Origin of the sequence: Amycolatopsis sp. A133 (assembly GCF_031082405.1) — a bacterium.
Classification (GTDB): domain Bacteria; phylum Actinomycetota; class Actinomycetes; order Mycobacteriales; family Pseudonocardiaceae; genus Amycolatopsis.
In genome coordinates, this window is sequence record NZ_JAVHJU010000043.1 from 56,308 (window position 1) to 113,978 (window position 57,671).

Annotated in this window: 42 protein-coding genes and 1 pseudogene (2 of these 43 only partly in view); 10 read left to right on the plus strand and 33 right to left on the minus strand. The window is 72.6% G+C overall.

The window, feature by feature from the left end:
• The 10 genes from Q5425_RS27485 to Q5425_RS27530 all read right to left on the minus strand — a co-directional run.
• Positions 1-47, minus strand: the 5' portion of a protein-coding gene (locus tag Q5425_RS27485; RefSeq protein WP_308675206.1) for an MFS transporter. The gene continues 1,159 nt to the left of window position 1, outside the view; only the first 47 of its 1,206 coding nucleotides appear in the window; it begins with the start codon at positions 45-47; its stop codon lies beyond the left edge, outside the window.
• 76 nt (positions 48-123) lie between these two features.
• On the minus strand, positions 124-1,104 hold the full coding sequence (locus Q5425_RS27490) for a TauD/TfdA family dioxygenase (protein WP_308675207.1): 981 nt from the start codon (positions 1,102-1,104) through the stop codon (positions 124-126).
• Between the two features lie 27 nt (positions 1,105-1,131).
• Positions 1,132-11,151 carry a non-ribosomal peptide synthetase gene (locus Q5425_RS27495; RefSeq protein WP_308675208.1) on the minus strand — a complete coding sequence of 3,340 codons (10,020 nt, stop codon included), beginning with the start codon at positions 11,149-11,151 and terminating at the stop codon, positions 1,132-1,134.
• Positions 11,148-12,083 (minus strand): LnmK family bifunctional acyltransferase/decarboxylase, encoded by a 936-nt coding sequence (locus tag Q5425_RS27500; RefSeq protein ID WP_308675209.1) that lies wholly within the window; start codon positions 12,081-12,083, stop codon positions 11,148-11,150. Before Q5425_RS27500 ends, Q5425_RS27495 begins: the two co-directional genes overlap by 4 nt.
• Entirely contained in the window at positions 12,080-13,174 is a 1,095-nt protein-coding gene (locus Q5425_RS27505; protein ID WP_308675210.1) for a histidinol-phosphate transaminase, read from the minus strand. The genes Q5425_RS27500 and Q5425_RS27505 overlap by 4 nt, the downstream gene beginning before the upstream one ends.
• Positions 13,171-13,401: an acyl carrier protein gene (locus Q5425_RS27510; RefSeq protein WP_308675211.1), complete on the minus strand. Its 231-nt coding sequence runs from the start codon at positions 13,399-13,401 to the stop codon at positions 13,171-13,173. The genes Q5425_RS27505 and Q5425_RS27510 overlap by 4 nt, the downstream gene beginning before the upstream one ends.
• 13 nt (positions 13,402-13,414) lie before the next feature.
• Complete coding sequence (dmpG, locus tag Q5425_RS27515; RefSeq protein WP_308675212.1) at positions 13,415-14,422, minus strand: 4-hydroxy-2-oxovalerate aldolase; 1,008 nt, start codon at positions 14,420-14,422, stop codon at positions 13,415-13,417.
• The gene (locus Q5425_RS27520) at positions 14,419-15,279 is read right to left on the minus strand and encodes a hypothetical protein (protein ID WP_308675213.1); all 861 of its coding nucleotides are present in this window, start codon (positions 15,277-15,279) and stop codon (positions 14,419-14,421) included. The genes dmpG and Q5425_RS27520 overlap by 4 nt, the downstream gene beginning before the upstream one ends.
• On the minus strand, positions 15,276-16,079 hold the full coding sequence (locus Q5425_RS27525; RefSeq protein WP_308675214.1) for a fumarylacetoacetate hydrolase family protein: 804 nt from the start codon (positions 16,077-16,079) through the stop codon (positions 15,276-15,278). Before Q5425_RS27525 ends, Q5425_RS27520 begins: the two co-directional genes overlap by 4 nt.
• Positions 16,076-17,056 carry a class I SAM-dependent methyltransferase gene (locus tag Q5425_RS27530; RefSeq protein WP_308675215.1) on the minus strand — a complete coding sequence of 327 codons (981 nt, stop codon included), beginning with the start codon at positions 17,054-17,056 and terminating at the stop codon, positions 16,076-16,078. Before Q5425_RS27530 ends, Q5425_RS27525 begins: the two co-directional genes overlap by 4 nt.
• Positions 17,057-17,366: 310 nt before the next feature.
• Between Q5425_RS27530 and Q5425_RS27535 the strand changes: the two genes are divergently transcribed.
• The 3 genes from Q5425_RS27535 to Q5425_RS27545 are packed head-to-tail and all read left to right on the plus strand — an operon-like array spanning position 17,367 to position 21,570.
• Complete coding sequence (locus Q5425_RS27535; protein ID WP_308675216.1) at positions 17,367-18,926, plus strand: tryptophan 7-halogenase; 1,560 nt, start codon at positions 17,367-17,369, stop codon at positions 18,924-18,926.
• A complete protein-coding gene (locus tag Q5425_RS27540; protein ID WP_308675217.1) occupies positions 18,923-20,479 on the plus strand; it encodes a flavin reductase in 1,557 nt (518 codons plus the stop codon). Before Q5425_RS27535 ends, Q5425_RS27540 begins: the two co-directional genes overlap by 4 nt.
• A 17-nt stretch (positions 20,480-20,496) precedes the next feature.
• Positions 20,497-21,570 (plus strand): histidinol-phosphate transaminase, encoded by a 1,074-nt coding sequence (locus tag Q5425_RS27545; RefSeq protein ID WP_308675218.1) that lies wholly within the window; start codon positions 20,497-20,499, stop codon positions 21,568-21,570.
• Positions 21,571-21,748: 178 nt separating this feature from the next.
• On the opposite strand, the gene Q5425_RS27550 is transcribed toward Q5425_RS27545, so the two are convergent.
• The 13 genes from Q5425_RS27550 to Q5425_RS27610 form a co-directional block, all read right to left on the minus strand.
• A complete protein-coding gene (locus Q5425_RS27550) occupies positions 21,749-22,651 on the minus strand; it encodes a helix-turn-helix domain-containing protein (RefSeq protein ID WP_308675219.1) in 903 nt (300 codons plus the stop codon).
• Positions 22,652-22,712: 61 nt separating this feature from the next.
• On the minus strand, positions 22,713-22,928 hold the full coding sequence (locus tag Q5425_RS27555) for an MbtH family protein (protein ID WP_308675220.1): 216 nt from the start codon (positions 22,926-22,928) through the stop codon (positions 22,713-22,715).
• A 36-nt stretch (positions 22,929-22,964) separates the two neighbouring features.
• On the minus strand, positions 22,965-24,407 hold the full coding sequence (locus tag Q5425_RS27560) for a cation:proton antiporter (protein ID WP_308675221.1): 1,443 nt from the start codon (positions 24,405-24,407) through the stop codon (positions 22,965-22,967).
• Positions 24,404-26,374: an ABC transporter ATP-binding protein gene (locus tag Q5425_RS27565; protein WP_308675222.1), complete on the minus strand. Its 1,971-nt coding sequence runs from the start codon at positions 26,372-26,374 to the stop codon at positions 24,404-24,406. The genes Q5425_RS27560 and Q5425_RS27565 overlap by 4 nt, the downstream gene beginning before the upstream one ends.
• Positions 26,375-26,381: 7 nt before the next feature.
• The gene (locus Q5425_RS27570; RefSeq protein ID WP_308675223.1) at positions 26,382-27,395 is read right to left on the minus strand and encodes an MvdC/MvdD family ATP grasp protein; all 1,014 of its coding nucleotides are present in this window, start codon (positions 27,393-27,395) and stop codon (positions 26,382-26,384) included.
• A gap of 174 nt (positions 27,396-27,569) precedes the next feature.
• On the minus strand, positions 27,570-27,815 hold the full coding sequence (locus tag Q5425_RS27575) for a hypothetical protein (RefSeq protein WP_308675224.1): 246 nt from the start codon (positions 27,813-27,815) through the stop codon (positions 27,570-27,572).
• A gap of 108 nt (positions 27,816-27,923) precedes the next feature.
• Entirely contained in the window at positions 27,924-28,202 is a 279-nt protein-coding gene (locus Q5425_RS27580; RefSeq protein ID WP_308675225.1) for a MoaD/ThiS family protein, read from the minus strand.
• Between the two features lie 51 nt (positions 28,203-28,253).
• The gene (locus Q5425_RS27585; RefSeq protein WP_308675226.1) at positions 28,254-29,417 is read right to left on the minus strand and encodes a YcaO-like family protein; all 1,164 of its coding nucleotides are present in this window, start codon (positions 29,415-29,417) and stop codon (positions 28,254-28,256) included.
• Positions 29,414-30,724 carry a TfuA-like protein gene (locus Q5425_RS27590; protein WP_308675227.1) on the minus strand — a complete coding sequence of 437 codons (1,311 nt, stop codon included), beginning with the start codon at positions 30,722-30,724 and terminating at the stop codon, positions 29,414-29,416. The genes Q5425_RS27585 and Q5425_RS27590 overlap by 4 nt, the downstream gene beginning before the upstream one ends.
• Before the next feature lie 399 nt (positions 30,725-31,123).
• The gene (locus Q5425_RS27595) at positions 31,124-31,978 is read right to left on the minus strand and encodes a formate/nitrite transporter family protein (RefSeq protein ID WP_308675228.1); all 855 of its coding nucleotides are present in this window, start codon (positions 31,976-31,978) and stop codon (positions 31,124-31,126) included.
• Between the two features lie 109 nt (positions 31,979-32,087).
• Positions 32,088-34,385, minus strand: a complete 2,298-nt coding sequence (locus Q5425_RS27600; protein ID WP_308675229.1) for an Orn/Lys/Arg decarboxylase N-terminal domain-containing protein — start codon at positions 34,383-34,385, stop codon at positions 32,088-32,090.
• A gap of 149 nt (positions 34,386-34,534) precedes the next feature.
• Positions 34,535-40,948 carry a type I polyketide synthase gene (locus Q5425_RS27605; protein WP_308675230.1) on the minus strand — a complete coding sequence of 2,138 codons (6,414 nt, stop codon included), beginning with the start codon at positions 40,946-40,948 and terminating at the stop codon, positions 34,535-34,537.
• Between the two features lie 185 nt (positions 40,949-41,133).
• Positions 41,134-42,246 carry an FAD-dependent oxidoreductase gene (locus tag Q5425_RS27610; RefSeq protein WP_308675231.1) on the minus strand — a complete coding sequence of 371 codons (1,113 nt, stop codon included), beginning with the start codon at positions 42,244-42,246 and terminating at the stop codon, positions 41,134-41,136.
• Positions 42,247-42,335: 89 nt separating this feature from the next.
• On the opposite strand from Q5425_RS27610, the gene Q5425_RS27615 reads away from it, so the two are divergent.
• Together Q5425_RS27615 and Q5425_RS27620 are read left to right on the plus strand one after the other, a co-directional pair.
• The gene (locus Q5425_RS27615; protein WP_308675232.1) at positions 42,336-42,815 is read left to right on the plus strand and encodes a MarR family transcriptional regulator; all 480 of its coding nucleotides are present in this window, start codon (positions 42,336-42,338) and stop codon (positions 42,813-42,815) included.
• A gap of 301 nt (positions 42,816-43,116) precedes the next feature.
• A complete protein-coding gene (locus Q5425_RS27620; protein ID WP_308675233.1) occupies positions 43,117-43,965 on the plus strand; it encodes a hypothetical protein in 849 nt (282 codons plus the stop codon).
• A 502-nt stretch (positions 43,966-44,467) separates the two neighbouring features.
• On the opposite strand, the gene Q5425_RS27625 is transcribed toward Q5425_RS27620, so the two are convergent.
• The 3 genes from Q5425_RS27625 to Q5425_RS27635 all read right to left on the minus strand — a co-directional run bounded on the left by Q5425_RS27625 (position 44,468) and on the right by Q5425_RS27635 (position 48,323).
• Positions 44,468-45,259, minus strand: coding sequence for an FHA domain-containing protein (locus Q5425_RS27625; protein WP_308675234.1), 792 nt, complete (start codon positions 45,257-45,259; stop codon positions 44,468-44,470).
• Complete coding sequence (locus Q5425_RS27630) at positions 45,256-46,380, minus strand: right-handed parallel beta-helix repeat-containing protein (RefSeq protein WP_308675235.1); 1,125 nt, start codon at positions 46,378-46,380, stop codon at positions 45,256-45,258. The genes Q5425_RS27625 and Q5425_RS27630 overlap by 4 nt, the downstream gene beginning before the upstream one ends.
• Before the next feature lie 164 nt (positions 46,381-46,544).
• Positions 46,545-48,323 carry a serine/threonine-protein kinase gene (locus Q5425_RS27635; protein ID WP_308675236.1) on the minus strand — a complete coding sequence of 593 codons (1,779 nt, stop codon included), beginning with the start codon at positions 48,321-48,323 and terminating at the stop codon, positions 46,545-46,547.
• A 150-nt stretch (positions 48,324-48,473) separates the two neighbouring features.
• Here Q5425_RS27635 and Q5425_RS27640 point away from each other — a divergent pair, with 150 nt between their 5' ends.
• Complete coding sequence (locus Q5425_RS27640) at positions 48,474-48,935, plus strand: hypothetical protein (RefSeq protein ID WP_308675237.1); 462 nt, start codon at positions 48,474-48,476, stop codon at positions 48,933-48,935.
• Between the two features lie 3 nt (positions 48,936-48,938).
• On the opposite strand, the gene Q5425_RS27645 is transcribed toward Q5425_RS27640, so the two are convergent.
• From Q5425_RS27645 to Q5425_RS27665, 5 genes are all read right to left on the minus strand, one after another.
• On the minus strand, positions 48,939-49,475 hold the full coding sequence (locus tag Q5425_RS27645; protein ID WP_308675238.1) for an RDD family protein: 537 nt from the start codon (positions 49,473-49,475) through the stop codon (positions 48,939-48,941).
• Positions 49,476-49,583: 108 nt separating this feature from the next.
• Complete coding sequence (locus tag Q5425_RS27650; protein WP_308675239.1) at positions 49,584-50,234, minus strand: response regulator transcription factor; 651 nt, start codon at positions 50,232-50,234, stop codon at positions 49,584-49,586.
• Positions 50,234-51,424: a histidine kinase gene (locus Q5425_RS27655; protein ID WP_308675240.1), complete on the minus strand. Its 1,191-nt coding sequence runs from the start codon at positions 51,422-51,424 to the stop codon at positions 50,234-50,236. Before Q5425_RS27655 ends, Q5425_RS27650 begins: the two co-directional genes overlap by 1 nt.
• 25 nt (positions 51,425-51,449) lie before the next feature.
• A complete protein-coding gene (locus tag Q5425_RS27660; protein WP_308675241.1) occupies positions 51,450-51,896 on the minus strand; it encodes a hypothetical protein in 447 nt (148 codons plus the stop codon).
• A gap of 183 nt (positions 51,897-52,079) precedes the next feature.
• Positions 52,080-52,907 carry an SAM-dependent methyltransferase gene (locus Q5425_RS27665; RefSeq protein ID WP_308675242.1) on the minus strand — a complete coding sequence of 276 codons (828 nt, stop codon included), beginning with the start codon at positions 52,905-52,907 and terminating at the stop codon, positions 52,080-52,082.
• A 187-nt stretch (positions 52,908-53,094) separates the two neighbouring features.
• On the opposite strand from Q5425_RS27665, the gene Q5425_RS27670 reads away from it, so the two are divergent.
• The 3 genes from Q5425_RS27670 to Q5425_RS27680 all read left to right on the plus strand — a co-directional run bounded on the left by Q5425_RS27670 (position 53,095) and on the right by Q5425_RS27680 (position 55,402).
• Positions 53,095-53,931: an alpha/beta hydrolase gene (locus Q5425_RS27670; protein WP_308675243.1), complete on the plus strand. Its 837-nt coding sequence runs from the start codon at positions 53,095-53,097 to the stop codon at positions 53,929-53,931.
• Positions 53,924-54,511, plus strand: coding sequence for a WHG domain-containing protein (locus tag Q5425_RS27675; RefSeq protein WP_308675244.1), 588 nt, complete (start codon positions 53,924-53,926; stop codon positions 54,509-54,511). Before Q5425_RS27670 ends, Q5425_RS27675 begins: the two co-directional genes overlap by 8 nt.
• 87 nt (positions 54,512-54,598) lie before the next feature.
• Complete coding sequence (locus Q5425_RS27680; RefSeq protein ID WP_308675245.1) at positions 54,599-55,402, plus strand: alpha/beta hydrolase; 804 nt, start codon at positions 54,599-54,601, stop codon at positions 55,400-55,402.
• 3 nt (positions 55,403-55,405) lie between these two features.
• Here Q5425_RS27680 and Q5425_RS27685 read toward each other — a convergent pair whose 3' ends face one another.
• Complete coding sequence (locus tag Q5425_RS27685) at positions 55,406-55,762, minus strand: VOC family protein (RefSeq protein ID WP_308675246.1); 357 nt, start codon at positions 55,760-55,762, stop codon at positions 55,406-55,408.
• Between the two features lie 173 nt (positions 55,763-55,935).
• Here Q5425_RS27685 and Q5425_RS27690 point away from each other — a divergent pair.
• Positions 55,936-57,268, plus strand: a pseudogene (locus Q5425_RS27690) (IS1634 family transposase).
• Between the two features lie 234 nt (positions 57,269-57,502).
• On the opposite strand, the gene Q5425_RS27695 reads toward Q5425_RS27690, so the two are convergent.
• Positions 57,503-57,671: the 3' end of a methyltransferase domain-containing protein gene (locus Q5425_RS27695; RefSeq protein ID WP_308675247.1), read on the minus strand. The gene runs 653 nt beyond the window's last position; the window shows 169 of its 822 coding nt (coding positions 654-822); the start codon falls outside the window, past its right edge; it ends in the stop codon at positions 57,503-57,505.

Here is a 57,671-nt window from a genome sequence, read left to right on the forward strand (position 1 = left end):
GTCTGTCCGGCCAGGAACAGCCGGATGCCGGGCCGGGTCAGCAGCACCCCGGCCCCCCGGCGGCTTCGATGACGGTCACGACGATCTCCAACCTGGGTTTCGGGGCCGGCGGACGGGGCGGGATCAGCGGTCCAGCACGTGGCCGTCGCCGGGGCGGTGGTCGCGGGAGCGGCGCAGGTCGCTGAGCACGAACGTGCGCTGCAGCCAGCGGTCCGCGCCGTCGTAGCGGGGGCGGAAGGCCGAGCGCCCGTGCAGGGCGATGTGGTTGTCGACGACGGCGAGGTCGCCGGGCTCGAGGTGCAGCGTGCGCGGCACGGCGCCGAGGGCGCGGCTCAGCTCGGCCAAGGCCGCCTGGCCGGCCGGGGTGACGGCGGTGGTGGCCGCGAAGTCGACCCGCACGTCCGGGTCCTCTGCGTCGCCGGTGAACACGGCGTGGCCGGGGGTGCCCGCACTGTCGAAACCGAACGAGGGCGGGGCGGCCGTCCGGAAGACCGGGCGGGCGAGCAGCGCGCGGGTCGGCCCGGGCAGCAGGGCCAGTGCCTCGCGGACCGAGCTGGTGTGCAGGCCCGCGACGCGGTCGTGGTCGGCGCGCAGGCAGAGCAGCAGCACGTAGTCGGGCCGGTGGGGGTGGAACGCGTTTTCGTTGTGCAGCATCAGCTCGGTCGAGCCGGCGTTGCCCTGGAACGCCTCCTGGCCGGGCACCGGTACGACGTCCTGGACGAGCGCGCCGCCCTTCTCCCGGCGGTAGGCCGCCGGGTCGCCGAGGCCGCAGGCCGTCAGCAGCAGCACGGCCGCGGCGCGGGTGGTGGTGCGCTGGACCGAGCCGCCGACCGCCGGGGTGGGCGGCAGCCCGGCGTCGAGGGGCAGCCCGTGCACGGCGAGCACCCCGGAGGCGCCGGAGTCCCGGCGGAACGCCCGGATCCGGCGCCGGACGCCGGCGGGCAGCTCCTCCCAGGCGGCGCGGGCCGCGGCGACCAGCGCGTCGCCGACGTGCGGCTGGGCCGCCACGAGCCGGTCGGCGACCGCCGCGACCACGGCGGCGTCGTCGGGGCTCACCGTGAGGACGTTGCGGCCGGGCGCGAGCCCGACGGTCGCTTCGGTCATGCGAAAACTCCTTGTCCGGGGGAAGGGTCAGCGGAGCAGCGGTTCGAGGACGGCCGCGATCCGCGCGGCGTGCTCGGGGGCCAGCAGATCTCCGTGCGCGCACGCAATCGCGTGCTGGTCGAGGTCGCCGGTCAGGTACGGCCGCCACCGCCCGGCTTCCGCCGCCGCGGCCGTGTGCTCGGCGGTGAAGAAGACCGCGTCGCCTTCGAAGCGGGGCGGCACGTGCGCGCCGGCGAGCCGGGCGTGCCGGACGAAGGTCGCGCACAGCTGCTCGATCAGGTCGGCGCCGAGCCCGGCGAGGGGACCGGCGGCGGTCGCCAGCGCGACGAAGGCGTCGACGTCGGCGGGCCCGGCGGTGCCGTCCGGCACCCGGTGGCCGAGCGAGGCCAGCAGCTGGGCCAGTGCCTCGGCGGCCGTCAGCTCGCCGCCGTCCCCCTCGGCCGGGTAGCCGTCGAGCAGGGCCAGCAGCGTGACCTTGTCGCCCGTTTCCTGGAGCCGGGCGGCCATGGCGTGCGCGACGACGGCCCCGAAGGACCAGCCGAGCAGCTGGTACGGCCCGGACGGCTGCACCTCGCGCAGCCGCTCCACGTAGCCCGCCGCCATGGCGGCCACGGTCGCCGGTGACTCGGCCCCGGCCTGCAGGGCGTAGAGGGGCCGGCCGGGGTCGAGGTGCTCGAGCAGGCTGCTGTAGACCCAGCCGATGCCGGCGCCGGGGTGCACGCAGAACAGCGGGGTCACCCCCGCCGCACCCGCACGCAGGCGCAGCAGCCCGTCGGGGGCACGCGGCACGCCTTCGTCGAGCAGGGCGGCCAGCCGGCCCACGGTCGGCGCGGCGAACAGGTCGGAGATGCCCACGGTGAGCCCGTACCGGTCCCGGGCCCGGGCGACCACCCGGGCGGCCAGCAGCGAGTGGCCGCCGAGGGCGAAGAAGTCGTCGTCGACCCCGACCCGCACGGCGCCCAGGGCCGCCTCGAACAGCTCGCAGAGCGCCGCTTCCGTGGCCGTGCGCGGCCCTCGGCCCGCCGTGGCCGCGGCCGCCGGTTCGGGGAGCGCCGCGCGGTCGATCTTGCCGTTCGTGGTGCGGGGCAGCCGGTCGAGCACCACCACGGCGGCGGGCACGGCGTACTGCGGCAACAGCTCGGCGAGCCGGGTCCGCAGCTCCTCCGGCGTCCAGTCGGCGCCCGGGGCCGGGACGGCGTAGGCCAGCAGCCGCTCACCGCGTACGGTCGCCGCCGCCTCGACCACCTGCGGCCGGCCCGCCAGCACCGCCTCGACCTCGCCCAGTTCGACGCGGAAACCGCGCACCTTGACCTGGTCGTCGGCACGGGCCACAAAATCGACGGTGCCGTCGGCGCGGCGGCGCACGAGGTCCCCGGTGCGGTACATGCGCTCGCCGGGCGGGCCGAACGGATCCGCGACGAACCGGCCCGCCGTGCGGCCGGGCAGCGCGAGGTAGCCACGGGCGAGCAGATCACCCGCGATGTACAGCTCGCCGGTGACGCCGGGCGGGGTGGGGGCCAGGCTGCCGTCGAGGACGTACCAGCGGGTGCCCCACACGGGCCGGCCGATGGTGATGCCGCCGTCGGGCAGCTCGTCGCCGGGCTCGATGCGGAATTCGCCGCAGCCCACGGTGGTCTCGGTCGGGCCGTACTCGTTGATCACGGTGACGCCGGGGTGCCGGGCCCGCCACTCGCGCAGCGCCGAGCCGAGCAGCAGCTCGCCGCCGAGGACGAGGTCCCGGGTGGGCGCGTACTCCGGCGGCAGCACCCCGAACAGACCCAGGTGCGACGGCGTGGCCTTGACGAAGGTGGGTGGCCCGGCCACGGCGGCCGGTGCGCCGGTCAGTTCGGTCAGTTCGGTCAGGTGCACTTCGCCGCCGGCGGTGAGCGTGCCCCAGAGGCCGGTCACGGTCAGGTCGAACACGACCGGGGAGTGCACGAGGGAGCGGCCGGCCAGCCCGGGGTAGGCGTGCCGGGCCCACGCGAGGTAGCGCGCCAGCGAGCGGTGCTCGACCACCACGCCCTTCGGCTCGCCCGTCGAGCCCGAAGTGAAGATCACGTACGCGGCGGCGGCAGGCGGCAGGGCGATCCCGGGGTCGGTGGTGTCCTCCGCGCCCGGCGGCAGGTCGCCGGCGAGCACCAGCGCGGGTGCCGCGAGCTCCAGGAGGCGGGACTTCCGTCCGGCGGGCTGGGCGGGGTCGAGCGGCAGGTAGGCCGCGCCCGCCTTCAGCACCCCCAGCAGCGCCACGACCAGATCCGCGCCGGGCGGCAGTTCGACGCCGACCAGGTCGCCCGGGACGACGCCGCGGCCGATCAGGTGGCGGGCCAGCCGGTTCGCCCGTGCGTCCAGCTCGCCGTACGTCAGGCGGGTGGCCCCGGCCACCACCGCCGTCCGCGACGGCGCCGCGGCGGCCCGGGCGGAGACGAGGGCCGGGACCAGTGCCGGTTCCGGTGCGGCCGGGCCGGCTCCGGCCGCGAGCAGGGCACTCCGCTCGGCGTGGCCGAGGACGTCGACCCGGTCCACCCGGGTGTCGGGGTCGGCCACGACGGCCCGCAGCACCCGGACGAGCCGGTCCGCGATCGCCTGCGCGGTCGCCGGGTCGAACAGGTCGGCCGCGTACTCGAGGACGCCGTCGACACCGGCCGGAGTGCCGTCCGGGCCGTGCTGCTCGACGAAGCCGAACGAGAGGTCGAAGCGGGCCGTTCCGCCGTCGAGGGCCTCTTCGGTCACGGTCACCCCCGGGAGGCGGAGCTCCCCGGCCGCGGTGTTCTGGAAGGTCAGCATCACCTGGACCAGCGGGTGGGTGGCGGACCGGGCCGGGTTGAGCTCCTCGACGAGCCGCTCGAAGGGCACGTCCTGGTGGTCGTAGGCGGCCAGGTCGGTCGCGCGGACGCGGGCCAGGAGCTCGCCGAACGAGGGGGCCCCGGACAGGTCGGTGCGCAGGACGAGCGTGTTGACGAAAAAGCCGACCAGGTCGTCGAGTGCGGAGTCGGTGCGCCCGGCGATCGCCGTGCCGAGGGGGATGTCGGTCCCGGCGCCGAGCCGGGACAGCAGCACGGCCACGGCGGCCTGCAGCACCATGAACACGGTGGCCTGCCGCGTCCGGGCCAGCCGGGCGACGCCGGCGTGCAGCCCGGGGTCCAGCCGCAGGTCCACCTCGCCGCCGGCGTACGAGCGGGCCGGGGTGCGCGGCCGGTCCACGGGCAGTTCCAGGCATTCGGGCAAGCCGGCCAGCTGCCGCCGCCAGTAGCCGAGCTGACCGGCGGCGGCGGTGTCCAGCAGTTCGCGTTGCCAGAGGGTGTAGTCGGCGTACTGGACGGGCAGCGGCGCCCACCCGGGAGCCGTTCCGGCGCGGCGAGCGGCGTAGGCGGTGCCGAGGTCGCGCAGCAGCGGTTCGAGGGACCAGCCGTCGCTGGCGATGTGGTGCAGGGTGAGCACGAGCCGCCCGTCGCCGGTCAGCCAGGCCCGGATCGGGAGGTCGCGGGTCAGGTCGAACGCCGCGCCGGGCGCGGGTGGCAGGGCGCTGAGACCGGGCCGGGCCCGCGCCCGGTCCAGCACCAGCTGCCGCGGTGCGCCGTCGACGGTGGGGAAGATCGTGCGCAGGGCCTCGTGCCGGGCGAGCACGTCGCCGAAGGCCGCTTCCAGGGCGTCCCGGTCGACGTCGCCGGTGAGCCGGAAGGCCAGCGAGCTGTTGTAGGTGGCGCCCGGGCCCTCGAGCTGCGCCAGGAACCAGAGCCGCTGCTGGGCGTACGACAGCGGCAGCGGCTCCGGGCGCTCCCGCACGGTCATCGGCGGGCGGGCCGGGGTGTGCCCGGCGGGCAGGGCGGCCAGCGAAGCCACGTCGGGGTGCTCGAACAGCGTCCGGATCGGGATCTCGACGCCCAGCTCGGCCCGGATCCGGCCGACCAGGCGGGTGGCCAGCAGGGAATGGCCGCCGAGGGCGAAGAAGCCGTCGTCCACGCCGACCCGTGGCACGTCGAGGACCTCGGCGAACAGCGCGCAGAGCAGCTCTTCGCGCGGGGTGCGCGGGGCCCGCCCGCCCGCCCGCGGCGCCGCCGTGGGCTCGGGCAGGGCCACCCGGTCGACCTTGCCGTTCGCGGTGACCGGGAGCCGGTCGAGCACGACGACGGCGGCCGGCACCAGGTGTTCGGGCAGCCGTTCCGCGGTGTAGGCGCGCAGGTCTTCGGCGGCAGCGTCGCCGACGACGTAGGCGACCAGGCGTTTGTCGGTCGTGCCGCGCACCACGACCGCGACCTGGCGGACGGCGGGATGGGCGGCCAGCGCGGCCTCGATCTCGCCCGGCTCGACCCGGAAACCGCGGATCTTCACCTGCCCGTCGTCCCGGCCGGCGAACTCGAGCACCCCACCGGGCCCCCAGCGGCCCAGGTCACCGGTGCGGTACATCCGCTCCCCCGGCGCGCCGTAGGGGTCGGCGACGAACCGGCAGGCGGTCAGCCCCGGCCGGCCGAGATAGCCCCGCGTCACGCCCGGTCCGGCCAGGTAGAGCTCGCCGGTCACGCCCTCGGGCACCGGCTGCAGGCAGTCGTCGAGCACGAGCACCCGGGCGTTGTCGAGCGGACGGCCCAGCGGCACGGTGGCCCCGACCTCGTCCGGATCGGACATCCGGTGCCAGGTCTTGATCGCGGTGACCTCGGTCGGGGCGTACACCGCGACGACCTCGGTGCCGGGGCAGGCGCGCAGCAGTGTCCGGACGGCGGCGGCCGAGACGACGTCGCCGCCGGTCCAGACCTCGCGGACGGTGCGGAAACTCGCCGCGTGCTCGCCGGCGAGGATCTGGAACAGCCCCGAGGGAGCTTGCACGAGCGTCACCCGGCGCTCGGTGACCGTGCGGGTGAGCACGGCGGGGTCGAGCGGGCCGGCCGGGGCGAGCACGATGCGGCCGCCGGTGACCAGCGGCGCCCAGATCTCCGTGGTGGACGCGTCGAACGCGATCGGCGAGTGCAGCAGGACGGCGTCGTGGGCACCGGAGCGGAACCCGCCGTCGGCGAGCAGATCGGCCAGGTTGCGGTGGGTGGTGCCGACGCCCTTCGGCGTGCCGGTCGAGCCCGAGGTGTAGACGAGGTAGGCCAGCTGGTCCGGGTGCACGGCCGGGAGCGGGACCCGGCTCCCGGCGGAAGGCTCCTCGCCCGCGACGAGCACCGGGCAGCCGGCCTCGACGGCGATCGGGTGGTCGCGGTGCTCGCCGTCCACCAGCAGCACGGTGGCGTCGGCGTCGCCGAGGATCGTGCGCAGGCGCGGGAGCGGGTAGCGGTCGTCGAGCGGCACGTAGGTCCCGCCCGCCCGCGCCGCCGCGACGATCGCCACGACGAGGCCGATGCCGCGCCCGGCCAGGATCGCGATGCGTTCCTCCGGCCGGAAACCGCGGGCGACGAGGTGCCGGGCCAGCCGGTCCGCCCGCGCCGACAGCACGCCGTACGTGAGGCTCGCACCGCCCTCGACCACGGCGACGGCGTCCGGCGTCGCGGTGGCCTGCAGCGCGAAGAGCTCGGGCAGGGTCTGCCGGGGCAGCGGGGTGCCCGCGGCACCGCGGCCCAGTTCCAGCAGGCGCGCCCGCTCCCCCGCGCCGAGCAGGTCGATCGCGCTCAAGCGAAGGTCCGGCCGGACGGCGACCGCCCGCAGCAACGCGGTGAGCCGCGCCGCGATGGCCTCGGCGCTGCGGTGCTCGAAGAGATCGGCGGCGTAGACCAGCTCGCCGTGCAGGCCGGCCGGGCGGCCGCCGGGGCCGTGCCGCTCGTCGACGACGACGTTGAGGTCGAACTGGGCGTGGTGGTCCTCGATCGGTTCGAAGCGGGCGGCCAGGCCCGGGACGTCCAGGGTGGGCTCGGCCCGGTTGTCGTGCGTGACGACGGTCTGGAACAGCGGGTGGCGCCCGGGCACGCGAGCCGGGTTGAGCCGCTCGACCAGCGCCTCGAACGGCACGTCCCGGTGGTCGTACGCGGCGAGCGCGGTCGCGCGGACCCGGTCGAGCAGCTCGGCGAAGGTCGGGTTGCCGTCGGTGCGCGTGCGGAGCACGAGGGTGTTGACGAAAAAGCCGACGAGGTCGTGCAGTTCCTCGTCGTCCCGGCCGGCGACCGGGGTGCCGAGCGGGATGTCGTGGCCGGCGCCGAGCCGCGTCCACAGGGCCGCGACGGCCGCCTGCAGCACCATGAACATGCTGGCCCGGTGCTCGGCCGCGAGCTCGGCGAGCGCGGCGTGCACGCGCGCGTCCAGCGTGAACGGCACCTGGCCGCCCCGGTGGGTGGGGGTCGCGGGGCGGGGCCGGTCGTAGGGCAGCGGCAGTTCTTCCGGCAGGTCGCGCAGCACTTCGCGCCAGGCCTGCACGGACGTGTCGTCGAGGCGCTGACGCAGGGCGTAGTCGGCGTACTGGACGCGCAACGGCGCCCAGCCGGGTGCCTCTCCGGCGCGCCGGGCGGCGTAGGCGGTGCCGAGGTCGCGCAGCAGCGGCGCGAGGGAGCCGCCGTCGCTGGCGATGTGGTGCAGGAGCAGCAACAGGACGTGCTCGCCGTCGCAGCGGAAGAGCCACGCGCGAAGCGGGATGTCGGTGGCGAGGTCGAAGACGGTCGCCGAAGCGCCGGCCAGCGCCGCGGCGAGCTCCTCCCCCGTCGCGCAGTCGACGATCGGCAGGTCCGGAAGGCAGGCGGGCAGGATGCGTTGCTCGGGACGGCCATCGGTCGCGGGGAAGACCGTCCGCAGGCTCTCGTGCCGGGCCAGGACGTCGCCGATCGCGCGGCGCACGGCTCCGGCGTCCAGCTCGCCGGTCAGGCGCAGGGCGACCGGGGTGTTGTAGAGGGCGCTGGCGCCCTCTACCTGCTCGACGAACCAGAGGCGCTGCTGGGCGTACGACAGCGGCAGCCGATCGGGACGCACGGCGGCGCTCAGCGGGGTGCGGCCGGGGCCGGCGGCCCGCAGGCGGTGCGCGGCCCCGGCGACCGTGGGCGCCTCGAACAGCGCGCGGATCGGCAGCTCGAGGCCGAGCTCGGCGGCGATGCGACCGGTCAGGCGGGTGGCCAGGAGCGAGTGGCCGCCGAGGTCGAAGAAGCTGTCGTCGACGCCGACGCGGTCGAGCCCCAGCACGGCGGCGAACAGCTCGCCGAGCCGCGTTTCGAGGTCGGTCAGCGGGCGGTCCGGCGCGCCGCTTCCGGCCGGGAAATCGGGTGCGGGCAGGGCGGCCCGGTCGAGCTTGCCGTTGACGGTGAGCGGCAGCGCGGCCAACGGCACCACGGCCGCGGGCACCATGTACTCGGGCAGCTGCCGGGCGACGTGCTCGCGCAGCGCCGCGGACAAGTCGTCCGGGGCGTCCGCCGCGGGGACGACGTACGCCACCAGCCGCGGGCCGCCGGGCTCCTCGGTGCGGGCCACGACCGCCGCCCGGGTCACGGCGGGGTGCGCGGCCAGCACGGTCTCGATCTCGCCCGGCTCGATCCGGAAGCCGCGCACCTTGATCTGCTGGTCGGCCCGGCGGACGAACTCGAGCACGCCGTCCGCCGTCCAGCGGCAGACGTCCCCCGAGCGGTACATGCGCTCACCGGGCGCACCGAAGGGGTCCGGCACGAAGCGCTCGGCGGTCAGGTCGGGGCGGTTGAGGTAGCCGCGGGCCAGCTGCACACCCGCGATGTACGCCTCCCCCGGAATACCCGGCGGCACCGGCCGCAGGCGGTCGTCGAGCAGGTAGACGCGGGTGTTGCGGATCGGGCGGCCGATGGGGGCGATCGCGGCGCCGTCCGGGACCGTCGCCGGTTCGTACGCCGGCTGCGAAGTCATGACGATCGTGGTCTCGCTGGGGCCGTACTCGTTGACCAGGGGCCAGCCCAGCTCCCGGACGACCCGGGCGGCCACGCGGCCGGACAGCGCCTCCCCCGCGCTGCGGACCAGGCGCAGGCTGGTGATCGCCTCGGCGCGGGGCTCCTGCGCGAACGCGGCGAGCGCCGAAGGGACGAACTGGAGCACGGTCACGTCGTACCGCCGTACCTGCTCGGCGAGGTAGGCGAAATCGCGCTGGGCGCCCGGGCGGGGCACCACGATCGCCGCGCCGGCCAGCAGCGGCCAGATCAGCTCGTTGATCGAGAGGTCGAAGCCGTACGCCGTCTTCTGCAGCACCCGGTCGGCGGGACCGAGCCGGAAGCGCTCCTGGGCCCAGGCGAAGTGGTTGACGAGCCCCTCGTGGGAGAGGACGACGCCCTTGGGCATCCCCGTCGAACCCGACGTGAAGATGACGTACGCGGGGTGCGCGGGACGCAGCCGCGGAGCCGGTACCGGGCCGGGTGGGTGACCGGCGATCCGCGTGGCCGTACCGGGGTCGTCGAGCGCGATCCGGCGTACCGGGAAATCGGTGTCGTGCTGGTCACCGGAGGTCACGAGCAGGGCGGGACGGCTCACCCGCAGGACGTTCTCCGCCCGCGCGGGGGGCAGGTCCGGGTCGAGCGGCACCAGCGCCGCACCCGCCTTGAGCACCGCCCAGATCGCGACGACCTGCTCCGGCGAGCGTTCCATCGCCACCGCGACCGGTGTCTCCGGGCCCGCACCCGCCGCCGCCAGGTACCGGGCCAGCCGGTTCGCGCGGGCGTCGAACTCGGCGTAGGTCCACCGCACGTCGTCGCTCAGCAGGGCCGTGGCCTGCGGATCCTCGGCCACCCGGGCGGCGAGCAGTTCCGGCAGGGTCGCGGTCTCGATCGGGGCGGCGGTGTCGTTCCACGTGCGCAGGACCCGGCGGTGTTCGTCGGCGCTGAGCAGGTCGAGGGAGCCGATGGGCCGGTGCGGGTCGTCCGCGACGGCCTCGAGCAGCCGGACCAGCCGGGTGAGCAGGCTCTGCGCGGTGCTTTTGTCGAACAGGTCGGCGGCGTAGTCGACGGTGATGCCGCCGTCCTCGGCGAAGTCGAAGACGAGGTCGAACCGGGCGACGGCGAGGTCGAAATCCTCCTCGCGGCATTCCAGGTCCCCGAGGCGGCCGGGCACCGGGGTCTGGCCGCCGAGCGTGACCAGCGTCTGGAAGAGCGGGTGGCGGCCGGGCACCCTGGCCGGCCCGAGCTGCTCGACGACCGTCTCGAACGGCGCGTCCTGGTGGTCGAAGGCGGCCAGGTCCGTCGCGCGGACGCGGGCCAGCAGCTCGGCGAAGGTGGGGTTGCCGCCGGTGGGGGTGCGCAGCACGAGCGTGTTCACGAAGAAGCCGATCAGCGGGGTCAGCGCCTCGTCGGCCCGGCCGGCGACCGGGGTGCCCAGCGCGATGTCCTCGCCCGCGCCCAGCCGGGTGAACAGCGCGGCGATCGCCGCCTGCAGCACCATGAAGAGGCTCGCCCGCTCGGCCGTGGCCAGCGCGGTCAGGCGTTCGTGCCCGTGCTGCCCGACGCTCGCGGACACCCGGCCGGCCCGCAGCGACGGGTGGGCCGGACGGGGCCGGTCGTACGGCAGCGCCAGCTCCTCGGGCAGCCCGTCGAGGGCGATCCGCCAGTGGGCGAGCTGAGTGGCCAGCACGCTGCCCGGCTCGTCGGCGGCACCCAGCAGCTCGCGCTGCCAGAGGGAGTAGTCGGCGTATTGGACCGGCAGCGGCTCCCGGACCGGCTTCCGCCCGGCGACCCGCTGCGTGTACGCGTACCCGAGGTCGTCGAACAGCGGCCCCAGCGAAGCGCCGTCGCAGGCGATGTGGTGCAGGAGCAGCAGCAGGACGTGCTCCTCGCCGACCCGGAACAGCCAGGCGCGCAGCGGGATCCCGGTGACGATGTCGAACCCGTGCCCGGCCGCGGCCGCCAGTGCCGACCGCAGCTCGGCCTCCCCGGCGCACTCCCGGACGACCAGCTCGGGCCGGACCTGACCGGCGGGCAGGATCCGCTGCTCGGGCTGCCCGTCCACGGCGGGGTAGACGGTCCGCAGGCTCTCGTGCCGCTCGACCAGGTCGCCCAGCGCGGCCCGCAGTGCCGCCGCGTCGATCCGGCCGGACAGCCGCACCGCGATCGGCGTGTTGTACAGCGCGGTCGCCGGCTCGAACTGCTCGAGGAACCAGAGCCGCTGCTGCGCGTGGGACAGGGGGATCATGCCGGGCCTCCGGTCTCGATGGCGGTCGCCGCGACGAGCCGGCCCGTCGCCCGGTCTCGCATGGCCAGGTCGGCGATCTCTCGTCCCGGGTCCCGTGGGTCGCGCCACGACCGCAGGGTCACGGCGAACACCGTCCCCGGGTCCGCGTTGCCGAAATAGCCGATCCGCTGGTCGATCACCCTGCGCCGCAGGAACTGCTCGTCCGTGCGCCCGAGCGCGCGCCACGAGGCCAGCAGGGCCGTGTCGAACACCGAGAAGTACGACGCGAAGTACATGAGCCCGGCGCCGTTCAGGTCCCGCACCACGTCCAGCGCGTGCTCGCTGGTGCGCGCCCGCCCCGCCTCGGCGAAGCCCGCCGGGCCGTCCGGGTGGAAGCCGCCCTGGGCACGGGCCCGGCCCACCTCGGCACGCGGCGAGTACTCGGTGGGCAGCACGGGCAGGTGCTCGTAGGCGAAGTCCGGCGGCGCCAAGCGGGTCAGCCCTTCGTTGCTGCCGGCCGTGCGGCGGGCGACCCAGCGGTTGAAGTTCTCGACGTACATGCAGTCGGGGTGCGGGCGTTCGTGGAACTCGCCCGCCGTCAGGGGCTCCCCGGGTGCGAACAGGCCCGCGGGCGCCAGCCGGTGCAGGGTGAGGACCGACTGGCTGCCGAGCTGGAAGACCCGGGACGTCACGGTCAGCTCGTCGCCGAACGTCAGCCCGTGCGGGTGCACCACGGCACCGCCGCGCACCCGGTAGTAGTAGAAGGACAGGTACGCGGGATCGCCGGCGGCCGTCCGGGCGGTGTGGACGTTCACGCCGCACGACTGGGCCACCGCTTCCCAGGTCCAGTCGCCGATGCGGCCGAAGATCAGGGAGTCCCCGCTGCACATGCCCGGCGCCACCACGACGTCGCGGCTGAGCGTTCCGTCCGGGACGACGGTGGTCGCGGTCATGCCGGCACCCCCTCCTCGGGTTTCCCCGCGCTGCACCACGCCGCCGCGGCGGCGAGGAAGTCGTCGTTGTCTTCCGGGCTGCCGACGGTCACGCGGACGCCCTGGCCCGCGAAGCACCGCACCGCGACCCGGCGGGCGGCGCACCAGCCGGCGAAACGCCCGGCGGCCTCGCCCAGCCGCAGCCACAGGAAGTTCGCCTGGCTCGGCGGCACGTCCCAGCCCGCGCGCAGCAACACCGCGCGTACCCGGGTGCGCTCGGTGACGGTGGCGTCCGTGACCGCGCGCATCCGGGCCGGCTCGCGCAGCGCCGCCACCGCGGCGGCCTGCGCCACCGAGCCGACCGAGTACGCCGGCACGCCCTTGCGCAGCTGCTCGGCGACCCGCGCGTCGCCGACGAGGTAGCCCACCCGCAGCCCCGCCAGCCCGTACGCCTTGGAGAACGTCCGCAGCACCACGACGTTGGGCCGGTCGCTCGTCAGGCGCGGGAAGGCGGCGAGGTCGCGGACGTATTCGGCGTAGGCCTGGTCGATCGCGACGAGGCAGGTGGGCGGCACCCGGTCCAGGAACGCCGCCAGCTCGGCCGCCGGCACCGTCGTCCCCGTCGGGTTGTTGGGGTCGCAGACCACCACGAGCCCGGTCCGCGCGGTGATCCGCTCCGCCATGGCCACCAGGTCGTGGACGTGCCCGGTCAGCGGCACCTGGACCGGACGCACTCCGGCCAGCTCGGCCAGGGGCCGGTACAGCTCGAAGGAGGGCTGCGCCAGCACCGCCTCCGCCCCCGGCTCGGCGACGGCCTGGAAGAGCAGCTGCAGCAACGCCACCGATCCGGCGCCGGCCACGAACCGCTCCGGCCCGATCCGGTGCGTCCGGGCCAGCTCGGCCACCAGCTCCGTGCACCCCGGGTCGGGGTAGCGGTGCACCGCCGCCGCGGCCCGGGCGGCCGCGTCCACCGCCGGGCGCGGCGGCGCCTCCGGCGACTCGTTCGCCGACAGCAGGCGGGGCTGCGGCACCGCGTGGACGCCCTCGGTGGGGCGGTAGCCGGGCAGGTCGTACAGGGCGCGGCGCAGGTGCGGCAGCGGCTTCGGGTTCACGACGCCGCCTTGCGCTCGGCCACCAGCCGGGCGACGTCCTCGACCGTCACCGTGTCCAGCAGCTCCCAGTCGTGGACCACAACGCCGAGCCGCACGTCGAGCAGCTCGGCCAGCTCCACCACCGCGAGGGAGTCCAGCCCGATCTCCTCGCGGGTCGCGGCCGGGCGGATGTCGTCGGCCCGGACGCGCATGGAGCGGACCAGGATGTCCTTGACCACCTCGTACACGGCCGAACCCCTCTCAGGTGTTCGTGCGCCGGCCCGCGAGGGCCAGCGCCACGTCGACGATGAGGTCCTCCTGGCCGGCGACCGCTTGCCGGCGGCCCAGCTCGAAGAAAACGTCGCGGGGGTCGACGCCCTCGCGCCGCGCGACGTCGAGGACCCGGCCCTTGAAGCCGGAGAACACCCCGGCCAGTCCGCTGACCACGCCGACCGAGTCGATCGTGGGCGGCGCGGGCATGAGCACCCGGCCGGCGACGTCCGCCGCGTCCAGCAGGCCGTACAGGTCGATGCCGGTCGGGTGGCCGAGCCGCTCCAGCACCGGCACCAGGACTTCGAGCTGCGTGTTGCCGGCCCCCGCGCCGAAACCGCGGGCGCAGGCGTCGATGACGGTCGCCCCGGCCCGCACCGCGGCGACCGAGTTGGCGATCGCCATGCCCAGGTTGTTGTGGCCGTGGAACAGGACCGGCACCCCGGTCGCCTCGCGGATGGCGGTGATCCGCTCGGTCACGTCCTCCGGCAGGTAGTGCCCGGCCGAGTCCATGATCCCGACCGCCACCGCGCCGGCGGAGACCAGCTTCGCCGCCTCACCCGCCAGCCGGACCGGGGTCGCCATGTGGCTCATCAACAGCACGCCCTGCGCTTCGACACCCTGCTCGCGCAGCCAGCCCAAGTGCCGCTCCGCGAGGTCGGCCTCGGTGCAGTGGGTGCCGATCCGCACGATGTCCACGCCACGGGCCACCGCCATCCGCAGGTCCGCGGTCGTGCCCCAGCCGGGCAGCATGAAGGTGGCCATCCTGCTGTTCGGCAGCGCCGCCCGGACGGTCTCCAGCATCTCCTCGTCGGACAGCTTCGCCCGTCCCGCCTGCAGCGAGGAGGCTCCGAGGCCGTTGCCGTGCCCGACCTCCACGACGGGGATGCCGGCCGCGTCGGCCGCTCGCGCGTACGCCCGCAGCTGCTCCGCGTCGAGCTGGTGGCCCACCGCGTGGTGGCCGTCGCGCAGCGTCGGGTCGTAAATGACGACGGTCATGCCTGCCCCGCATAGAGTTCGGCCACGCGCACGGCGGCGGAGTTGATGATCTCGAGGTTCCCGGCGTACGCCGGGATGCGCCCGCCGGTCGCGCTCACCTCGACGGCGACGAACGCGCGGCCGGCGCCGACCACGCACGCGGCCACGCGGTAGCCGGGCACGTAGGTCCGCATCCGCTGTTCGGTGGCGAGGACGGCTTCGGAAACGAACGCCTCGTCCAGGTCCGCGCCGAGCAGCGTCACCGCGACCCGGAACGTCGCCGGCGGGCGGGCCGGGCTGATGTTGAGCAGCGCCTTGACCTGCTTCACCCCGGTGAACCGGGTAACCGCCTCCTGCGTGGTGGCGACGTACTCGTCCAGGTTCAGCCGGGTCGCGCGGCCCACCCCGGGGCCGGCCGCCGTGGTCACGACTTCGATGTACTCGGCGTCGTTCGCCCGGGTGATCGCGTGCAGCAGCGGCAGCACGGCCTGGCCGCCGCAGCTGATCATGCTCAGGTCCGGGTGCGCCAGCGCGTCGGCGTCGTTCACCCCCGGCACCACCATGTGCCCGGCGTTGCTCGGCGTCAGGTCGACCAGCAGCGTGCCCGTGCCCCGCAGCAGCTCGGCGTGCTCCGCGTGCGCGGTGGCGTCCGTCGCGTCGAACACGATCCGCGGCGGACGGCCGCGGGCCAGCAGCGCCCGGATCCCGCCGCCGGTCGTGGTGATGCCCGCGTCCGCCACCTTGCGCAGCCCGGCCGCGCCGGCGTCGCGGGCCACGACCAACGCGCAGTCCAGCAGCGGCGAGCGGTGCACCAGGTCCGCCAGGCCCGTGCCGATCAAGCCGGCGCCGAGCACCGCCGCGGGCATCGGAGCGGTCACGGTTTTCCCGCCCCGGCCGCGACGTCCAGGCGCACCGTGCCGAGCCGGTCGAACTCCGCGACGAAGCGGTCGCCGGGCGCGAGCGGCACGGCCGCGTGCAGCGCCCCCGTCATGACCAGCTGGCCGGCGTCCAGGGTGACGCCGTGCTCCCCGAGGGTGTTCGCCAGCCAGGCGACGACGGCGACGGGATCGCCCAGCGCCGCCGCGCCCGCGCCCGTCGCGACCAGCTCACCGTTGCGGGAGAACGCCATGCCCAGCAGCCGGTAGTCGTCGCCCGGCCCGGCCGGCACCGGGTCCGCCAGCACGACCGCACCGTTGGAGGCCAGGTCCGCGACGGTGTCGGCGAGCCGGATCCGCCAGTCCGCGATGCGCGAGTCGACGATCTCCAGACCGGCGATGACCTCGCCGAGCGCCGCGCGGGCCTGCTCGGCCGTGACCCCGGGGCCGCGCAGCGGGGCGGCCAGCCGGAACACGATCTCCGCCTCGACCCGGGGCGCGATGAACTCGCCCAGGTCGACCCGCGCGCCGTCGGGGTGGATCGTCGACGCCAGCACCGGCCCGTAGTCCGGGGTGCCCACCCCGAGCACGGCCTGCATCGGCTTCGAGGTCAAGCCCGCCTTGTACCCCACCGCCCGGTCGCCGTCGGCGAGCAGCAGGGTGAGCAGTTCCTGCTGGATCTCGTAGCCCTCCCGCAGGCCCAGCTCCGGGTCCTCGTCGGTGAAGGGCGCGATGGCGGTACGGGTCGCCCTGGCGGTGTAGAGCGCCTTCGCCCTGGTTCGCGCGACGGTCTCCGCGGTCATCGGGTAGCGACCATCATGCGGCTGCCCGGCATGCCCAGCGGTGTCGCGGTCACTTCCGCGAAGCCCGCCCGGCGGAACAGAGCGCGCCACTGCTCCTCCGACGGCAGCTCGACGTTCATCGAGCTCGCGTGCAGATAGGTGAAGAGGGCGCTGAACGCCCGCTCCGCGCCGGTGGCGTAGGGCACCGCGTCGGTGACGATCACGGTGCCGCCGGGGGCGAGTGACTCCCGGCAGGCCCGCAGCACTCCCTCGGCCACCTCCGGCCGGGCCAGGGTGTCGTGGAGGACGAACCCGGCGTGCACGACGTCGGCGTCCCGCACCGGCGAGGCGTCCTCGACGAGCGACTCGATCGGCCGGTGCACAACGTCGAGCCGGTCGGCCACCCCGGCCCGCCCGGCCGCCGCGGTGGCCTCCGCGCAGGCGCCGGCGCTCAGGTCCAGCGCGACACCGGTGCTGCCCGGCAGCTCGGTCAGCAGCCGGACCAGCAGCGCGCCCGCACCCGCACCCAGGTCCACGATCCGCCGCGGCTTGCGGCTGCGGATTTCCTCCACCACCCCGGGGTAGAAGCCGTACGACCCGATCCAGCTCGACGACACCGCCACCTTGCGCCCGTCGCGGCGGTGGCCGGCCGCGGTCGCGGGTTCGCGCAGGATCTCCGCGGCGTGGTCCAGGTAGGGCCGGTTGGCCGTCAGCGACCACGAGACGTAGCCGGCCCGGTAGCGGCGGCCCGCCATGTCCGCGCCCGGCACGAACTCGCGGGGGTGCGAGCCCGGCTCCAGCAGCCCCGCGGCCAGGAGCGCGCCGGTGAAGGCCGCGGCTCCCCTGCCGTCCACCCGGCCGTGTTCGGTCACCTCGTCCAAAGTGAACGGACGGCCGCCGTCCAGCAGCCCGGAGAGACCGAGCGCCTCCGCCATCTCGAAGAACGCCGCGTACGCGGCCAAGTCGGCCGCCGATTCCCGGTCGTCGATCAGGTTCATGCCCTACTCCCGCGTCCACGCGTCTTCCGGTCTTCGCCATCATGAGTGGCCGCAATCCCCGCACACGACCGTAATTCCCGCCGTTACGGCGCCGCAGGCGAAGCCGGCGCGCGATCCACCTCGAAACATCCCGGCGGCACCGTGGTGATCTGCGCTTTTCGCGCCTGCCTTAAAAAGGTGGTTCCGGCGGCCGATGTCGGTGAGGCTGGGCCGACCGCCCGGCCGTGTCCGGTCGCGGGCCCCTGGTGTGTCGGCAGGATCGTCTGCTCCTCGCCGATTGAAGGAGCACATCAGGCGGAAAAGAATTCCGATGGAGGTAGTCGTGCCAAGACAGGTGGTAATCGTCGGAGGCGGAACATCCGGGTGGATGACGGCCTCGTACCTCAAGGCGGCGTTCGGGGACCGGATTTCGGTGACCCTCGTCGAATCCGCCCGGATCTCCACCATCGGTGTCGGTGAGGCCACGTTCAGCACGATCCGGCACTTTTTCGACTACCTCGGGCTCGACGAGCGGGAATGGATGCCCGAGTGCAACGCCAGTTACAAGCTCGGCATCCGGTTCGAGAACTGGCGCGCGCCGGGGCACTCCTTCTACCACCCGTTCGAGCGGGTGCGGGTGGTCGACGGGTTCGGCCTGACCGACTGGTGGCTGCAGCTGCGCCCCGGCGACCGGTTCGACCAGGACAGCTTCCTGATGGCCGCGCTGTGCGACGCCGAGCGGTCGCCGCGGTACCTGGACGGCACGCTGTTCGAACAGGACTTCGTGGAGCGGGACGGCCAAGGCGGATATCGCACCACCCTGACCGAGCAGCACACCCAGTTCCCCTACGCCTACCACTTCGACGCCGCACTGCTGGCCAAGTACCTCACCGGGTACGCCACCCGGCGGGGCGTGCGGCACGTCCTCGACGACGTGGTGGACGTGGCACTGGACGAGCGCGGCTGGATCGACCACGTGGTGACCCGCGGCTCCGGCGCCCTCCACGGCGACCTGTTCATCGACTGCAGCGGATTCACCGGCCTGCTGCTCAACCGGGCACTCGGCACGCCGTTCCAGTCCTATCAGGACACTCTGCCCAACGACAGCGCGGTGGCGCTGCGCGTGCCCGTGGACGTGGCTCGCCGGGGCATGCGCCCGTGCACGACGGCCACCGCGATGGACACCGGCTGGATCTGGACCATCCCGCTGTACGAGCGCATCGGCACCGGGTACGTCTACGCGTCCGACTACTGCTCCCCCGACGAAGCCGAGCGCACCCTGCGCGAGTTCGTCGGGCCGGCGGCCGACGACCTGGAGGCCAACCACCTGCGGATGCGGGTCGGCCGCAGCCGGGAGTCCTGGGTGCGCAACTGCGTCGCGATCGGGCTTTCCAGTGGCTTCGTGGAGCCCCTGGAATCGACCGGGATCTTCTTCATCCAGCACGGTGTCGAGCAACTGGTCAAGCACTTCCCCGGCGACGACTGGGACCCGCGGCTGCGCGACTCCTACAACCGGCGGATCGCCGGCTGCCTGGACGGGGTCCGCGAATTCCTCTGCCTGCACTACCGCGGCGCCGCCCGGAGCGACAACGCCTACTGGCGGGACACCAAGACCCGGCCGATCCCCGATTCCCTCGCCGAGCGGCTGGAGCAGTGGACGGCCAAGCTGCCCGACACCGAAACGATCTGGCCGCACTACCACGGTTTCGAGCCCTACTCCTACGTCTGCATGCTGCTGGGCCTCGGCGGGGTGCCGGTGCGCCCGCCCGCCGCACTCGGGCTGTTCGACGACACGGGCGCGATCAAGGAGTTCGAGCTGGTCCGCGACCGGGTGAAGGACCTGGTCGAGCGGCTGCCCAGCCAGCGCGACTACCTCGCGTCGATGCGGTGACCGCCGCGGAGCCGGACGTCGACCGGGACACCTTCCGCACACTCATGGCGGGTTTCCCGGCCGGGGTCGCCGTGATCACCGTCCTGGACGGCGACGGACGGCCGCGGGGCATGACGTGCTCGTCGCTGTGCAGCGTGTCGCTCGAACCACCGACCCTGCTGGTCTGCCTGCGCCTCGGCAGCCCGACGCTGGCCGCGGTCCGCGAGCGGGGCCGGTTCGCGGTCAACCTGCTGCACCACCGGGCGCGCGCCACCGCGGAGCTGTTCGCCTCCGGCGCCGCCGACCGGTTCGACCGGGTGCCGTGGCTGGCCGACGACGGCCGGGCCGGCCCGCACCTGAGCGGCGACGCGCACTCCGTCGCCGACTGCGTGGTCAGCGGCACCGAACGGATCGGCGACCACGAGGTGGTGTTCGGCCGGGTACGGCGGATCGACCGGTTCGCCGGCCCGGCGCCCCTGCTCTACGGACTGCGCGGATACGCCGGCTGGCCGGACCGATCCGCTACCGGAGAGGCGCACGGCACGGGCCGGGCGCCGGAAAGGTCTGTCATGACAACCGAAATCCCCGCGCCCGGCTCGCGGCGGGCGGCCGCCGGCATCTTCAACGCGGCCGTCGCCGCACCGGCCATCGCGGCCGCCTGGGAGCTGGGCGCGCTCGACGAGCTCAAGGAGTTCGGCCGGCTCGAGATCCCGGCCTTCGCGGCGCGGCACGACCTGCACCTCGGCTCCACCCGGGGCATGTTCGTGGCGCTCGCCGGCGTCGAGGTGGTCCGGCGGGACGGCGACACCGTCGTCGCCGGCCCGGTTTTCGACGAGGTCTACCAGGCCAAGCCGTTGTTCCACTGGCTGGCGGTGGGCTCGGCGCCGCTGTTCGCCCGGATGCCGTTCGTGCTGCGCAACGCCAACCGGGTCGGGGACTACTACACGCGGGACGCCCGGGCGATCAGCTTCGCGTCCCGGCAGGCCAACACCACGTTCTTCGATCCGGTGTTCTGGTCGGTGGTCGAGGGGCTGGACTTCCCGGTCACGTCGGTGGCCGACCTGGGCTCGGGCAGCGGCGAGCGGCTGCTCCAGCTGGCCAAGCGCTATCCGGCGGCCAAGGGGATCGGCGTCGAAATCGCCGCACCCGCGCTGGAGCTGTCGACCGGCGAGGCCGCGCAGGCCGGCCTGGCCGATCGGGTCCGTTTTGTCGAGGCCGATGCGCGGCACCTGACGCCGCGTCCGGAGTTCGCCGACGTCGAGCTGCTCACCTGTTTCATGATGGGCCACGACTTCTGGCCCCGGGAGCAGTGCGTCGCCGCTCTGCGCCGGCTGCGCGAGGCGTTTCCCGCCGCCCGCAAACTGGTGCTCGGGGACAACGTGCGCACCGTCGGCGTACCCGACGACGACATCCCGGTGTTCACGCTGGCGTTCGAACTCGGCCACGCGATGATGGGCGTCTTCGTGCCGACCGAGCAGGAGTGGCTGGAGGCCTTCGGGGAGGGCGGCTGGGAGTGTTCCGCCGTCCACCACGTCGAAGGCCTGGCGGGCGCCGTCGTGTTCGAGCTGTCGTGAAGGCCGAGGAGGGGGCCATGACCAGGTTCGTCCGGCCCGAGGTCGCCCGGTTGCCGGGATATCCGGCGCCGCCGGCGCGCCCCGCGGTCCAGCTGGCCGGCAACGAGCTGCCGTGGCCACCGCTGCCCGAAGCGGCGGCGGCCGCGGCGGCCGCCGTCGCCGGGTCCCATCGCTACCCGGCGATGCGCCCCGGGGAGCTGATCACCCGGCTGGCCCGCCTGACCGGCCTGCCTGCCGGGCAGGTCGCCGTGGGCCCCGGCTCCGGCGCGCTCCTGCAGCACCTCATGGAGGTGGTGTTCGGCGGCAGCGGCAGTGTGGTGTTCGGCTGGCCTTCGTTCGAGGCGTATCCCGTCCTGGCCACCGTGGCCGGAGCGCGGCCGGTGCCGGTGCCGCTGACCGCCGGCCACGGGCACGACCTGGACGCGATGGCGGCGGCTGTCGGCGACGACACCCGGATGGTGCTGCTGTGCAACCCGAACAACCCGACCGGCTCGGTGCTGCACCGGGAGGCTCTGCTCGAATTTCTGCGGCGGCTGCCTCCGCACGTGCTCGTGGTGCTGGACGAGGCGTACCGGGAGTTCGTCAGCGACCCGGACAGCCCCGACGGGATCGACCTCGTCCGCGAGCTCGGGGACGGCGGCAGCCTGGTCAGCCTGCGCACCTTCTCGAAGGCGCACGGCTTGGCCGGGCTGCGGGTCGGCTACTGCGCCGGGCCGCCCGCGGTGATCGCCGCGCTCGACCGGGCCCAGTTGCCGTTCACCATCACCGCATCGGCCGAAGCGGCGGCACTGGCCAGCTTGGCCGGCCGTGACCAGGTGGCCGCACGCTGCCGCGACGTACGCGTCGAGCGCGGCCGGGTCCGCGAAACCCTGCGGGCGCACGGGTTCGCCGTACCCGAGTCGCACGGCAACTTCCTGTGGCTGCCCCTGGCCGGGCGGGCGGGCGCGTTCGCCGCGCACTGCCTGGCCCACGGGGTGCTCGTGCGCCCGTTCCCCGGCGAAGGAGTCCGGACGACCATCGGCAGCCGCGCCGACAACAACGTTTTCCTCACCGCGGCCGAGTCCTGGTCGCGGCTGCCCGCCGTGCCTTGATCCAGGTGAGCGCCGCCTGCCCCAGAGTCTGCATCGAAGCCGCGAGGGGCAGCCGCCAGGCGCGGAAGACACCAGGGCTGGGAGGGGGCTGGGTTGTCGTGAGTGTTTAGGAGGGTTCTAACCCTCCTAAACACTCACGACAACTGCGGCAGGACCTGAAGCCGGGCTTGGCCGTACTTCATGACGGCCGGCATCCCGCGTCGAGGGCGGTGCCGTCGAGCAGGGCTTTGCCCAGGCGGGTGACGTCGTGCTGCACGGTGTTGCGGTTGCGCCGGGTGGTGATCAGGCCGGCCTGGCGCAGGATCGAGGTGTGCTGGCTGATGCCGGCCGAGGACATGCGCAGCCGCTCGGCCAGCTCGCCCGTGGACCGGCTGTCGGTGAGTTCCTGCAGCACGGCGGCCCGGGTGCTGCCGACCAGGGCCGCCAAGGCGCGGTGCCCGGCCTCCGGCGCGTTCCACATCTCCTTCGCGTCGGTGTGGCTCGGCGGGGCGGCGGAAAACACCAGGACCGGGGTCTCCCGGTCCCGGCCGTCCATGAGCAGCGCGGCCCGGCCCTCGTGCAGGAACAGGGACGGAACGAGCACCAGCCCCCGGCCGTCGAGGTGGATTTCGCCGGTGCGCTCGCCGGGTATTTCCAGCACCGGCGGTCGCCACCGCACCAAGGGGTGCAGCGTGTCGAGCAGGCGTTCCACCCCGCCGGTCATCGCGAGGCGGCTCCGGGCGTCGCGTTCGCTTTCCAGGTAGCCGTGGACCCGCGGCCAGAACGGCGAGATCGCGATCGAGCAAAAGGACCGGACCGCCGCCAGCACCTCCTCGCGGCCCAGGTCGGCTCCGTCGACCGGGGCGCGGCCGGACGACGTCGTTTCGTGCACCAGCCACAGCAGATCGGGCACCGGGCGGACGGACCGCCCGAGCGCGCGGACCGGGCTCCGGTGGGCGAACCGGCGCCGCCACACCGCAAAAATGCCCGTTCGCGCTTTCGTGAACGAGTCCATCGCAAAAACGGCTTCCCCGGTGATGCCGACCGTGGTCGCCATTCTGATCCGCCCGAGGTCCGCCATGGTGAAATGGATCGTCTGCACCCGCTCCCCCAGCAAAAGAAAAGACAAACCGGATCGTGGCCCGTCCGGCGGCGCCGAGACGTCAGTCTTGTTGCTGCTCCATGGCGAGAATGAGGCTGCGGGGCCGCATGTCGGTCCAGGTGCGCTCGATGTGGGCCAGGCACGCGTCGCGGCGGTCCGGGCCGAAGGCCGTGGTCCAGCCGGCGGGTACCGGGCCGAACGTGGGCCACAGCGAGTACTGGCCCTCGTCGTTCACCAGGGCCACGAACTCGCCGTCCGGGTCGTCGAAGGGGTTCATGCCATCGCTCCTTTCCGCTCGTTCACCACGCCGACGCTAATGGGCGCGGTCCGCGCCGCCATCGGCGTTCACCACAGTTACGGTCTCCGTGGCATGCACCAAGCCGGCGACCGGCCGCGCGGGCGCCCGGGCGCCGCCGAGGTCGAGCCGCCGGAGCAGCGGGCCGGTCATGGCCGTCGTCACCAGCGTCATCACCACGAACACGACGAACAGGTCCGGGCCGATGATGCCGAGCGACAGTCCCGCGGAGACCACCACCAGTTCGGTCAGGCCCCGGCAGTTGACCATGACGCCCAGCCCGGCCGATTCCCGCCACGTCAGGCCGGTCAGCCGGCCGACGAGCGTGGTCGTGCCCAGCTTGCTCGTGACGGCCACGACGATCACGAGCAAGCACACCAGCACGTCCCGGAGGTTCCGCAGGAACCCGACGTGCATGCTGAACCCGATCACCGCGAAGAAGAGCGGGAGCACGGCGGTGACCCCGCGCCCGACCGTGCGGCCGAGGTCGCGCACCACGCGGTTTCCGCGCGGCAGGATCGCGCCGGCCAGCAACGCCCCGAAGATGGCGTGGACGCCGATCCAGTCGGTGACGGCGGCGGCGGAGAGCGCCCAGAGCACCAGCACCACGGTCAGGGCGCGCCGCCGGCCGGTGTTCTCCCCGGCGATCGCCGAGAGCCGGCGCAGCGCCGGGCGGACGACGAGGAGCGTTCCCGCGGTGAACAGGACGAGCCACCCCACGGTCGGCGCGACCGCAGCCGCCGAGTCACCGCGGGCCAGCGCGACGACCACGACCAGCAGGCACCACGAGAGGACGTCGCCCACCCCGGCGGTGGCCAGGCCGAGCGTGCCGATCCGGGTCCGGACCAGGTCGAGCCCGGCGAGGATCCGCACCAGCACGGGGAAGGCGGTGATGCTCATCGAGGTGCCCACGAAGAGGAGGAAGGGGACGGGCCCGGTCCCCGCCGGCCGGTACGCCGCGGCCAGGCCGGCGGCGAGCAGCAGCCCGCAGGCGAGCGGGACGGCCACCATGGCCGTCCCGAGTGCGGCCACCCGCCGCCCCGCCCCGCGCAGCAGGTCCAGCGGGAGGTCGGCGCCGAGGAGGAAGACGAAGCAGACGATCGCCAGCTGCGCGACCAGGCCGAGGTGGGGCACCAGGGCCGTGGGGAACAGGGCGTGCTGGATTTCCGGCGCCACCTGGCCCAGCAAGGTCGGGCCCAGCGCGATGCCCGCGGCCATCTCGCCGATGACCGGTGGCTGGCGGCACCGCGTCGCGGCCCAGCCGCCCAGCCGCCCCACCACGATGATCAGGACGACCGCGAGGAGGAACCGCAGGACGAGGGGCCAGCCGCCGTCGCTCAGGTCCGCCAGCTGCCCGAAGGTCGGAACGGCGTGCAGCAGGCCCACGGACACGGCCGCCAGGACGACGAGGACGGCCACGGCGTCGCGTGCGTGTTCACCGGATCTTTCGGGTGCTTTCACGGTTTCGGCTCTCCGGAGACGAAGTCGTGGGGCAGGGCCGGGCCCTTGCTCCGGCCGAACTGGGCGGCTTGGATCTCGTACAGCCCGCGGAAGCGCCCTTGGGGCAGCTCCAGCAGTTCCTCCGGTGGGCCGGATTCGACGAGCCGGCCGCGGTGGAGCACGTACACCAGGTCCGCGTGCCGGACGGACGCCATCCGGTGGGTGATGAGGATGACGGTCTGCCCGCCTTCGGCCAGTCCGCGGATCCGGTCGAACACCCGCTGCTCTTCACGGGCGTCGAGCGCGGCAGTGGGTTCGTCGACGATCAGGACGGGTGCGTCGCGGTAGTGGGCCCGTGCGACACCCACGCGTTGCCACTGGCCGCCGCTGAGCTGGTGGCCGCCCTCGTACCCCCGGGCCAGCAACGTGGCCCAGCCGCGGGGCAGGCCCTCGATCACCGCCGTGGCGCCCGCGTGGTCGGCGGCGGCACTCAGCCGGCCTTCGTCGTCGGGAGTGCGGGAGTCACCGATGGCGACGTTGACCCGGGCGGTGAAGGGCCAGCGCTTGAAGTCCTGCGCGACCATGGCGATCCGGCCGAACACCTGCTGCCGGTCAGCCCGGCAGGTCGGGACGTCGTCCCACCCGACGCTGCCGCGGTCCGGGAGGTAGAGCCCGGCGAGCAGCTTGACCAGGGTGGACTTGCCCGAGCCGTTTTCCCCGACGAGGGCGGTGATCCGCCCCCTGGGGATGGTGAGCGAGACGTCGTCGATCGCCGGCGGCGCGGCCCGGTCGGTGCCGGGGTAGCGGAAGGTGACCCGGTCGAACGTGATCCGGCGGGGGTGGGCCGGCACGTCCAGGCCACCGGCCGGGATGGCCTGCTCGGCGGCCCGGACCCGCAACCGCTCGAGGTCGGCGACGAACAGGCTCTCGTCGTAGAGGCTGGTGACCGCCTGCACCATGCCGCCGAGGCGTCCCGTGCCGGTGCGGATGGCGAGCACCGCGGTTCCCGCGACGGACACGGCCACGGTGCCGCTCCAGGCCAAGAGGCCCAGCGTGAGGTAGGTGGCGGCGGTGGCGAGCCCGGTCCAGGCGGCGACCCACAGCCCGGTGCGGGCGTCGAGCCTCGCCAGCCGGGTCTGTTCGGCCTCGGAGGCGGCGGACATGGCGCGGAAGTGCCGGAGCAGGAACGGGCCCACCTGGTGGACCCGGATCTCCGGGGCGGCCTCGACCGCGGTGAGTTCCGTGCTGAGCACCCGGCCGGCGCGCGTGTGCTGCACCCAGGTGCGGAAACTCTCGTAGCGGCGGCGCGCGGTCACGAGGGTTCCCCACAGGGGCGGGACGATCATCAGGCTGAGCAACGGCAGCAGCACCGGGTGCAGCACGGTGAGCACACTCCCGGCGGCCGCCAGGGAGAGCACCGCGGTGATCACCCGCGTGCAGTGCTCGACCATCCGGCGGGCGCCCGTCGCCCCGAACTGGGCGGTGTCGAGCAGCCGGCGGAACCGGTCGTCCTCGAGCGCGGCCAGTTCCACGCGCGAAGCACAGGCCAGGTACTGCTCGGTGGCGGCTCGTTCGACCTTCGGCTGCAGCCGCCCCGAACCGTAGGTGGAGACGGCGGTGAGCACCGCGCCCAGCACCGCGGTGACCGCCACCAGCACGAGCGACGGCACGGCCCGGGGCAGCCACCGGGCCGGGTCGCCGCCGGCCAGCACGGCGGCCAGCGCGGTGTTGACGGCGACCAGACCGACGGCCTGCACAACACCGCGTCCGGCTTCGGCGCCGGCGACCAGCCACACCGCCGCAGCGTCGGTTTTGCGGGCGAGCCGGACGGTGGTGCGGACGAGGGGCGGCAGCGCCCGGACCACCGGCCACAGGCCGAGCCGGGTCAGGGCGCCGTCCTGGGTGCTCGTGTCGTTGACGTAGAGGAGGCGACCGCCGAAGAGGAGCTCTTCCGAGGACGAGGTGCCGGACGCCGAGCGGGTCTTCACGGGGCCGTCACGAGTTCCGCACCATGATGTCGACGAAGGCCTGCATGAGGCGCAGTTCCGGTACCCATTCCTGGACGAACAGCCACTGGCCGTTCGCGTTCACCTCCAGGAAGATGTGCTCGTCGTCGGGCGTCACGATGAAGTCGAAGGCTCCGAAGCGCAGCCCGAAGTCGTTCACCAGTGCGAGACAGGCCTTCGCCACGGAGTCGGGGAGCTCACCGACGGTGGCGTGGGGCAGCGAGTCCTGCCGGCGCCAGTCGTGCCGGGTGAGGTCGTTCTTCTGCGATTCGATCTTGCAGGTGAAGATCTGGTCCTCGAAGAGCGTGACGCGCAGTTCGTGCTTCTTCTCGACGAGTTCCTGGAACATGCAGGCGCAGTGCCGCACGCTGTCGACGTGCTTCATGTCCTCGTCGGTGAACGGCCGGACCAGCGGCATGCCGGGGACGAAGGTTTCGGAGGTGTACTCCTCCTCCACTTCGCCCGGCAGCAGGAACGGTCCCGTCATGGACTTGAAAACCATCCTCCCGGAGCACTCGTCGTAGAACTTGCGCACGTCTTCGGGATCGTTGGTGATGATGGTCTTCGGCGAGGTGAGGCCGAGGGCCGCCCCCTTGGTCATCTGGATCATCTTGTTGGCGGCTTTGCGGATGTTGTGCGGATCGCTCATCCAGTAGACATCGGGGTTGTCGAGCAGCAGATCCCACAACCCGCGCATGGCGTATTCGCTCTCCCGCTTGGCGTAGGGCAACTGCACCCGGGTGAGCTCCTTCGACGGGCGGGCCACATAGGGCTTCCGCCACCAGACGGCCTTGATGTCGTCGAGGTCGATCACCCCGTCCCGCGTGTGCAGCCGGTTGGACCACCGCCCCTGCCGGAAAACCGCGTCGATCCGCGCGGTCAGCGGAACGTCCTCGGGGTAGAAGAAGACCGGCTCCCGGCCGTTCCGGCGCAGGATTTCGGCCGCGGCGTACGCGGTCGTGTCCCACCTGGATGTGACAATCAGAATCGTGGCGTTGCCCATGCCGTCACCTTCGTCTCGTCGAGCTGAACTGCTTCACTGCCGCGTCGGCGAACCCGGGGCGGGCCGCCGCTTTCCGCCTGGACCCGCCCCGGTTCGTCCGGATCCGATAGTCACGAACACGAGGGAATCAGCGGATGGGCCGGGCCACATCCGCGTGTTCCCCGGACGAGCAGGTCACTCGTCGTCCCACCGCCACTCGGTGTCGCTGTCCGCGTCGGGAATCGTGTTGGTGTTCGACGGACCCGTGTCGGTTTCGGTGTTGGTTTGGGTGGACATGCCGGCCGCCACGAAGGGTTCGCCCGGCTCCGGGTCCACGAGGTAGTCGACCAGCCGGTCGAGCTGCTGACGGGCTTCCTCGTCGGCCAGGACGTCGAGGGTGCCGCGGATCGGTTCCACTTCGGTCAGCAGGTGGCCGGCCATGACTTGCGGTGTGAATTGCATTCAAGCCTCTTCCTGTACGTCGGGTTTCGGCGATCGAGTTTTTTCTGTGGTTGCTCGGCGTTAGGCAGTCCCCCTTCGTCGGGTGCTTCAGCCGCCGGCAACGGCGGCCAGGACCATCACCGTGGTGCCGGGCGCAACGGCGGAGTCCGCGGAACCCAGGTCGCGCACGTCGTCATCGCCGACGTAGACGCGGACGAAAGGCAGGGGCTGCAGGCGGTCGTCGACGATCCGCCCGGTGAGGCGGGGATACTCGTCCTGCATTTTCTCCAGCACCTGACGCACCGTGCCCGCCGGCACGGAAAAGCGTCGGACACCTCCGGTGAACTGCGCCAAAGAGGAGGAGAGAGAAACACTTACGTCACCCATGGGACCACCTCGGACGGATGCGGAGCCGATGTAACCGGGTATCGGCGCGATTCAGGGAGTATCCAAAGAGGGCATCGCTCTCGGAATGCTGTTGCCGCCCTTACCGGGATAACCAAGACCGGGGCAGACCACCCGGACCACCGAGAAGAGCTCGGGCCGGGTCGACATGTCGGCCACGATCGGTGCCATCCCGGTGAGCTTCTCGACCCGCTCGGCGACTTCCCGCAGTTCCGCGTCGAGGTCGTCGTGGGTGGCGCCGTACCCCTCGACCACGTCGGCGAGGGGCTGCCCGGCGGCCGCGGACAGCAAGGGGTCGGCAACGTGCGGTGGCCGGTAGCCGGACGGCAGGTTGTCGCGGGTGGTGCAGATCCGCGTGAGCCGGGTTTGCACCGCTTCGGTGATCGCCCGGCTCATGGCCACGGTGACGTCCAGGTGGGCGCCGGAACCCGCCGCGACGAGCGGGTAGAGCGGGGACCAGACGAACGCCACGAACACGGGCACCGCCAGTTCGTTGCGGACCATGGCCACCTCGCACTGCGTGCCCGCGTCGGCCAGCCGGTCGAGCAGCGACCGAAGGTGTTCGTCGTCCACTGTGGACAAGTCGACCTGAACGCGGGAGTCCGCGCCGGAGTCGTCGAGACCGGCCAACGCGTGGCGTTCGATCACCTCGTAGATCCCGTGGAGGCAGGCCTCCGCCCAGGAGTTCCCCGACGCCAGCCCGTTGGACGTGGTCTTGAACACGCGAGGTTCCCACAGGCTGCTGTCGACGAACGACAGGCTCAGCAACTGGACCGGCAGCGGCACCGGGTCGCCGCCAACCACCCGGCGGGCCTGGGTCCACTCGAGCCGCACGTGGTCGAGGGGCTGCTTCAGCGGCCGGACGTTGAGCGCCCGGATCGGGTAGGGCAGTTCGAGGTCGCGAGCGGTCGCTTCGAACCGGGGAGGGTCGAAGGTTTCCGCGTGCCACATTTCGATCGACTCCATCACCGCGGATATCCGGGCCAGGAGCGGGGTGGCCCCCTTGCCCTGGGAAGTGCCGTACGTCTCCGACAGGGGGCGGACGGCGATCATCACGGGGATGCCGATGTGGTCCAGGTGCGTCACGTCCGCGACCCGGGTGATGCCGAAGGTCCCCAGCTGCGGTTCGATGCGCGACCACGTCGCTTCGGCCGACCGGGCACGATGTGTTCCGTTCAGCACGACCTTCTTCGTCATGCCGGACCCACGCGGGTGTATTTGCGGTCCTTGATGGCTCCGACGACGAACGGCTGGAGGATCCTGATCGCCGTCCTGACGTTGGGAATGCCTCGGCGGCGGCACTCGCGGACCAGCTTGGCGGGCGGAACCTCCCAGAGGTGGCACAGCAGGACCTTGGCGGCGTCGCCGGAGAGCACCTCCGGGTCGTCCCCCACGGCGAAGCCGCTCCCCCGGCCGGTGAATTCCCGCAGCTGCCGGAGGTAGCGGGCGACGGTCTCCACGTCCCCCGGTTCCTCCGTGCTCAGCAGGAGCTCCACCTCGCCCGGATCGCTCAGATCGGGTACCGGGCAGACGAAGTCGAACAGCCAGTCTTCCTTGTGCGTCACCGGCTGCGGGAACCGCGCCACCCCGATCTGCCGGGACAAGGACTCCGCCAGGTCGCCGACGGCCTCGCCGGCCGGTGCGGGTCGACGGCGCCGGTAGGTCTCGTCCAGGTAGCGTTCCCAGGCGCGCGGGTAGCCGGAGCTGAAGATCTGCTGGTACGCCAGGCGGTGGCCCAGTGGCGGATCCCCGGTCCGTTCGGCGAAGGAGTTGCTCCACACCCGCAGGAATACGGTTTTCCAATCGGCTCCTCCGGATCCCGTCACCTGCCCGACGGCACCGTCGGCGACGAGGTGGCGTGCCGCCTCCACGGCGTCGAGGCAGTCCCGGCGCTTCTGGTCGAAGACGTGCGGGTCGGCGGCCGTCCGCTCCTCATACCAGTCCGCCAGCTCGGCCCGCCCGGCCCGGCGCAGGATCCGGACGACCCGCGCCTCGGTGCGCAACGGGTAGTACTCGGCGCGAAGCGCGGCGATGACTTCGTCGACGTCTTCGGATCGCAGCACTCCCGCCGCGCACGCGGCCTGCGCCGCCGCGTAGAGGTTCACGAGGGGAACGCTCAGGCTGGTGTAGGGAGCTGAGTCTTCGTGCGCCACCGCCACCGCGTCATCACCGTCGAACACGCCGGCGCGGTAGAGCTCGTAGACGGCTCCGGAGCCCCGCATCCCGAAGGCGCTCAGTTCCCGGGCCCGGAGGGCCCCGATGCTCGCCGCACCGAGCACGGTCACCCCCCGGTCGAGCGCGTACAGGTATTCCTTGTGCCGCAACCCCAGCCGGTGGTGGTAGTAGCCGTCGACGACGACGGCCACGTCCCCGGAAACCAGGTCGGCGGCGAAGAAGTCCCCGTGGGACGCGGGCGGGTGGACCACCACGTCCGGGAACCGCCGGCGTACCTCAACCGCCGAGCACGTCGGACCGACGTAGAGGTGCACCGTCCCCGTGGCCATCGGTCATCTCCCTTCCGGAGCCCGCCGCAGTCCCGGGATTCGTAACCATCCGCAGGGTGAGCGCTTACCGGAAAGGACACTAGGTGAGTGGGAAAGGACCGCCTTGATCAGGATTGCGCGATCCGCGGCAGATGTTGCGAGCCACGGCCGGCGCCAACGCTCGCCGGACCCCGGTGCCGCTGTGCCGCTGTCGCGGCCTTGACGACCTCGCGCGACTCCTCTGTCAGGGCCGCGATCCGGCGCCGAATTGCTTCCGCCCCGGCACGAGCCCCGCGCTGGTGCCCGGATTGTCTCGCCGGGCGGCCACACCGGTCTACGCAAGTGAGCCGGCCCGGTACGGCCGCGCCGTTGTCGCGGCCGTGAGACCGAGGAAAGCGAAGCCGAATCAGTGCCGGTCGGTCAGGTGGTTTCCTCACCCGCTTCCCGGCGGGCGTCGTGCTGGGCCTCTTCGACCCGGTGCGACACCCGGAGCAGCCGGATCGAGGTGACCAGGCCGATTCCGCCGATGATGTTGCCCAGGGACGACCACGCCAGCGCGAGGGCCCAGTCACCCCACGAGTAGTGCGCCATGCCACCCAGCAAGCCCGCGAACATGATGATCGAGTCGAGCACCGAGTGGAACAGCTGGGCTCCGACGAGAACGAACGCCATGGCGACCGCGGCGACGATCTGGACGCCCAAGTTGTCGGACGCGTGCTGCATCCGGGTCATCAGCGTGATCACCGCGCCCGCCAGCACGGCCAGCAACAGCGAGCGCCACGACGTGCCCAGCGTGGCGTAATGCAGACCGCTTGCGGCCGCGGTGCCCCGGAGGTCGGGCAGGGCGACGACGATCATCCCGGCCATCACGAACCCGCCGGCCAGGTTCGTCGCCAGGGTGACCAGCCACAGGCGGAGCAGCCGCGGCCAGGTCCCCCGGCCGGACGCCAAGGCCGTGACCGGGACCAGGAAGTTCTCGGTGAACAGCTCGCTGCGGGCCAGCAGCAGCGCGATGAAGCCGATCGTGAACGCCGCGGAGGCCAGCAGCGGCTGTCCGGTCTCGTGCTCGACGACCAGGTAGGCCAGGACTCCCACCGCTACGTCGACACCACCGAGCAGGCCGGTGGCCGCCAGCGGCAGCAACGGGCGGCCGAGCCGGTCGCGGCCTTCGTCGATGATCCGGTCGAACGCTTCCTCCAGCTCCGGCTCGTCCCGGCTCCCGGCCGGGGACCGCAGGTTCCCGCTCCGGTCCTCGTCGGCCGATTCGCCTCGCATCGCCACTCCCCACCGCGCTGTCGCACGTCGCCCGCCGTCGGCGATCGGGCGTTTACCCGAGCGGACCGGAACTACTCCCCGGCCGGGGGATTTTCCCGTGGATCGACCGTCACCCGGTGCGGAGGCAGGTGATCCAGTAGTCACCGCCGGCGTCCCGGGTGACGCCGTGGGTTTCGCTGGGGAAGCCGGGGAAGTGCCGGTCGAAGTCCTCGAGGGCGCGCAGGTAGCGCAGGGTGGGCTCGTCGTGGCCGCCGGCGTTCTCGCCGGGCATGAGGACCGGGATGCCGGGCGGGGTGGTCACGACCTGGGTGGCGACCGTGCGGTGGGCGAGCTCGGCGAGGCGGACGGGTTCGGTGCCGCCCCGCAGCAGCCGCTGGTAGGTCTGGGCGGGGGTGAGTTCGGGGCGCGGCGGGTGGGTGAACGCCGCGTCGAGCAGCGGGATGAGGTCGCTCTTGCGCAGCTGGGCGTGCATCTGGTCGCACAGCTCCCGCAGCGTCAGGCCGGCGTAGCGGGCGGGGTGTTGTTCGACCAGGGCGGGCAGGACGCCGGCGAGGCGCGCGCCGGTGTCGTAGAGCGTCTTGAAGTCGAGGAGCCCGTCGATGAGCGTGCCCCACTTGCCCTTGGTGATGCCCATCGAGAACAGGATCAGGCACGTGTAGGCGTCGGTCTTCTCGACGACGATGCGCCGGGTTTCGAGGTAGGCGGTGAGGATCCGCGCCGGGATCCCGACGTCCGCCGCGGTGCCGCGGGCGTCGGTGCCCGGACAGGTGACGCTCACCTTCACCGGGTCGAGCAGGCAGTACCCCTCCTCCAGATCCGGGAAGCCGTGCCAGGCCGCACCGGGCTCGAGGCTCCAGCAGGCGGGTTCGCTGCGCAGCAGATCCAGCGGCGCGTCCGCGAAGGGGTATCGCTGCCCGGTTTCCGGATCACCGACCTCGTCGGGCTGCCAGGTGCCGAAGAACCAGGCGGGGCGGTCCCCGGCAGCGGCGATGCGGCGGGCGATGCGGGCGACCGCCTGCCGGAACCGGATGGCTTCGGTGACGGCCTCGTCGACCAGCCAGCGGCCGCCCGGTCCATCCATCATGCCGGCGGCGACGTCGAGCCCGGCGATCATCGGGTACAGCGGCGACGTCGTGGCGTGCATCATGAACGTCTCGTTGAACTGCCGGTGCTCGACCGGCGACCGAGGTGAGTTCTTCACGTGCAGCATCGCGCTCTGGGACATCGCGGCGAGCAGCTTGTGGGTGGACTGGGTGCTGAACACGGTGGGCCGGACGGCGTCGGGCACCGTGCCCGCGTCCACGGCCATGCCGTAGCGGCGCGTGTAGAGCGGGTGGAACCGAGCGTAGGCGAACCACGCCTCGTCCAGGTGCAGCCGCGGCACGCTGGCCCCCAGCAGCTCCGCGACGCGGACCGCGTCGTAGCACAGGCCGTCGTAGGTGGAGTTCGTGATCACCGCGTACACCGGATCCGGTGCGGCGGCTCCGGCCGCCAGCGGGCTGCCCGGCACGAGCCCGGCCACCGCCTCCTGGCCCAGCGCGGCGGGCGGGATGGGACCCATCAGCCCGTAGCCGTTGCGGGTCGGCACGAGGTAGACCGGGCGCCCGCCGGTCAGCGTCAGCCCGTGGTAGATCGCCTTGTGGCAGTTGCGGTCGACGAGCACCAGTTCGTCGGTGGCGATGCTGGCGTGCAGGGCGATGCGGTCACCGGTGGAATCGCCGTGCAGCACAAAATACGTCAGGTCGGCGCCGAAGATGCGCGCGGCATTGCGCTCCGCGTCGCCGATCGGGCCGCTGTGCTCGAACAACGAGCCCAGCTCCGCCACGGATATCGACAAATCGGTGCGGAACAACCGCTCGCCGTAGTAGTCGAACAACGCCCGCCCGACCGGGGATTTCAGGAACGCCACGCCGCCCGCGTGGGCCGGGGTGTGCCAGGAGTATTCGTGGGTGTCGTCGAACCGCCGGAGCTCACGGAAGAACGGCGGCAGAATTTCGTCGCGGTAGCGGCGCGCGGCGACACCGATCCGGCCGGCGATGAACCCCGGCGTGTCCTCCATCAGCCACACGTAGCCGCAGATGACTTCCGAAATCCACAACGGCAGGTCGTCGACCGAGGCCGAGGTGGTCACCAGGAACACCGGGAGCCGGGTGAACCGGCCCACCAGCGCTTTCAGCACGGCTTCGGCGGACGCGTCCCGGTCGCTGTCGCCGACGTCCCAGCTCACCAGCGCGGCGGTGAGATCGGCCCGGCTCTGCACGAGGGCCAGTGCGTCGGCATCGGTACCGGCGCGCAGAACGTCGTGCCCGTCCGCGCCGAGGTGCTCGCAGATCCGGGCCAGCTGGGCGTTGAGCACCGACGCCGAAGGGATGTCGTCCAGCGCCAGCAGAATCGTCGAACCGGCCACGGTGGAGTCCCTTCTCCGAATTGCGCTCCTCAGATATAACGGGCATCGGGCCGCGTCGTCGATCGACCGAAAGCTTGCTCTCGCGTACCTCTTTCGAGGAGAATCCGGGTGAAAGTGTCACCCGGTGACCGGCTTCCGCCACGTCCGAGTTAATCGACGGACGTGGCCGGAGAGCGGAAACGCCTGGAGCCCAAGAGGTACCGGGCCAGTGCGGCGACGGTGGGCCGGTCGAAGAGCACGGTGGCGGGCAGGTCGGTGCCCGACAACCCGGTGAGGCGGGTGCGCAGCTCGATCACGGTGAGGGAATCGAACCCGAGCTCCGGGAACGGGCGGTCGTCGGCGATCACGGCGGCGTCCGGGTGGCCCAGGACCGCGGCGACCTCCGCGCGCAGCAGCTCGCGCAGCTCGGGCTCGGCCGGGTTCTCCGGCCAGCTGGACGGCACCGGAGCCGAGCGCGCGGCCGAAACGCCGGTCGGCGGGGCCATCGACGCGGCCGGGTCGAACCGGACGAGCACCAGCACGGGTTCGGCCGAGCCGAGCGCCGCGTCGAACAGCGCCAGGCCCTGCTCGGCGGTCAGCCCCTCGACGCCGGACGCGTGCATGCGCCGCCGGGCGGTGGCCGAGATCCGGTCACCGAGGCCGGTGCCGAGCTCCCACAGCCCCCACGCCAGCGACAACGCGGGCAGGCCGGCCGCGCGGCGGCGGCACGCCACGGCGTCCAGCACCCGGTTGGCGGCCGCGTAGTTGGCTTGCCCGGCCTTGCCGAACACGCCGGCGATCGAGGAAAACAGGACGAAGGCCGTCAGCGGCAGGTGCCGGGTCACCTCGTCGAGGACCAGCGCCGCGTCCACCTTGGGGCGCAGCACGACGTCCAGGCGTTCCGGCGTCTGGGCCGCCAGGACGCCGTCGTCGACGACGGCCGCGCTGTGCACGACGGCCGTCAACGGCGGATCGCAGCTGCCGGCCAGCCGCACCACCGTGGCCCGATCCGCGACGTCGGCCGCGACGATCCGCACGTCCGCCCCGAGTTCCCGCAGGGACGCCGTCAATTCCCCGGCTCCGGGCGCCGCCGGCCCGCGCCGGCTCACCAGCAGGAGGTGCCGGACGCCGTGCGCGGTGACGAGGTGCCGGGCCAGTGCGGCACCGAGCGCTCCCGTCCCGCCGGTGATCAGCACCGTCCCGCCCGGGTCGATCGGGCGCGCCGGCGCCGGGGCGGTGCGCGTGATCCGCAGGACGTGCGGCACTCCGTCGCGGATGGCGATCTGCGGCTCCGCGCTGCCGCCGGCGAGGTCCGCCACCCGGGTCACCGGGAATCCCGGCTCGAGGTCGACCATGCTGATCCGGCCCGGGTATTCCGCCGCGGCCGCGCAGCCCAGTCCCCACACCGCCGCGGCGGCGAGGCCGGGATCGGAGCCGGTCGCGTTGCGGGTGACCAGGAGCAGCCGGTCGGCGCTGCCCTGCCAGTCGTGGAGCACGGTGAGCGCGTGGCCGGCCGCCGTGCGCACATCGCCGGCCGCGCAGTCGATTTCGACCGTCCGCACCGGCTCCGCGGCCGCCACCGGCGGCATCGGTATCCACTGTGGACGGTAGAGCATCGTGTCCGGCGCCGCCATCGGCCGGGTCGTCAGTGACTCGATCCCGGCCGTCGGGTTCCCGGCTTCGTCGTACAGCGTGACCCGGACCGCGCCGGCGCCGAGGCGAACACCGTGCACCCTGGCTCGCCGCGCACCCGCCGCGTAGACGTCGACACCGCTCCAGAGGAACGGCACCCGCGGCTCGGCCGCCGGCCCCTCGGCCAGCGCGGTCGCGTGCACGGCCGCGTCCAGCAGGACCGGGTGCAGCTCGAACCGGCCCCCGACGCCCGGCGGGAGCTCGACCTCGGCGAAGAACTCGTCACCGAGCAACCACAACCGTTGCACGGCCCGAAAAGCGGGCCCGTAGGCGTGCGCGCGGTAGGCCTCGGCGACGTCGGCTTCCACGGCCCCGGCCGGCGGCCACTCCCCGCTCCAGCCGGGCGGGAGCGGGCCGCGCGGGCGCAGCTTCCCCCCGGCGTGCTTCCGCCAGCGCTCGTCGTCGCGGGCCCGGGCGTAGACGTCGATCCTCGGCCCGTTCACGACGACCTGGACGTGGACGTCCGCACCCGCGTCCAGGCGCAGCGGGGCTTCGATCACCAGTTCCCCGACGCCCGCTTCGCCGGCGTGCAGGGCCAGCTCGGCGAACACCGTCCCGGGCACCAGCGCGGATCCGCCGACGACGTGGTCGGCCAGCCACCGGTGGCGGCGGACGCCGAGCGAGCCGCCGTGCACGACCCGCGGCGAGTCGGGCGCCGCCAGCGCCGGACCGAGCACGGCGTGGTCGCCGCCGGTCTGCTCCGGGGACGGCTGGTCCAGCCAGTACCGGGTGCGCTTGAACGGATACGTGGGCACCGGCGTGATCCGCGCGCCCGAGCCGGCGAACACCGCGGTCCAGTCGACCCGGACGCCCGCCGTGTGCACCGCGCCCGCCGCGGCGAGCACCCCGGTGCCCGACATCGTGGCCGGTGCGGTGGGCAGGACGCCGGCGGTCAGCCGGCCGAGCACCGGCGCCGGGCCGATTTCGAGGCCCACGACCGGGCCGGGAGCCGCGGCCGTGGCGAGCGCGCCGGCGAACCGCACGGTCGAGCGGGCGTGCCGACGCCAGTGGCCGGGCTCGATCTCCCCGACCGGTTCTCCGGTCACGCACGAGACGAGCGGGAGGGCGGGGCGGTGGTGCTTCAGCCCGGCAGCGACCTCGTGGAACTCGTCCAGCATCGGGTCCAGCAGCGGCGAATGGAAGGCGTGGCTGACCCGCAGGAGCGTTCCCCCGCCGAAGCGATCGGCGAGCGCCGTCGTCGCGGCCCGCTCACCGGACAGGACCACCGAACGCGGCCCGTTGACCGCGGCGACGGCAACGGCGTCGCCCACGAGCGGAGCCACGTCCGCCTCGGTGGCCTCGACGGCGATCATCACCCCGCCGCCGGGCAACGCGGCCATGAGCCGGCCGCGCGCCGCCACGAGCGTCGCCGCGTCCGCCAGTGACAGCACGCCGGCGACGTGCGCGGCGGTGATCTCGCCGATCGAGTGTCCCAGCAAGACGTCGGGGCGCAGGCCCCACGACTCGAACAACCGGTACTGCGCGACGCCGAAGGCGAACAGCGCGGCTTGCGCGTGGTCGGTGCGGTCCAGCGCTTCCCCGCCGGTGAAGGCGACGTCGCGCACGCCGCCGCCCAGGGCTTCGCACGCTTCGTCGAAGGCGTCGGCGAACACCGGGAACCGCTCGGCCAGTTCCCGGCCCATCCCGGGCCGCTGCGCGCCCTGCCCGCCGAACAGCACGGCCAGCCGGGTGCCGCCCCGGACGGTCCGGCCGAGCACGCGCCCTTCGGCGACGGCTCGCAGGGCCTCCCGGTTCGCCGCGGGCACCAGCACGCGGTGCGCGAGCGGCGTCCGCCGGGCGAGGGTGTAGGCAGTGTCGGATACGTCGACGGTGTCGGGCACCTCGGTCAGCCCGGCGGCGACGAGCCGGAGCGCGTCGCCGTCCGCGGCGCTGAGCAGCCAGGGCGCCGCGGGGAACGGCCGGCGGGCCGGAGTTTCCGACGGCGGCGCCTCCTCGACGATCGTGTGCGCGTTGGTGCCGCCGATCCCGAAGGCCGACACCCCGGCCCGGCGGACCCGGTCGGTGCGCGGCCACGGCCGGGCCTGGTCCAGCAGCGCCACCCCGCCCGCCGACCAGTCGACGTGCGGGCTCGGCTCGCCGGCGTGGAGCGACGGCGGGAGTTGCTCGTGCTGCAACGCCGTCACCACCTTGATCACCCCGGCGATCCCGGCGGCGGCCTGGGTGTGGCCGATGTTCGACTTCACCGAGCCCAGCCACAGCGGCTCCCGGCGCGGGCCACGCCCGTACGCCGCCATCAGCGCGTCCGCCTCGATCGGGTCGCCCAGCGGGGTTCCCGTCCCGTGCCCTTCGACGGCGTCGACGTCGCCCGCGGTCAGCCCGGCGTCCGCGAGCGCCGCCGCGATCAGCGCCTGCTGGGCGCGTCCGCTGGGCGCGGTCAGGCCGTTCGACGCGCCGTCGGCGTTCACCGCGGTGCCGCGCAGCAGGGCCAGCACCGGGTGCCCGTGCCGGCGGGCGTCGGACAGCCGTTCCAGCAGGAGCACCCCGGCGCCCTCCGACCACGCCGTGCCGTCGGCTCCGGCCGCGTAGGACCGGCACCGCCCGTCCGGGGAGAGGCCGCGCTGCCGGCTGAAGGCCAGGAAGGTCCGCGGGGTGGCCATCACCGTGGACCCGCCGGCGACCGCGAGCGAACACTCCCCCGCCCGCAGCGCTTTCACGGCCAGGTGCAGCGCGACCAGCGACGACGAGCAGGCCGTGTCGACGGTGAGGGCCGGCCCGGTGAGCCCGAAGGTGTAGGAGATCCGGCCCGAGGCGACCGCGTGCGAGGACCCGATGCCCAGCCACGCCTCGAGGTCGTGGGAGCTGGTGAACCGGCTCGCGTAGTCCTCGTTCATCACGCCGACGAACACGCCCGTGTCACTGCCGCGCAGCGTCGCGACGTTGATGCCGGCCCGCTCGAACGCCTCCCAGGACGTCTCCAGCAGCAACCGCTGCTGCGGGTCGGTCGCCAGCGCCTCCCGCGGCGAGATGCCGAACATCCCGGCGTCGAAGTCCGCAAAACCGTCGAGGAACCCGCCGCGGCGGGTCACCGAGTGGCCGATCCGGTCCGGATCCGGGTCGTACAGCCCCGCCACGTCCCAGCCGCGGTCGGCGGGGAACTCCCCCGTCGCGTCCACCCGGTCGGCCACGAGCCGCCACAGGTCTTCGGGTGAGCGCACCCCGCCGGGGAACCGGCACGCCATCGCCACGACGGCGATCGGTTCCGCGGACGGCGCCGGGCTCGCGCGCGGCGGCTCCGCCGGGCTCGCCTGGCCGAGCCGCGTCAGCTCGGCGATCACCGCACCCGGCGTGGGGAAGTCGTAGATCAGCGAGTGCGGGACGGGCACCCCGGTCAGCGCGGTGATCCGGTGCCGGAACTGGACGCCGGCCATCGAGGACAGCCCGAGGTCGGTGAAGGGCCGGTCCCGCCACCCGTCGCCGCCGTCGTGTCCGCAAAGGACTGTCAGCTCGGCCCGCACCACCGCGGCGAGATCCGGCTGCTCCGGCGCGCTCGCCATGGCGTTCCGCTTCGGTTTGCCCGACGCCGTCCGCGGGATCGCGTCGACTTCGAGGTAGGCCACCGGCACTTTGTGGAGCGAAAGCCGGCTGAGGCAGCGGCGGCGCAGCTCCTCGGCGTCGAAGCCGTCCGGCCCGGCGACCACGAACGCCACCGGCACCTGCCCGACGACGTCGTCGGGCCGGCCGGTCACGAGGACCTCCCGCACCGACGGCGACTCCTCCAGCACGGCCTCGATCTCGGTGGGGTGGACGTTCTGGCCACCGCAGACGATCACGTCGTCGACCCGGCCGTCGAGCAGCAGCCGGCCGCCTTCGAGCCGGCCGGCGTCACCGGTGCGGTACCAGCCGTCGCGCAACGGCGGCTCGGTCTGCCCGTGGTAGCCCAGCATCAGTCCCGGGCCGCGGACGAGCACCTCACCGGCGTCGATCCGGACCTCCATGCCGGGCACCGGGAGCAGTCCCGGTTCACCGGGTCGCTCCACCGCGATCTTCCCGCCCGTTTCGGTGCTCCCGTAGCCGTCGACGAGGGGCAGGCCGAACAGCTCCCGGACCGCGGCGCGGGTCGCCGGTGTGCACGGCGCACCGCCGGTCAGGCACAGCCTCGGCGGGACGAGCGGGCCGTCGGCTTCCTGGTGGAGCCGCAGGTAGGTGGCCGGTACCCCGGCCAGCACGCAACCCGGGTACCGGGCGAGCAGCTCCGGCGAGCAGCCGTCGGCGAGCCGGGTGTGCGCGCCGAGCGCGATCGTGGTGGTGAAGGCGAGCGACAGGGCGTAGGCGTGGTGGAGCGGCAGCGGCCACACCACGGTGTCGCCGGTCTCGATCCCGAACACGGGGACGTAGCAGGCGGCGGCCGACCACAGCAGCGCGCGTTGCGAAAGGAGAACGCCCTTCGGCCGCCCGGTGGTGCCGGAGGTGTAGAGCAGCCAAGCCGGCTCGTCCAGGCCCAGGTCGTCCCGCGGGGTTCCCGCCGACGGCGGCGGGTTCTCGACGAAGAGGACCCGCAGCCCGGGCCGGCCCTGCCGCAGCCGTTCCGCCATCGCGGCGTGCCGCGCCTCGGTGACGAGAAGCGTCGCCCCCGAGTCGCCGGCCAGGTGAGCGAGCTCGGCCTCGGTCGCTCGCCCGCTCACCGGCACCCCGACGGCCGCGGCCCGCAGCACGGCCAGCAGCGACACGACGAACTCGACCCGGTTGCCGACGTGGACCAGCACGCGATCGCCCCGGGACACGCCGAGACCCGCGGCGAAGTCCGCACTGGCGCGGGCCAGCTCACCGTAGGTCAGCGTCCGGCGGTCGTCGGAGTAGGCGGGGCGTTCCGCGGGGTGCGCGGAAAGCGCTGTCAGCAGCGGCCTGATGAGCTCGGTCCGGATTTCCTCCACTGCTCCGGGTATACCGCAACCACCGCCCCGCCGCCCCCACCGCGTCCGTTCGGGCAACAAGACTGCCTCGGGTGATCATCGAGCACCTTCTCGAAGCGGGCGCGGGGGCTGCGCTCGTGGCGGGCGAGTGCGGTGGCGGTGTGGGCTCCCGCCGCCGGCCGGTCCCAGGCCGATCCGCCGGGCGCTCATCGGGCCTCGGTAGCCGGCTTGAACCGTTGCGCGAACTGGGCGGTGAAGAGGTCCGCTCCCTTGCGCCGGACGACTGTCTCCAGAGGCGCCGCCACGGCGGCGCCTTCGGGGCCGGGGAGCTGGCCCACACCGGCCTTGGTGCCCAACGGCAGGAAAATCCGCGGAACCGACGCCGGCTCGTAGACGGATCCGGGCTGCTCGCCGCGTAGCCGAGCCCGGATGTTTTCGACGACGACGGGCGCCTGCGTCTGCGCGTGGGTGGCCATCTTGGCGTCGGGCAGATCGGCGATGTCGCCGAGCGCGTAGACGTTCCGGTGGCCGACCACGTTCAGGTGCGCGTCGACCGGAACCGTGTGTCGCTCAGTGAGTTCGACGAGGGCGCCGTCCTCCAGGTAGCCGGTGTTGACCCGCGCGCCGAAGCTGCGGAACCAGATGTCGGCGGAAATCGGCTCGCCGGTGTCCGTCAGCACCGTGAACGCCGTCTCCGTTCCGGCCTCGACGGGCGGCAAGGCGGTCAGCGACGTGCCGAGACGCAGCTCCACCTTCAGCTCCTCGAGCTGGCGGCGGAGATCGTCGCGCACCTCGGGGAGGAAACCGGGGAGAAGCTCGGGCGCCGGATCGACGATGGTGATGCGCTTGTCCGGCCACACCTCGCGGATCTCGCCCGACAGCTCGAGCCCGACCGGGCCCGCCCCCAGGATCAGGACCCGTTCGGCGCGCGCGAGCTGGTCGTTCGTGTGGCGCAGATCCGCCACGGCCTGCGCCGCACTCGTGGCTGCGTGCCGGGGGTGCGCCGGGTACGAGTGGCTCGACCCGGTGGCCAGGACGAGGTGGCCGGCATCAACGCGGCCACCCGAGGCCAGGGTGACGCCGGTGGAATCGGCCGACGTCACGGTGTCCCGGAGCACGTGGCCGTTGTCCAGCAGGGTCCGGTAGGCGAAGAACGGGCGGTGAGCCCAGTCGGGTCGCGTCAACGCCCGCAGCGAACCCGCGTAGTTGACGAACGCATCCCGGGGATCGATGAGCGTGACCTCCGCGTCGCCGTCCAGCGACTTCGCGACGAGGGTGCCGGCGTACCCGCCTCCGACGACCACGACTGCCGAGTTCATGTGCTGCGCCTTTCGCCGACAAGAGTTGACACGACAACTCTAGCCGGACGAGTTGTCGTGTCAACTTCGAGTTGGGTAGCATGGTTCACATGGCCACTGCTGCATCCCTGTCGTCGGCGGAATGGGCGTTCTGGGACTCGTGGATGCGGGCCCAGCGCCTGCTGGCCAAGGAGGTCGACCGGGTCTTGCAGCGCGACTTCGGGATCTCCAAGGCCGAGTTCAGCGTTCTCGTGACCCTGCAGGCGGCTCCCGACGGACAAATGCGGGTCACCGACCTGGCCGAGTCGCTCGACTGGGAGAAGAGCCGCGTTGCGCACCAGCTGACGCGGATGGAGCGTCGTGGGCTGCTCGAGCGGAGCGAAGCGGGCGCCGCCGGCCGCCGGACCGGCGTCACGCTGACGCCATCGGGCAAGGAGGTGGTCGAGCGCGCGATCCGCGGGCACGCACACACCATCCGCCGGCTCGCCTTCGACCGGCTCTCACCCGAGCAGGCCGCAGCGATCGGCGCTTGGAGCAGCGGTCTGGTCGAGCACCTCACAGCGGCTTCGGCCGAGCCCGGCGAAACCTGAGGTCTGCGTCCGCACGCGGATTCGAGGAGCCCGCTGCCGGCGCTGCGGTCTGCTTCCGTCACCAGAAGTGGATTACGGTCTTACCGATCGTCCGCCTGCTCTCGGCCGGTCAGGCCGTCGAGGATCGTCACCTGACAGTCAACCGCAAACAGCTCCGACGGAGATAACGCAGCTACCGGCCATTGCACCAGAACCCCGATCGAGCTCTTTCCGCTCTCCTTAAAAAGGCCGTGGCGGCGGCAGTCGCGGGGATCCGTCGTCGTAGGATGCCTGCCGACACGAGACCGAAGGTGAGCTCTCCATGCCAGCCGAGGAGCCGGACGACGGCAAGCGTGCCGTCCCCGCAACGACCAACGAGGTCAAGGGCTCTTCGGTCGGCACTCTGGTGCAAGCAGGAACGATCCACGGCAAGATCAAGGTCCTGAACCTCCATTTCAGCACGATCGGTTTTGTGCTCGTCTGCGCCGCTGTCGCCGTGGTTTTGGTGGCCGGTTTGTTGTGGCTGCCACCCGGCCGCCCGGAATCCGGGACCGGCGCCCATCCCCCGCAGCCGCCCGGGATCGTGCTGCAGAAGGTGAGTCACGCGTTCAGCCCGGAGCTGGACCGGGTGGCGGTGTTCGTCCACAATCCCGCCACCGAAGCCGTCCCCCTCGCGAATATCGATCTCTACCTCGATTTCGACGCCAGAAACTGGTGGCACGACCCATCGGATCAGGAAGAGTGGCACTTCGAAGTCGGCAGCAAAATGTTCCTCGGCCCCCAGAACCGGGAGGGGGAAACCCGCCTGCACGGCACCGTCCGAGCCGCCGGCACCCAGTTCGACCTGCCTCTGATCGGCCAGGGTTTCGTCGCCGAAGACGGCAGCTGGCGACGCCTGCTCACCTTCTCCACCCAGGCTGTGCTGCCCGCCGGGCAGACGACCGAGGTGACGATCGACCTCCCCGCCGAGTTCCCCGTCAAAGCGGCGGGATCCCACAACGGAGAACTGAAGGAAGTGCACTTCGATCCGACCAGAGGTTCGCTCTTCACCCACGTTCTGATGCGCACGCCGAGTTCAGTTTCCCACGCCTGCGACTTCGTCCGCCGGAATCCGGACCCCGCCCTCTGCGACACGGTCGACCCCGCCGCAATGGTGACCGCACCACGGTAGGGCAATGCCGGAACATCGGCTTCGAGCACAGGCCTTACCAGACACAACCGGAACCCTGCCCCGCAGCATCTTCCGGAACGGGATGGCACCGCAGTCCTGGCACAGCGTCGCGCACGCCACGCGCAGGGACTGGCAACCGGCGCGCGGGCCGAAGGGTACGGGCTCCGCCGACCGTCGGCGCTCCAGTTCCTCGTCCAGTGCGGCCAGCGCGGGAGCCAGTGCTCGGAGGTACGTGGCGCGCGGGGCCTGGAACAGCCGGCGCCACCATGGTGCGAGCAGACCGAGTGCCACCCGGCGGCCCTCCAGGAAGGCTCGCCGCAATCGGGGGTCGCGCCGGTCCCTCAGCCGATGCGCCGCGCTGATCAGGCCCTTGACACAGCTCTCCGCCCTCGGCGACGTCACGTGCCTCCGGCGCGGGCCGGACCGCCGTCGTCCCGGCGGCCGCTCCTGCCGGTGTCGTGGCTTCTTGGGCTTCCGTTTCTCGGACCGCGGCATGACGCCGTCATCCGGGGAACAACGGTGGCTCGGGGAGCTCCAGCCATTCGAGGTCCATCGGCACCAGGGTCGTCGAGAGCACCAGCTCGCGCAGCAGGTTCACGGTCAGGGTCAGCCCCACCGGCTCCCCCACCTCCTCCCGGCGCAGGCCGTGCACCCCGGCGTCGGAAAGCCGCTGCCGCACCCGGGAAACCAGGTGCTCGACGCGCTTGGCCGTCCAGTTCTCGTGCGGCCGCCGCTCGGCGAGCTCGGCGGCCGCCTGCTGCCGGGACAGCGGCAGCGGCTGGGGGTCGTAACCGAGGTAACGCTGCCCGAGCACCGCCAGCACGAGGTGCTCCTCCGGGGACAGCCGCCAGCGTTTCGGCGGCGCCGTCGGTTGTGTCGGGCGGCGCGTGACGACGCCGGCCTCGCCGTCGGAGACGAGCAGCTCCAGCACGTGCTCCCGGGTGCCGCGCAGGAACAGCGCGGTGTAGCCGTCGGCCAGCGGCAGTGGTTCGCTGTCGCGGTGCAGCAGGACGCTGTCGGACAGCCGGATCGGCGAGCGGCCGGTGTTGCTGAGCCACCAGCGGTCCCGCTCGTGCACGAGCAGCCCGTGGACCCGGCTGATCCGCACGTCCTCCTCGCCGACGCAGACGTCGACCTCCAGCCGGTTGCGCCCGAAGGTCACCCGCTTCCCGGGCGACGGCGGCACCGCGACGCCGCCGGTGACGGTCAGCGCGCTCAACATGCCCGGCACACTGCCGGCGACGCCGTGGCGCAGGCTGCGCCCGCGGTGCGGATCGAGGCGTTCGGTGGTCACGGCCACCTCCGTTCGTAAGCACCGATGTCGAAGCCCGCGCCGGCGGGCCGGGCGACACCGTCGAGATCGAACCCGGGGGCGCGCTCGGGACTGCCGGCGTCGACCGCGGCCGAGCCTTCGGTGAGGTGGTAGTCGCCGCGGGCCGGATCGGCGAACCCCGGGTCCCCGGTGAAGTTGTGATCGGCGGCGAACGGTCCGGCGTCGATCGGTCCGTCACCGAACACGTTGTTGCGCAAGGTGTTCCTTCCGGTGAACCGGTCGGCGTCGATCAGCAGGGAGCCGCGGGTGTTGCCGGCGAAGGTGTTGTTGACGATCGTCAGGTCCCGCATGGTCCCGCTCGACTCGACCCAGAGGCTCAGCCCGGCCTGCGCGTTGCCGGTGGACAGGTTGTCGAAGACCCGGATGTCCGAGAGCAGCCGGCTTTCCGAGTAGTCCTCGACGGCGAGCCCGATCCCGGCCTTGGTGGCCTCGCGGGTACCGCCGACGACGTTGGCGTAGATGTCCACAGTGGACGAGGAGTCGACGTAGACGTCCGGGCCGCCGTTGCCGGTGACGACGTTGTGGTGGATCTTCACCCGGGCGGCGTCGTCGTACTTGACGTCGATGCCTTCCTCGCCGTTGTCGTGCACGCGGCAGCCGGACACCTCGACGTCCGACGAGCCCGAGGCGATGCTCAGCGCTTCGTGGTCGGCCGAGGTGCCACGGGAGTTGGTGCCGCGAATGTCGCAGCCGGTGATCCGCACCCGCCGGGTGCCGACCAGCACCAGCCCGCCGTCGCGGGAGCCGTCGACGCCGAAGCGGTCGAACACGAGGTCGTGCGCGCCCTCGGCGTACACGCCGAAACCGGTCGAGCCGGACACGGTCACGTCGGTGAACTCCAGCCAGCCGTGCCCACCCACGGCCAGCAGCCCGGCCCGGCCGCCGGCGCCGGTCAGCACCGCGGTGCCGCCGATGCCGGTGAACCGGATCGGCCGGCCCGGGGCGCCGTCACGGCGAACCGTCAGCCCGCCCGGGTACGTGCCGGCCTCGATCGCGACCGTGTCACCCGGGCGGGCCCGGTCGGCCGCGGCCTGGACGGTCGTGAACTGCCCGTGCGGCCCGACGCGCCAGGTTCGCGGCACCGGTCCGGCAGCCCCCTCGGCTGTCGGACCGGCCATGGCCACCACTAGGAGCGCCACTCCGGCCAGTACCCGTGTCGCCACTGCTCGTCCCGTCTCCTCCGGCCCGCGAACCCGGTTCCGGCTCTCCCCTTTCTAGCCGGGGCGGCCGGGGACCGGTCCCCGGCTCACGGCAGCCGCCGGACGAGGACCTCCGCCAGCGATCGCGCGGTCGCGCACAGCGCGGCCCCACCCGCCGCCTCGGTGTCCTCGACGGAGACCACGGCGACCTCGTCCCGGTTCGAGGGAGTGCCGTTCAGCACCGGCAGGGCCGGGGTGTAGGAGCGGTGCACGACCTTGACGGCGCACTCCGGGTGCCCGCCCGGCACCGGCGCCACGACGGCGGTGCGGGTCCCGATGCGGATCCGCTCGCCCGGCACGTCCGGGTCCGCCTCGATGGGCCATTCCCGGGTGAACTGCACGTCGATGGTGCGCGGATCGGCCTCCCACGTGCAGTCCCAGCGGCCGAACCCGCGGTCCGGTTCCTTGGGCCGGCCCAGCGCACCCGAAGTCGCGGCGTCGTCGAGCAGGGCGCAGGCGTCGACGTGCGCCAGTGACCACTCCGGGAGCGGGGCGCGCCGCGGCAGGGGCCCGTTGGCGAGCATGGCCAGCACACCGGACAGCACCGCCTCCGAGAAGGTGCACAGCGGCGCGTCCTGCGCGTCTTCCAACCGGTGTGACGTGATGACGACCCGGTTGGCGTCGGCCAGCGAAATGGCACGCTCGCAGACGCCGTCGTGGACCTCCGGATATTCGATTTCGCCCATCTTGCCGGGCACCGGCGGCCGGGGCGGGTACCGCAGCGGGCCGGTCAGATCGAGCCGGGTCTGCACCTGGCCCTTGTCGTCGGCCAGCGTGGTCGTGACCACGCAGCTGCCGAAGTTCAGCACCTCGGGGTCCACGAACGGCTCCCCGAACGAGGTGAGCGAGTTGATCGAGATCGCGGCGCACGGGTCCGTCCCGGCCGGGTCGGCACCCAGGGTGTTCGCCCCGCCCGGTGCGCCGTCGGTGGTCGTCCACAGCGGCCGGCCGACGACGAACCCGGCCACCAGCGCGGCCACCGCCGCCAGGGCGGCCCCGGCGAGCAGCCGGCGGCGCAGGCGGCGGCGCGATCGCCGGGGCGCGGGCGCGTCCGCCGTGAGCAGCGTGACCGCCTCGGCGGCGCCGGGCCGGTCGGCCGGGTGCCGGGCCATCAGCGCGGCGAGCACCGGGGCGAAGGGCCCGGCGCGAACGGCGGGCTCGGGCCGTCCGGCGGCGGCGCGGCGCATCTGCGCGAACGGACCGTCCTCGCCCGTGCCCCACGGCGACCGGCCTTCGATCGCGGCGTAGAGGGTGGCGCCCAGGGAGAAGACGTCCGAGGCGGGCCCGGCTTCGGCGCCGTCGGCCACCTCGGGCGAGACGTACCCGAGCGTGCCGGTGAGCTGGGCGCCGCCGGTGCGGGTGACCTCGGTCCAGCGGGCGATGCCCAGGTCGGTCAGCTTGGCGACATCGTCCGCGGTCACCAGGACGTTGCCCGGCTTGACGTCGCGGTGGACGATGCCGCGGGCGTGCATGTCCGCGAGCGCCGCGGCGAGCTGCGCGCCGATCCGCCGGACCCGGTCCTCGGGCAGCGGGCCACCGTCGTCGACGAGTTCCTCGAGGCTCCGGGCGGCCAGGTATTCCGTGACCAGCCACTGGGCGTCCCCGTCGACGACGGTGTCGAACACCGTGACGACGTTCGAGTGCAGCAACCCGGCCCCGATGCGTGCCTCCCGCCGGATCTGCCCGGCGTCCTCCCCCAGCGACCGCTTGAGCGTCACCTGCCTGCCGAGCTCGAGGTCGACCGCCCGCCAGACGACACCCATGCCACCCCGGCCGAGCTCCTCCTCCAACCGGTAGCGGTTGGCCACGACTCGCCCGTTGCTCACGTGAGCAGTCTACGAAAAAACGTGTCGGTCTGCTGACACCGCGTCACCGCGGCGGCGGGCCGAACCGGTTCGCCCTGGCTGGTTCTTCGGGACCGGTCCCCGGGATCCCGCCCGATACTGCGGACGCACACGCGAAGTCGTGGGGGAACAGTGACGAAGACAGGCGAGTACCCGCAGGTGCGGCTGGCCTGCGTCCACGGCGATCGACAGCGCGAGAACGGTTTTGCCTCCACGACCACTGTCCGGTACTCGCTGAGCGACATCCCGGTTGCGCGGCCCGCCACCGGCCTCGCCGAAGCCACGGTGGCCTGCGGCTCGTGTGCGAGCCGGATACGGGTGCGTGTGTTCAGTCCCGCCGGACGCCGGCGGTGGAAGCTGGCTTGGTTCGGGCTGTTGCTGTCCGGGGCGTTGCTCGCCACACCGTCGACCATCCGCCTGATCGCCTTGGACGCGCTCGACGACCCGGACCCGCTGGCGTACGTGCGGCCGGTGCTCACCAACGTACTCGGCCTCGGCGGTGTGGTCGTGGGCGCCAGGTTCCTCTTCACCGAAGACGGCGTCCGGCTCACTTCGTTCTGGGGTGACGCCGGCCACCGCCTGCGCCGGTGGTGAGCGTCAGCTGCCACCAGGTCCGGAATCGCGGAAGACGTCGGCGGGAGAGCCGTGGATGGTGGTCATGGCGGCGAGGCCGTCGGTGCCGGCGTGGTTCGTGCGGACCACCAGTGTTCGTGCCACCAGGTCACCGATCCGCTGACCTCGCTTGGTCAACACCATGCTTGCCACCGCCACCAGCCCCAGCAGCAACCCGTCGACCGTGAGCAGGACCCACCGGATCAGGTAGGCGCGGCCCTTCGGCCGCCCGCCTCGCAGGGTCTCGATCCGCAGTCCCATCACCAGCATCCCGGGCGTGACCCCGCCACGACGCAGCGGCACCCAGATCTGGATCAGGAGGTCGCAGGCGTACGCCGCCCCGACAAAGGTGATCGCGGGCGCCCAGAGGATCGCCTTCGGCGGCACCAGACCCCACTGCATCAGGGGGATGACCACAACCCCGGCCAAGATGGCGACAAGCACCCCCACGCCGACGGCGAGGGCCCAGTCCAGCACGGCCTGGACGACACGACGGCCCGCCATCCCCAGCCGGTCCGTCACCTCGGCCGCCCGGCCGGTTTCCGGTCGTGGCCCACCTGATCGGGCCGAGGTGATCACCGCGCTCTCAGCACACCCGGCGAGTCTTGCACACCAGTCAAGCACGGGCAGTCAGCTGACCAGGCCCTGCCGCCACGCCCAGACGGCGATCTCCGTGCGGTTCCGGAGCTCGAGTTTGCGCTGCACGCTCGTCAGGTGGGTCTTCACCGTCGAAAGGGAAACGCGGAGGTCACCGGCGATCTCCGCGTTCGTCCGGCCGCGGGCGACGGCGAGCACCACATCGGACTCGCGGTCGGTCAGCGGCGTCGCCGGCGGCTGCGAACGCCGCCTGACCTTTTCGGTGAACTGCGCCAGCAGGCGCACGGTCACCGACGGCGAAACCATCGCCTCGCCGTTGGCCGCCGCGCGCACGGCGTCCACCAGCATCCGCGGGCCCGCGTCCTTGAGCAGAAAGCCACAGGCGCCCCCGAGCAGAGCGGCGTAGACGTTCTCATCGGCATCGTAAGTCGTCACCACCACAACGCGCAGCGGCTGCGCCACCGCCGGGCCGGCCAGCAGCTCGGTCGCCCGCAGACCGTTGACCTTGGGCATCCGGATGTCCATCAACGTGACGTCGGGCCGCAACCGTTGCGCCAACCGCACCGCGGCTTCCCCGTCGGCGGCCTCGGCGATCACTTCGATGTCCGGCGCGGCGTCGAGCACCAGCCGGAAACCGGTGCGGACGAGCACCTGGTCGTCGGCGATGAGCACCCGGACGGCCATCAGATCCCTCGCGGCAACGCACCGAAGGGAGCGTCCTCGGAACCCAGCGGCAGCCGGGCGGTGACCCGCCAGCACGAGCCCGCTTCCCGTGCTGCGGTCAGGCTGCCGCCGAGCATGGCCATCCGTTCCGTCATACCGATGATCCCGAATCCGCCCGGCGACGCGAGCGGTACTCCGGGAACGCCGTTGTTGCGCACTTCGACCACGAGGTCGTCGGCTTCGGTACGCGCGGAGACCGACACCTCGGTCGCCGACGGCGCGTGCCTGCGAACGTTGGTCAGCGCTTCGGTCACGACGCGGTGGACGGTGGTGGCCAGCTGCGCCGGGACCGGCAGCTGGTCCAGCTCCTCGGCCACCTCCACCCGGGCCGCGGATCCCGCGGCTGCCCGCAGCGCGTCGCCCAGCGCCGCTCCCGGCAGCGGCGGGACGTCCTCGGTGTCCCTCAGCATGCCGACGAGGCGGCGTGCGGCGGCCAGCGCTTCCCCGCCCGCTACCTCGATCTCGCGGTAGACGGCGGCATGGTTCCCCTCGTCGGTGCCCGCCTCGGTGATGGCGCGGGCCGCCTGCACCCGGACGACGATCCCGCTGACGTGGTGCGACACCAGGTCGTGCAGTTCCCGGGCCAGCTGCAGGCGTTCCTGGCCGCGAACCCGCTCCAGCGCGTCCCGCTGCCGGACGTCGGCCGCCCGGAGGATCAGGCCGACCCCGAGGCAGGCACCCCAGTACGCCGCGGCGGCCACCGCGAACAGCGCCACCGGCACGTCGACGCCGTACCGGAGCAACGGCGCGGCGATCATCACGACCCCCAGCGCCGGTGCCAGCGCGGCCGCGTGCTTCGGCGCGAGCTTGCGGCCGGCCGACGCGGTGAACAGCCCCGCGGCGACGATCTCGGCGATCGCCGGCTGTGGCCGGGCGTGGCCGGTGGCCTGAGCGGCCGTGCTCATCGCCGACAGTGCGGCGACGACGATCCCCAGAACGCCGATGTGGCGGGGGAACCGCCGTCGCAGCACGGCCAGCACCGGTATCGCCGCACCGGTGGAAGTCACGACCCCGGCCAGCTGGGCCGCCACACCGTGGGCGGCACCGGGCACCCGCACCGTCAGCACGCTGTCGGCGACGACGGCCGCGGCCAGTACCGCGATCTCCGTGCCGAGCATGCCGCGCCGGGCGCGGGTTCCCGCTGTGCGCATGGCCGCCATGATCCACCGGCCGGCGTCAGACCGCGCGCCGGACCCCGGCGATGTAGCGGTTCGACGGCGGCAGGTAGCTGAGCACGGTCGCCACGACGGCCACACCGCAGCTGAGGTAGCCGGCCCAGGACGGCTCCGTGGTGAGCAGCGACGCGGCCTGCAGCAAGGTGAACACGGTGAGCACCACCCGCGCCCAGTTGCGGCCCGCCTTGAGCTTGAACGACAGCCACAGGTAAACGATCGCGACGACTGCGGCAACGGCGACCGGGAGGGCCTGCGCCACCAGGGTGAGCCGGTCGAGCTGGTCCTGCGCCACCTGGGGGTTGGACTTTCGCAGAGCCGCCTCGATCTCCTCACGCGAGGTCAGGATGAGCAGCCCGCCGGCGATGGCGGACACCGTGGAGGCCAGGAAGCCGAAGAACGCGGCGATGATCGTGCTGGGCGGGTTCTCCCGCACCGTCTCGGTAGTCATAGCGGGAAAATTAGGGCTTCGCGTCGCCCGGCACCGGCTGAGATCCGGCCTTCTCGTACTTTCGGCCGAGGCGGAACGGCGGGCCGGATCTCGGTTGCCCGGGCCGCGGCGCCGCTCGCGGCGGTGGGTTGTCCGGGGTGCGCCTGCGGTCGCGGTCGATGACCGGAGCCTCGATGCCGGTGCTCAGCCGACGCGGGCGACGCCGGCCAAGCCGCGGGCTTGGGCGGGGTCGTCGTCGAGGGCGTTCCCGGGCCGCCATTGCGGCAGCCACACCAGCCCGGGCTCGACCAGCGGAAGGTCGCCGAAGAACGCGGCTATTTCCGCACGGTTGCGCATGATGGCGGCGTGGTTGGTACGCCGCTGGTACTCCTGCGCGACCTGCCGGCCCGCGTGCTGAGTCTCTTCGTCCCCCGGGTCGACGTGGATGTGGGAGAGCGCGAGCAGGCTGCCCGGCGGCAGCTGGGAGCGGTAGTACTCGAGCACCTCGTGCGGGTTGCGCTCGTCCGGCATGAAGTGCAGCAACGCGACCAGCAGCAGCCCGACCGGCTCGCGCGGGTCGATCAGCCGGGTCGCCAAGACCCGGTTCCAGAGCCGGTCGCGGTCGAAGAAGTCCGCGTCCAGGGCGGTGTGCCGCAACGGATCGGCGGTCTGCTCGAGCAGGATCTGCGCGTGCGCACGGGCGATCGGCTCGTTGTCGATGTAGACGACCCGGCACTGCCCGGGAGCGGCCCGATCGGCGACCTCGTGCACGTTGCCCTGCGTCGGCAGACCCGAACCGATGTCGACGAACTGCCGGATTCCCCGGGCCACCATGAACCGCACCGCCCGGCCCAGGAACGCGCGGTTGGCGCGGGCGAAATCGCGGATCTCGGGCAGCACCGCCAGTTGCGCCTCCGCGAAAGCCTGGTCGACGGCGTAGTTGTGGGTACCACCGAGCAGGTAGTCGTAGACCCGCCCGACCGACACCTTGTCGACCGCCGCGCTCAGCCGGCTCGAAACGTCCTCGTTCATCCCCGTCACTCCCCAGCGCTCGGTCGGCCGTGCCGGGCACACCCTACCGCCGCCGAGGACCGAAATGGCCGGCTTCCGGACGGGCCGTGAGCTCACCGCGCAGCACCACGGCAACCTCGTTGACAAGCCAGGCTAATGCCACTAGCTTTAGCGGAAATCGAATTAGCTAGCGCCGTGAAGGGCCATCATGACCGAGTACCTGAGCATTGCCGGCAAGTCCATCGCCTACGACGTGAGCGGTGCGGGACCCCTGGTGGTCCTGGCGAACGGAATGGGCGACAGCCGCCACTCCTATCGGTTCATCTCCCCGGCGCTGGTGACCGCCGGCTACCGCGTCGCCAACGTCGACATCCGCGGCACCGGGGACTCCAGTGCGGAGTGGGAGGGCTACAGCCGCACCGACATCGCCGGTGACCTGATCGCCGTCGTGCGCCACCTCGGTGGTCCGGCCGTGATCATGGGCCAGTCGATCAGCGGCGGCGCGGCGACGATCGCGGCCGCCACGGCACCCGAGCTGATCGCCGGGCTCATCGAGCTGGCCCCGTTCACCCGCAAGCAGTCGGCCAGCCTGGGCGGGCTGGTCCGGGTGAAGCGTTACCGGGCCGGGTCCACCCAGCTGGGCCTGACCATGGCCCTGGGAAGCCTGTCGGCGTGGAAGAAGTACCTCGACCTGGCGTACCCGAGCAAGCCCGCCGACTGGGACGCCGAGCTGGGCCGGATCGAGGCCAAGCTGAGCGAGCCGGGCCGGATGACGGCCCTGCAGGCCATGTGCAAGACCTCTCCGGCCGACGCCGGCGCGCAGTTGCCCAACGTCCGGTGTCCCGTCCTGATCGTTGAAGGCAGCCTCGATCCCGACTGGGCCGAGCCCCGCGCCGAGGCCGAGAAGATCGTCGCCGACCTGCCGGCCGGCCTGGGCGAGTTCGCCGTCATCGAGGGCGCCGGCCACTACCCGCACGCCCAGACCCCGCACGAGGTCCTCGCGCTGGCCCTGCCCTTCCTCGCCAGGACGCTGACCCATGCCTAGGGCCGGCCTCGACGCGGCCTCGGTCACCGCGGCCGGCGCCGCCCTGGTCGACGAGGTCGGCTTCTCCGGGCTCAGCATGGGTCTGCTCGCCGAACGACTCGGGGTCAAGACACCCTCGCTCTACAAGCACGTCGCCAACCAGGCCGATCTCACCCACCGGATCGCCGTCCTGGCCATGAACGAGTTCGCTGATGCCATCCGCGACGCCATCCAGGGTCGAAGCGGTCGCGAAGCCCTGGTCGCCGGTGCGCACGCGATGCGAAGGTACGTGCTGGACCATCCGGGCCGGTACGCGGCCGGCAACGTGGCGGGCGTCCACGGGCCGGACGACCCGCTCGTCCCGGCCGTCCAGCGGGTGCTCGCCTCCTGGGCGGCCATGCTGCACGGGTACCGGCTGAATCCGGACCAGGAGATCCACGCCCTGCGGATGCTCCGCAGCACCCTGCACGGATTCGCGACCTTGGAAGCCGGCGGCGGTTTCCGGATCGACACCGAGGTCGACGACAGCTTCACGTGGATGCTCGGCTTCATCGATCACGGCCTCAAGGCCGATCGGCACGATCCCCTGTCCGCCCGCTGAGATCCTCTTCGCCTGCTGAAGACCTGACTTGGCTCAAGATCGCTGATCTTGGGTAGGGTGCTGGCTGTTGAGCTGCGGTTTCGTCGTGTGAACGGCGAAAATCTGCGCACTAAGCGGCCGGTTCCAGGGGTCTGCCCATCGCTTCCCGGTTACGGCTTCAGCGACAAGCCGGCCGCGCCGGGGTGGGGGATCGAGCGGATATCCGACGCGTGGTGCGAGCTGATGGCCCGGCTCGGCTACCGGCGGTTCGGCGCCCAGGCCAGCGACTGGGGCACCAGCATCGCCACGAGCATCGGTCAACGGCAACCCGATCGGGTCGCCGGCATCCATCTCATGCCGCCGCTCGCACCGCCCGATCCGGCCACGTTGGACGACCTCACCGGTGCCGAGCGGGCGGCGCTCGCGACACTGCGGGAGGCGGACGAACGGGGCTCCGGATACTCGGCGCAGCAGTCGACCCGGCCGCAGACGGTCGGCTACGGGCTGGTCGACTCGCCGGCCGCCCTCTGCGCCTGGATCGTCGAGAAGTTCTGGTCGTGGACCGACTCCGGTGGCGACCTGCATCGGGTTATTACCCGGGATGAGCTGCTCGACAACCTGATGCTCTACTGGCTGCCCGGCACCGGTGCCTCATCCGCCCGGCTGTACTGGGAAAGCCTCCGGCAGGTCAACGAATGGATCTCCGGGTCGGCCGGCGCGCCGGTGACCGTACCCACCGGCTGTTCGGTCTTCCCCAAGGAGCTGCAGCGCCCGTCTCGGCGGTGGGCGGAGCGCCGGTTCCCGAACATCCGGTACTGGAACGAGCCCGGCAAGGGCGGCCACTTCGCGGCGTTCGAGCAGCCGGCGTTGTTCGTCGACGAGGTCCGGTCATTCTTCCGGCTGGTCCGCTGATGGTCACCCGTACTCGGTAAGCGGCTGGCTAAAGATCAACAAGTGCCCATCGGGTGTCCGTACGTTGAAGTCGCGCATCCCGTAGGGCCGGTCAGCCGGTGGCTCGACGATGTCGGCGCCGCGGGCGCGCAGCTCGTCGTGGCAGGAATCGACGTCGTCGACGACAACCGTCACCCTGGCCGGGCCGACGCTGCTTTCGGCGTACAGGTGGAACTCGGCGGTGTCGCGGATCACGGCCGCGTAGCTAGGTGGGGTCTCCCAGGTGAATATGGTGTCGAATCCGAGCACGTCCGTGAAGTACGACCGCGCTGCCTGCACATCTCGGCACGGCAGCACGGGAACCGCCACCCGCATGACCATTCCGTCACCTTACCTGACTTTGGCTCAAGATCGCTGATCTTGGGTAGGGTGCTGGCTGTTGAGCTGCGGTTTCGTCGTGTGAACGGCGAAAATCTGCGCACTAAGCGGCCGGTTCCAGGCTGTCTCTCGTGGCGTATGTGCGCACGGTGAAGACGGCGTCGGGGGCCAGGGCGGTGCAGATCGTGCACTCCTCGCGTCGCGGGTCGCGGGACATCGAGCACATCGGCTCGGCGCATGCGGCGTTGGAGGCGCTCAAGGCGGTGGCGAGGCAGCGTCTGGCTGTGGGGCAGCCCGAGCTCGACTTTGGCCCGGACTTCGCGGCGTTGCAGGCCGGCAGTGGTGCTGGTGGTGGGCCGCTTGCGATCACGTCGTCGCGGATGGGGTACCTGTGGGACGCGCTCGGCCACGCCTACCAGCCTCAAGCGGCGTCTGCCCGCGTTCGCGAAAGAGTCCTGGCGGCAGAAGTTGGCCGCGGCGTGCGCCCGCACCGCTGATCTGGGGCCGGCGTCACTGGTTCTCTACGATGTGTCCACCTTGTACTTCGAGACCGATGCCGGGGACGGGTTCCGTGAGCCCGGGTTCTCCAAAGAACGCCGCCTGGAGCCGCAGATCACGATCGGGCTGCTCACCGACGCAAGCGGGTTTCCGTTGATGGTTAACGCGTTCGAGGGCAACCGGGGCGAGACCACTACGATGCTGCCGACCATCCGTGCGTTCATGGATGCCCACCAGCTGGCTGATGTCACGGTCGTGGCCGACGCTGGCATGATCTCTGCGGCCAACCAGCAGGCCATCGAGGCCGCGGGGTTGTCGTTCATCCTCGGCGCGCGGATACCCGACGTGCCGTACGTGGTCCAGGCGTGGCGCCACGAGCACCCGGATGAGCAGATCCCCGACGGGCACACCTTCACCCAGCCCTGGCCTGCCGGCCCCAAGGACCAGCGCCGCGACCAGATCATCTACTACCAGTACCGGGCGGACCGGGCTCGGCGCACCCTGCACGGCATCGACGAACAGGTCGCCAAGGCCGAGCAGGCCGTCGCCGGCAAGACCGCGGTCAAACGCAACCGGTTCATCCAGCTCACCGGCGCCACCAAGAGTGTCAACCGGACCCTGGAAGCCAAGGCACGCGCCCTTGCCGGCCTCAAAGGCTACGTCACCAACCTCCCGGACGTCACCGCCGAGTTCGTGATCGACGCCTACCACCGACTGTTCCACATCGAGAAGTCGTTCCGAATGTCTAAACACGACCTACGTGCGCGGCCGATCTACCACCACAAGCGCGAGTCGATCGACGCGCACCTGACGGTCGTGTTCGCCGCCCTGGCCGTCAGCAGGTGGATCGAGCAGACCACCGGCTGGTCGATCAAGAAGTTCGTGCGCACCACCCGCCGCTACCGCACCATCAACATCCAGGCCGGCGAGCACACCCTCACCGCCGTCGACCCCCTACCCGACGACCTCCGCGATGCCCTCACCCGCATCCACGACCGCGGTGCGCACTAATTTGAGCCAAGTCAGGTCAAGGCCGATCGGCACGATCCCCTGTCCGCCCGCTGAGATCCTCTTCGCCTGCTGAAGAGGAAGAGCTGCTCCCGCCCCGATCCCGTTCCTGGACACAGCCGGCGATCCGCCGGCTCCTCCGAGCGCCGCGAGCTGTTCTGCAAAGCGCTTTACGCACTCCGAACGAATTGTGCCCACCCTGCGGTGCCGAGGATTTCCGGTGAATTCGGTTGCCGTTCACTCACGACGGGACTGTGCCACCACGACCACGTAACCGAGGTAGTCGTGTTCCAGGGCGGAGGCGCGCAGTTCGTGGTCCCGGTAGTGGGCGCTGAACTTTTCTCCCGCCTCTTCGGCGACCCGGCGCATTTTCTCGGGCAGCCGCCGGTCGTTCTCGCGGGAGGTT

Excerpts from the sequence above, each read along its gene's own strand:
- Q5425_RS27490 (WP_308675207.1), bottom strand. The coding sequence starts at position 1,104 with ATGACCGAAGCGACCGTCGGGCTCGCGCCCGGCCGCAACGTCCTCACG.
- Q5425_RS27495 (WP_308675208.1), bottom strand. The coding sequence starts at position 11,151 with ATGATCCCCCTGTCCCACGCGCAGCAGCGGCTCTGGTTCCTCGAGCAG.
- Q5425_RS27500 (WP_308675209.1), bottom strand. The coding sequence starts at position 12,083 with ATGACCGCGACCACCGTCGTCCCGGACGGAACGCTCAGCCGCGACGTC.
- dmpG (WP_308675212.1), bottom strand. The coding sequence starts at position 14,422 with ATGACCGTCGTCATTTACGACCCGACGCTGCGCGACGGCCACCACGCG.
- Q5425_RS27525 (WP_308675214.1), bottom strand. The coding sequence starts at position 16,079 with ATGACCGCGGAGACCGTCGCGCGAACCAGGGCGAAGGCGCTCTACACC.
- Q5425_RS27530 (WP_308675215.1), bottom strand. The coding sequence starts at position 17,056 with ATGAACCTGATCGACGACCGGGAATCGGCGGCCGACTTGGCCGCGTAC.
- Q5425_RS27535 (WP_308675216.1), top strand. The coding sequence starts at position 17,367 with ATGGAGGTAGTCGTGCCAAGACAGGTGGTAATCGTCGGAGGCGGAACA.
- Q5425_RS27545 (WP_308675218.1), top strand. The coding sequence starts at position 20,497 with ATGACCAGGTTCGTCCGGCCCGAGGTCGCCCGGTTGCCGGGATATCCG.
- Q5425_RS27555 (WP_308675220.1), bottom strand. The coding sequence starts at position 22,928 with ATGAACCCCTTCGACGACCCGGACGGCGAGTTCGTGGCCCTGGTGAAC.
- Q5425_RS27570 (WP_308675223.1), bottom strand. The coding sequence starts at position 27,395 with ATGGGCAACGCCACGATTCTGATTGTCACATCCAGGTGGGACACGACC.
- Q5425_RS27575 (WP_308675224.1), bottom strand. The coding sequence starts at position 27,815 with ATGGCCGGCCACCTGCTGACCGAAGTGGAACCGATCCGCGGCACCCTC.
- Q5425_RS27580 (WP_308675225.1), bottom strand. The coding sequence starts at position 28,202 with ATGGGTGACGTAAGTGTTTCTCTCTCCTCCTCTTTGGCGCAGTTCACC.
- Q5425_RS27585 (WP_308675226.1), bottom strand. The coding sequence starts at position 29,417 with ATGACGAAGAAGGTCGTGCTGAACGGAACACATCGTGCCCGGTCGGCC.
- Q5425_RS27590 (WP_308675227.1), bottom strand. The coding sequence starts at position 30,724 with ATGGCCACGGGGACGGTGCACCTCTACGTCGGTCCGACGTGCTCGGCG.
- Q5425_RS27595 (WP_308675228.1), bottom strand. The coding sequence starts at position 31,978 with ATGCGAGGCGAATCGGCCGACGAGGACCGGAGCGGGAACCTGCGGTCC.
- Q5425_RS27610 (WP_308675231.1), bottom strand. The coding sequence starts at position 42,246 with ATGAACTCGGCAGTCGTGGTCGTCGGAGGCGGGTACGCCGGCACCCTC.
- Q5425_RS27615 (WP_308675232.1), top strand. The coding sequence starts at position 42,336 with ATGGCCACTGCTGCATCCCTGTCGTCGGCGGAATGGGCGTTCTGGGAC.
- Q5425_RS27620 (WP_308675233.1), top strand. The coding sequence starts at position 43,117 with ATGCCAGCCGAGGAGCCGGACGACGGCAAGCGTGCCGTCCCCGCAACG.
- Q5425_RS27650 (WP_308675239.1), bottom strand. The coding sequence starts at position 50,234 with ATGGCCGTCCGGGTGCTCATCGCCGACGACCAGGTGCTCGTCCGCACC.
- Q5425_RS27655 (WP_308675240.1), bottom strand. The coding sequence starts at position 51,424 with ATGCGCACAGCGGGAACCCGCGCCCGGCGCGGCATGCTCGGCACGGAG.
- Q5425_RS27660 (WP_308675241.1), bottom strand. The coding sequence starts at position 51,896 with ATGACTACCGAGACGGTGCGGGAGAACCCGCCCAGCACGATCATCGCC.
- Q5425_RS27665 (WP_308675242.1), bottom strand. The coding sequence starts at position 52,907 with ATGAACGAGGACGTTTCGAGCCGGCTGAGCGCGGCGGTCGACAAGGTG.
- Q5425_RS27670 (WP_308675243.1), top strand. The coding sequence starts at position 53,095 with ATGACCGAGTACCTGAGCATTGCCGGCAAGTCCATCGCCTACGACGTG.
- Q5425_RS27675 (WP_308675244.1), top strand. The coding sequence starts at position 53,924 with ATGCCTAGGGCCGGCCTCGACGCGGCCTCGGTCACCGCGGCCGGCGCC.
- Q5425_RS27685 (WP_308675246.1), bottom strand. The coding sequence starts at position 55,762 with ATGGTCATGCGGGTGGCGGTTCCCGTGCTGCCGTGCCGAGATGTGCAG.